The organism is Pseudomonas sp. NPDC090752, assembly GCF_055584805.1.
The window spans coordinates 169,528-227,198 of the sequence record NZ_JBVJLI010000005.1 but is presented as its reverse complement, the minus strand read 5'-3'; the positions used below and the strand labels follow the sequence as shown (position 1 = coordinate 227,198).

48 protein-coding genes and 1 riboswitch (2 of these 49 only partly in view) are annotated in these 57,671 nt (G+C 62.5%); of the genes, 28 read left to right on the top strand and 20 right to left on the bottom strand.

All coding sequences use genetic code 11. The features are described from left to right. Positions 1-146, top strand: the 3' portion of a protein-coding gene (locus ACZ6YA_RS09745) for a YceI family protein (protein ID WP_465896882.1). The gene continues 433 nt to the left of window position 1, outside the view; only the last 146 of its 579 coding nucleotides appear in the window; the start codon falls outside the window, past its left edge; it ends in the stop codon at positions 144-146. A gap of 57 nt (positions 147-203) precedes the next feature. Here the strand turns inward: ACZ6YA_RS09745 and ACZ6YA_RS09740 are convergent, their stop codons facing one another. The 5 genes from ACZ6YA_RS09740 to ahcY form a co-directional block, all read right to left on the bottom strand. Continuing rightward, a complete protein-coding gene (locus tag ACZ6YA_RS09740) occupies positions 204-2,102 on the bottom strand; it encodes a DEAD/DEAH box helicase (protein WP_465896881.1) in 1,899 nt (632 codons plus the stop codon). A gap of 220 nt (positions 2,103-2,322) precedes the next feature. Further along, a complete protein-coding gene (locus tag ACZ6YA_RS09735; protein ID WP_465896880.1) occupies positions 2,323-3,111 on the bottom strand; it encodes a substrate-binding periplasmic protein in 789 nt (262 codons plus the stop codon). A gap of 45 nt (positions 3,112-3,156) precedes the next feature. Next, a complete protein-coding gene (locus ACZ6YA_RS09730) occupies positions 3,157-4,233 on the bottom strand; it encodes a hypothetical protein (protein WP_465896879.1) in 1,077 nt (358 codons plus the stop codon). 93 nt (positions 4,234-4,326) lie between these two features. After that, positions 4,327-5,172, bottom strand: a complete 846-nt coding sequence (metF, locus tag ACZ6YA_RS09725) for a methylenetetrahydrofolate reductase [NAD(P)H] (RefSeq protein ID WP_465896878.1) — start codon at positions 5,170-5,172, stop codon at positions 4,327-4,329. Between the two features lie 140 nt (positions 5,173-5,312). After that, positions 5,313-6,722 carry an adenosylhomocysteinase gene (gene ahcY / locus ACZ6YA_RS09720; protein ID WP_465896877.1) on the bottom strand — a complete coding sequence of 470 codons (1,410 nt, stop codon included), beginning with the start codon at positions 6,720-6,722 and terminating at the stop codon, positions 5,313-5,315. 20 nt (positions 6,723-6,742) lie between these two features. Beyond that, positions 6,743-6,841: riboswitch (S-adenosyl-L-homocysteine riboswitch) on the bottom strand. Between the two features lie 179 nt (positions 6,842-7,020). On the opposite strand from ahcY, the gene ACZ6YA_RS09715 reads away from it, so the two are divergent. After that, positions 7,021-7,422 (top strand): acyl-CoA thioesterase, encoded by a 402-nt coding sequence (locus ACZ6YA_RS09715; RefSeq protein ID WP_012312432.1) that lies wholly within the window; start codon positions 7,021-7,023, stop codon positions 7,420-7,422. A 97-nt stretch (positions 7,423-7,519) separates the two neighbouring features. On the opposite strand, the gene ACZ6YA_RS09710 is transcribed toward ACZ6YA_RS09715, so the two are convergent. Then, positions 7,520-8,755 carry a cation:proton antiporter gene (locus ACZ6YA_RS09710; protein ID WP_465896876.1) on the bottom strand — a complete coding sequence of 412 codons (1,236 nt, stop codon included), beginning with the start codon at positions 8,753-8,755 and terminating at the stop codon, positions 7,520-7,522. A gap of 195 nt (positions 8,756-8,950) precedes the next feature. Between ACZ6YA_RS09710 and ACZ6YA_RS09705 the strand changes: the two genes are divergently transcribed. Both ACZ6YA_RS09705 and ACZ6YA_RS09700 read left to right on the top strand, forming a co-directional pair. After that, entirely contained in the window at positions 8,951-9,784 is an 834-nt protein-coding gene (locus ACZ6YA_RS09705) for an EamA family transporter (protein ID WP_465896874.1), read from the top strand. 28 nt (positions 9,785-9,812) lie between these two features. Further along, positions 9,813-10,199: an MAPEG family protein gene (locus tag ACZ6YA_RS09700; RefSeq protein WP_465896873.1), complete on the top strand. Its 387-nt coding sequence runs from the start codon at positions 9,813-9,815 to the stop codon at positions 10,197-10,199. Between the two features lie 40 nt (positions 10,200-10,239). On the opposite strand, the gene mltA is transcribed toward ACZ6YA_RS09700, so the two are convergent. Beyond that, positions 10,240-11,391: a murein transglycosylase A gene (gene mltA / locus ACZ6YA_RS09695; RefSeq protein WP_465896872.1), complete on the bottom strand. Its 1,152-nt coding sequence runs from the start codon at positions 11,389-11,391 to the stop codon at positions 10,240-10,242. A gap of 115 nt (positions 11,392-11,506) precedes the next feature. On the opposite strand from mltA, the gene ACZ6YA_RS09690 reads away from it, so the two are divergent. Next, positions 11,507-11,953 (top strand): c-type cytochrome, encoded by a 447-nt coding sequence (locus tag ACZ6YA_RS09690; RefSeq protein WP_465896871.1) that lies wholly within the window; start codon positions 11,507-11,509, stop codon positions 11,951-11,953. A 116-nt stretch (positions 11,954-12,069) separates the two neighbouring features. Here the strand turns inward: ACZ6YA_RS09690 and ACZ6YA_RS09685 are convergent, their stop codons facing one another. The 4 genes from ACZ6YA_RS09685 to ACZ6YA_RS09670 all read right to left on the bottom strand — a co-directional run bounded on the left by ACZ6YA_RS09685 (position 12,070) and on the right by ACZ6YA_RS09670 (position 16,582). Continuing rightward, on the bottom strand, positions 12,070-12,456 hold the full coding sequence (locus tag ACZ6YA_RS09685) for a DUF1090 domain-containing protein (protein WP_465896870.1): 387 nt from the start codon (positions 12,454-12,456) through the stop codon (positions 12,070-12,072). A gap of 64 nt (positions 12,457-12,520) precedes the next feature. Continuing rightward, the gene (ligB, locus tag ACZ6YA_RS09680) at positions 12,521-14,236 is read right to left on the bottom strand and encodes an NAD-dependent DNA ligase LigB (RefSeq protein WP_465896869.1); all 1,716 of its coding nucleotides are present in this window, start codon (positions 14,234-14,236) and stop codon (positions 12,521-12,523) included. A gap of 143 nt (positions 14,237-14,379) precedes the next feature. After that, positions 14,380-15,570 carry a methionine adenosyltransferase gene (metK, locus tag ACZ6YA_RS09675; RefSeq protein ID WP_465896867.1) on the bottom strand — a complete coding sequence of 397 codons (1,191 nt, stop codon included), beginning with the start codon at positions 15,568-15,570 and terminating at the stop codon, positions 14,380-14,382. Between the two features lie 19 nt (positions 15,571-15,589). Then, a complete protein-coding gene (locus ACZ6YA_RS09670; RefSeq protein WP_465896866.1) occupies positions 15,590-16,582 on the bottom strand; it encodes an ArsR/SmtB family transcription factor in 993 nt (330 codons plus the stop codon). Positions 16,583-16,809: 227 nt separating this feature from the next. Between ACZ6YA_RS09670 and tkt the strand changes: the two genes are divergently transcribed. The 10 genes from tkt to ACZ6YA_RS09620 all read left to right on the top strand — a co-directional run bounded on the left by tkt (position 16,810) and on the right by ACZ6YA_RS09620 (position 27,020). Further along, on the top strand, positions 16,810-18,807 hold the full coding sequence (tkt, locus tag ACZ6YA_RS09665) for a transketolase (protein WP_465896865.1): 1,998 nt from the start codon (positions 16,810-16,812) through the stop codon (positions 18,805-18,807). 153 nt (positions 18,808-18,960) lie between these two features. Beyond that, a complete protein-coding gene (gene epd / locus ACZ6YA_RS09660) occupies positions 18,961-20,022 on the top strand; it encodes an erythrose-4-phosphate dehydrogenase (RefSeq protein WP_465896864.1) in 1,062 nt (353 codons plus the stop codon). A 12-nt stretch (positions 20,023-20,034) separates the two neighbouring features. Further along, the gene (locus ACZ6YA_RS09655) at positions 20,035-21,198 is read left to right on the top strand and encodes a phosphoglycerate kinase (protein ID WP_465896862.1); all 1,164 of its coding nucleotides are present in this window, start codon (positions 20,035-20,037) and stop codon (positions 21,196-21,198) included. 32 nt (positions 21,199-21,230) lie between these two features. Beyond that, positions 21,231-21,446 (top strand): hypothetical protein, encoded by a 216-nt coding sequence (locus ACZ6YA_RS09650; protein WP_465896861.1) that lies wholly within the window; start codon positions 21,231-21,233, stop codon positions 21,444-21,446. A gap of 64 nt (positions 21,447-21,510) precedes the next feature. Beyond that, positions 21,511-21,840 carry an MliC family protein gene (locus ACZ6YA_RS09645; protein WP_465896860.1) on the top strand — a complete coding sequence of 110 codons (330 nt, stop codon included), beginning with the start codon at positions 21,511-21,513 and terminating at the stop codon, positions 21,838-21,840. A 100-nt stretch (positions 21,841-21,940) separates the two neighbouring features. Beyond that, positions 21,941-23,005 (top strand): class II fructose-bisphosphate aldolase, encoded by a 1,065-nt coding sequence (gene fba / locus ACZ6YA_RS09640; RefSeq protein ID WP_016712383.1) that lies wholly within the window; start codon positions 21,941-21,943, stop codon positions 23,003-23,005. Positions 23,006-23,198: 193 nt separating this feature from the next. Beyond that, on the top strand, positions 23,199-25,319 hold the full coding sequence (locus ACZ6YA_RS09635; RefSeq protein WP_465896859.1) for a putative bifunctional diguanylate cyclase/phosphodiesterase: 2,121 nt from the start codon (positions 23,199-23,201) through the stop codon (positions 25,317-25,319). A gap of 39 nt (positions 25,320-25,358) precedes the next feature. Continuing rightward, complete coding sequence (locus ACZ6YA_RS09630) at positions 25,359-25,859, top strand: M48 metallopeptidase family protein (protein ID WP_465896858.1); 501 nt, start codon at positions 25,359-25,361, stop codon at positions 25,857-25,859. 12 nt (positions 25,860-25,871) lie between these two features. Beyond that, complete coding sequence (locus ACZ6YA_RS09625) at positions 25,872-26,168, top strand: winged helix-turn-helix domain-containing protein (protein WP_465896857.1); 297 nt, start codon at positions 25,872-25,874, stop codon at positions 26,166-26,168. Positions 26,169-26,282: 114 nt separating this feature from the next. Continuing rightward, entirely contained in the window at positions 26,283-27,020 is a 738-nt protein-coding gene (locus ACZ6YA_RS09620; RefSeq protein WP_465896856.1) for a substrate-binding periplasmic protein, read from the top strand. 123 nt (positions 27,021-27,143) lie between these two features. Here ACZ6YA_RS09620 and yccS read toward each other — a convergent pair whose 3' ends face one another. From yccS to ACZ6YA_RS09585, 7 genes are all read right to left on the bottom strand, one after another. Beyond that, positions 27,144-29,327 (bottom strand): YccS family putative transporter, encoded by a 2,184-nt coding sequence (yccS, locus tag ACZ6YA_RS09615; protein WP_465896941.1) that lies wholly within the window; start codon positions 29,325-29,327, stop codon positions 27,144-27,146. A gap of 83 nt (positions 29,328-29,410) precedes the next feature. Next, a complete protein-coding gene (locus tag ACZ6YA_RS09610; protein ID WP_465896855.1) occupies positions 29,411-30,592 on the bottom strand; it encodes a BaiN/RdsA family NAD(P)/FAD-dependent oxidoreductase in 1,182 nt (393 codons plus the stop codon). Positions 30,593-30,742: 150 nt separating this feature from the next. Then, entirely contained in the window at positions 30,743-32,080 is a 1,338-nt protein-coding gene (dbpA, locus tag ACZ6YA_RS09605; protein ID WP_465896940.1) for an ATP-dependent RNA helicase DbpA, read from the bottom strand. A gap of 112 nt (positions 32,081-32,192) precedes the next feature. Further along, a complete protein-coding gene (gene mdtD, locus ACZ6YA_RS09600) occupies positions 32,193-33,620 on the bottom strand; it encodes a multidrug transporter subunit MdtD (RefSeq protein WP_465896854.1) in 1,428 nt (475 codons plus the stop codon). 112 nt (positions 33,621-33,732) lie between these two features. Beyond that, positions 33,733-35,052: a TldD/PmbA family protein gene (locus ACZ6YA_RS09595; protein WP_465896853.1), complete on the bottom strand. Its 1,320-nt coding sequence runs from the start codon at positions 35,050-35,052 to the stop codon at positions 33,733-33,735. Further along, positions 35,052-36,494, bottom strand: coding sequence for a TldD/PmbA family protein (locus ACZ6YA_RS09590; protein ID WP_465896852.1), 1,443 nt, complete (start codon positions 36,492-36,494; stop codon positions 35,052-35,054). Before ACZ6YA_RS09590 ends, ACZ6YA_RS09595 begins: the two co-directional genes overlap by 1 nt. 31 nt (positions 36,495-36,525) lie before the next feature. Continuing rightward, positions 36,526-38,328, bottom strand: coding sequence for an acyl-CoA dehydrogenase (locus ACZ6YA_RS09585; protein WP_465896851.1), 1,803 nt, complete (start codon positions 38,326-38,328; stop codon positions 36,526-36,528). Between the two features lie 914 nt (positions 38,329-39,242). Between ACZ6YA_RS09585 and ACZ6YA_RS09580 the strand changes: the two genes are divergently transcribed. Together ACZ6YA_RS09580 and ACZ6YA_RS09575 are read left to right on the top strand one after the other, a co-directional pair. Beyond that, positions 39,243-39,671, top strand: coding sequence for a hypothetical protein (locus ACZ6YA_RS09580; protein WP_465896850.1), 429 nt, complete (start codon positions 39,243-39,245; stop codon positions 39,669-39,671). Positions 39,672-39,881: 210 nt separating this feature from the next. After that, entirely contained in the window at positions 39,882-40,445 is a 564-nt protein-coding gene (locus ACZ6YA_RS09575) for a hypothetical protein (RefSeq protein ID WP_465896849.1), read from the top strand. A gap of 150 nt (positions 40,446-40,595) precedes the next feature. On the opposite strand, the gene putA is transcribed toward ACZ6YA_RS09575, so the two are convergent. Then, the gene (gene putA / locus ACZ6YA_RS09570) at positions 40,596-44,549 is read right to left on the bottom strand and encodes a trifunctional transcriptional regulator/proline dehydrogenase/L-glutamate gamma-semialdehyde dehydrogenase (protein WP_465896848.1); all 3,954 of its coding nucleotides are present in this window, start codon (positions 44,547-44,549) and stop codon (positions 40,596-40,598) included. Positions 44,550-44,906: 357 nt separating this feature from the next. On the opposite strand from putA, the gene putP reads away from it, so the two are divergent. The 9 genes from putP to ACZ6YA_RS09525 all read left to right on the top strand — a co-directional run bounded on the left by putP (position 44,907) and on the right by ACZ6YA_RS09525 (position 55,743). Continuing rightward, positions 44,907-46,385, top strand: a complete 1,479-nt coding sequence (putP, locus tag ACZ6YA_RS09565) for a sodium/proline symporter PutP (protein WP_465896847.1) — start codon at positions 44,907-44,909, stop codon at positions 46,383-46,385. Between the two features lie 170 nt (positions 46,386-46,555). Beyond that, complete coding sequence (locus tag ACZ6YA_RS09560) at positions 46,556-47,392, top strand: 23S rRNA (adenine(2030)-N(6))-methyltransferase RlmJ (protein WP_465896846.1); 837 nt, start codon at positions 46,556-46,558, stop codon at positions 47,390-47,392. A 197-nt stretch (positions 47,393-47,589) separates the two neighbouring features. Further along, on the top strand, positions 47,590-49,347 hold the full coding sequence (locus tag ACZ6YA_RS09555; RefSeq protein ID WP_465896845.1) for a carbamoyltransferase family protein: 1,758 nt from the start codon (positions 47,590-47,592) through the stop codon (positions 49,345-49,347). Further along, positions 49,331-50,464 (top strand): glycosyltransferase, encoded by a 1,134-nt coding sequence (locus ACZ6YA_RS09550; protein ID WP_465896844.1) that lies wholly within the window; start codon positions 49,331-49,333, stop codon positions 50,462-50,464. Before ACZ6YA_RS09555 ends, ACZ6YA_RS09550 begins: the two co-directional genes overlap by 17 nt. Beyond that, positions 50,464-51,360: an antimicrobial resistance protein Mig-14 gene (locus ACZ6YA_RS09545; protein ID WP_465896938.1), complete on the top strand. Its 897-nt coding sequence runs from the start codon at positions 50,464-50,466 to the stop codon at positions 51,358-51,360. Before ACZ6YA_RS09550 ends, ACZ6YA_RS09545 begins: the two co-directional genes overlap by 1 nt. Next, a complete protein-coding gene (locus tag ACZ6YA_RS09540; RefSeq protein WP_465896843.1) occupies positions 51,357-52,760 on the top strand; it encodes a PIG-L deacetylase family protein in 1,404 nt (467 codons plus the stop codon). Before ACZ6YA_RS09545 ends, ACZ6YA_RS09540 begins: the two co-directional genes overlap by 4 nt. A 48-nt stretch (positions 52,761-52,808) precedes the next feature. Next, positions 52,809-53,765, top strand: a complete 957-nt coding sequence (locus ACZ6YA_RS09535; RefSeq protein WP_465896842.1) for a glycosyltransferase family protein — start codon at positions 52,809-52,811, stop codon at positions 53,763-53,765. A gap of 67 nt (positions 53,766-53,832) precedes the next feature. Further along, positions 53,833-54,606, top strand: coding sequence for a glycosyltransferase family 2 protein (locus ACZ6YA_RS09530; protein WP_465896841.1), 774 nt, complete (start codon positions 53,833-53,835; stop codon positions 54,604-54,606). A 45-nt stretch (positions 54,607-54,651) separates the two neighbouring features. Further along, positions 54,652-55,743, top strand: a complete 1,092-nt coding sequence (locus tag ACZ6YA_RS09525; protein ID WP_465896840.1) for a glycosyltransferase — start codon at positions 54,652-54,654, stop codon at positions 55,741-55,743. A 3-nt stretch (positions 55,744-55,746) separates the two neighbouring features. Here the strand turns inward: ACZ6YA_RS09525 and ACZ6YA_RS09520 are convergent, their stop codons facing one another. Continuing rightward, complete coding sequence (locus tag ACZ6YA_RS09520; RefSeq protein ID WP_465896839.1) at positions 55,747-56,352, bottom strand: BUD32 family EKC/KEOPS complex subunit; 606 nt, start codon at positions 56,350-56,352, stop codon at positions 55,747-55,749. A 99-nt stretch (positions 56,353-56,451) separates the two neighbouring features. Between ACZ6YA_RS09520 and ACZ6YA_RS09515 the strand changes: the two genes are divergently transcribed. Beyond that, on the top strand, positions 56,452-57,627 hold the full coding sequence (locus ACZ6YA_RS09515; RefSeq protein WP_465896838.1) for an O-antigen ligase family protein: 1,176 nt from the start codon (positions 56,452-56,454) through the stop codon (positions 57,625-57,627). 15 nt (positions 57,628-57,642) lie between these two features. Continuing rightward, on the top strand, positions 57,643-57,671 hold the start of the coding sequence (gene msbA, locus ACZ6YA_RS09510) for a lipid A export permease/ATP-binding protein MsbA (protein ID WP_465896837.1). The gene runs 1,780 nt beyond the window's last position; only the first 29 of its 1,809 coding nucleotides appear in the window; its start codon is at positions 57,643-57,645; its stop codon lies beyond the right edge, outside the window.

Sequence of the window (57,671 nt, the reverse complement as noted above, 5' to 3'; positions counted from 1 at the left end):
AAGGCAAGGACCCGTGGGGCGGCGAGCGTGCTGGCTTCAACGCCACCACCACCCTCAACCTGAACGACTTCGGCATCAAGGGCCCGGGCGCTACCTCGCAGACCCTGGACCTGGATATCAGCGTCGAAGGCGTGAAGCAGAAGTAACGTAGCTTCAGCAAAAAAAACGCCGCCCCTAGGGGCGGCGTTTTTTTTGAGGCGGCGTTACGAGCCTTTGCGCGTCAGCAGCGCTGGGCGCTCACCACGCGGGCGGCTTGGCAGATCGTCCAGCTGCTCAGGCGTCGGGTAACGATCGAGCTTGGATTCCTTGCGGATGATCACGGGCTGGTTCTGCGGCTCACGGGAGCTGCGCACTGCGGGTTCTTGACGCAAAGCGTCATCGCGACCCGCCGAACGGTTGCGGCCGCCGCCATTATTGTCGCGACGCGCACCACCACCATTGTTGTTGCGTGGAGGACGTTTTTCGCCACTGGTGCTGCGCGGCTGGCTGCCGTTGCGGCCCTGACCACCACCATTGCTATTGCGTTGGCTGTTGGCTTGACCCTGCTGACCTTGACCCGCTCCTGCGCCCGGGCGGCGGTTGCGACCCTGGTTCTTGGCGTTCTGGTACGGGCTGACGTAATCGGCGCGGTTACCGAAGTTGTCGATGTCGTCGTCCCGGAACTCATCAGGTGCACGGTCGTCTTGTGCCTTCGGCGCGCTGCTCTGGCCAGCTTGCTGCTGACGCGGTTTCTTGTCGCGAGGTTTGCGCGGCTGTTGCTGCTTGTCGGCGGGCTTTTCCTTGTCGGCAGGCTTGTCTGCAGCGTGCGACTTGGCCTTGCCTTTGTCTTTGCCCTTGTCCTTGCGGCCGCCGTTGGCGTCTTTGCCTCCGTCACCACGGGCCTGCTGGTTGCGGCCACCGCGGCCGTTATTCTGCGGGCGTTCGCGAACTTCAGGCTTCTCGGCTTCCACCTGGCTTGCATCGAAGCCCATCAGGTCGCCATCGGCGATCTTCTGCTTGGTGACCCGCTCGATGCTCTTGAGCAGCTTTTCTTCATCCGGCGCGACCAGGGAAATGGCCTCGCCCGAGCGCCCGGCACGGCCGGTACGGCCGATGCGGTGAACGTAGTCTTCTTCGACATTCGGCAGCTCGAAGTTGACCACGTGCGGCAGTTGGTCGATGTCCAGGCCGCGGGCGGCGATGTCGGTGGCGACCAGCACGCGCACGCTGTTGGCCTTGAAGTCGGCCAAGGCTTTGGTGCGGGCGTTCTGGCTCTTGTTACCGTGGATCGCAGCAGCCGTCAGGCCGTGCTTTTCCAGGTACTCGGCCAGGCGGTTGGCGCCGTGCTTGGTACGGGTGAACACCAGCACCTGCTCCCATGCACCCAGGGTGATGAGGTGTGCCAGCAGCGCGCGCTTGTGGCTGGCGGGCAGGCGATACACGCGCTGCTCGATACGCTCGACCGTGGTATTCGGTGGGGTGACCTCGATACGCTCCGGGTTGTGCAGGAGCTTGTCGGCAAGGTCGGTGATGTCCTTGGAGAAGGTCGCCGAGAACAACAGGTTCTGGCGCTTGGCCGGCAGGCGGGCGAGGACCTTCTTGACGTCGTGGATGAAACCCATGTCGAGCATGCGGTCGGCTTCATCGAGGACCAGGATTTCCACGTGGGCCAGGTCGACCTTGCCTTGGCCGGCCAGATCAAGCAGGCGGCCCGGGCAGGCCACCAGGACGTCAACGCCCTTGGCAATGGCCTGGATTTGCGGGTTCATGCCCACGCCGCCGAAGATGCAGGCGCTGACCAGCGGCAGGTCGCGGGCGTACACCTTGAAGCTGTCATGGACCTGCGCCGCCAGTTCGCGGGTCGGGGTAAGGACCAGTACGCGCGGTTGGCGTGGGCCATGGCGCTGGGATTTGTCCGGGTGGCCCGCTGGGAACAGGCGCTCCAGGATCGGCAGTGCAAAACCGCCGGTTTTACCAGTACCTGTCTGTGCCGCGACCATCAGGTCGCGGCCTTGCAACACGGCGGGAATCGCCCGCTGTTGCACCGGAGTCGGCTGGGTGTAGCCCGCAGCCTCGATAGCGCGGACAAGAGCCTCGGAGAGACCGAGGGAAGCAAAGGACATGGGCAATCCTGTTCTCGTGTGGGCTGGGCCCGTAGGGATGTTCTGCCTGGCGCGACGGGCATCGGAGGGATGCGATCGCGTCCGGTCCAGCTGGGCTTTCACTGCACATCCGGAGAACGGAAGGTGGACGCCAAGGAGGGCGTCGATGCCGATCGGGATGCCTGTTGCGAGGCCGAGCGTCCGGGCGTGAGCCGGGCGGGAAGGCCCGAGTATAACAGAGCTATCGCAGCGTGCTGCTTTCCTGCTGCTCAACGGCGTCAGGAAGATGGCCGGTGTCGCCGATGTAGCGTTCGATTATCGCCAGGTAAGTGGGTTCCTGCTTGAAGCGACGCAGCTCTGCGCTGAAGGCCTGGGCCAGTGCTTCTCGACCGGGTTTGCGCGTCAGCCCCAGGTATTGGGCTTGGCGGCTGATCACCAGTGGCAGTTCCTCGACCTGCTGCTCGAGGCCGAGTTGTCGGCGCAGGTAGCGCCCGACCAGGCGGTCGGTGACCAGCAAATCGATGCGCCCGAGCTTCAGTTTGCCAAAGTTGGCTTCGTGGCTGGGGGCGGCTTCGCGCCGAAAGCCCGGCGCATCGTTGAATTCGGCACCGTAGGCATACCCGGGCGAGGTGCCCACGGTCAGGCCGGTGAGGTCGTTCAGCTGGTCAATGGCATGGCGGCGGCGGCTGGACTGGTACAGCACGAACTCGACATCCGACATCGGTTCGAGCGGGTAGACCAGGTATGCCTTGCGCGACTCGACCATGAAGATGTCCATGACGCCGTCGGCCTGGCCTTGTTCGATCATGGCCAGGCAGCGCTTCCAGGGCAGGAATTCCCAGTCCACGTCGATACCCAGGCGTTTGAACACCTCAGTGGTGACTTCGTAGTCGATGCCCTTGGTCTGGCCGGCATCCCGATACACGTAAGGTGCCCAGTCGTCGGTGACCAGGCGCAAGCGTTCGCCCTGCGCCAACGGGCTCAGGCAGGCGAGCAACAGGATGCAGAGCAAGTGAACGATGTGCGGCATGGCGCGAGATTACGCGCTCGCACACGCCAAAACCAGTGGTGTGGATCAGGGCTGGGAGGCTCTCAACAAATGTGCTTCGATGTCCTTGCGCCGAGCGCCGAGGGACAAGCGCAGGCCTGGATGGCGCAGGCACTGGCGCAGTTGCTCGGGCTCCATGTGGCCGTGGCGCTCGTTGAGGTTTTGTAGCGCCTTGTCCCACCATGCCGGTGCGCAGGCGCGGTCGAACTCGTTGGGGTAGGGGTAGCTGCCATACAGCAGCTCACGAGCGAACTGCCGTTCGCGGCTGGGCAGGGTCATGCTCAGGGCCTTGTAGCCCAGGCGCTGCAAGGTCGGCGGCCGTGGCAACTGGTCGTTTACCAGCAGCACATCGGCCAGGGCGGCCGCGCTCAGGGGTTGGTGCCCGTGTTTGCGCAGCCAAGCTTGGATCTTGGCCCGGAACTGGGCCTTGCGGCTCCAGTAGTGATGGATCACGTCGGTGCATTCAGCCAGCGCCAGCGTGCGGTAGGCAGCCACGGCCAGGCAGAACTCTTCCAGCGTGTAGGCTGCCCGAGCCAGAGGATGGAACTCGTCCATCATGGCGATGGAGTGGTCGAGCATGCCGGCATCTTCGGCGGTTAGGCCGATCACCCCGGAATTGACCAGTGGCATCTGGCAATCCGCCAGGCCACGCGATTGCAGAATGGTCAGCAGGTTCTTGTACAGCAGGCATTTCTGGTTTTCGCCGTAGCGCCCGCCGATCGCGTTGCACAGTAGCGTGCCGGCTTTTACCCGTCGGAATAGTTGCAGCGGTGACGTGCGAAAGAACGTGTCGGTGTCGATCAGGACCGCCAGAGGATGTTGCTCAAGCACGTGGCGCATCAGCACATGCTTGCTGCGGAAATGGTAACCGTGGGGTTCGTTCCAGGCCTGGCGCGTTGCCTCATCGAGCAGATGAACGGTAACTGGCAGCTGTTCATAGGGCTGCGGGTTGTCGGTATAGACCTGGACGTCCATCACCTCGCCAGCCGCCGCGTCCAGGTGCGCTAAAGCGCTGACGATGCTGAAGCAGGCTTCCTGATGATAAGTGGCCGGGCCGAAGGCCAGGTAGACCAGCTGAGGGCGCGAAGGCGAAAGAGACTGCATGGCTGGCAAGACCTGTGGGACCCAGAAATAAATAAGGCCTTAGTCTATGACTAAAGCCTTAAGCATTTCTGAACGGGACTTTGCCAAAAAGTTTCAGCGAGGCAGCTTCAGGTTGTTCCAGATCGCCAGGCTCGCGTCGGCCTGGTTCAAGGTATAGAAGTGCAAGCCCGGTGCGCCGCCTTGCAGCAGTTGTTCGCACATGCGGGTGATCACTTCTTCACCAAAGGCCTGAATGCTCGCGGTGTCGTCGCCATAGGCTTCCAGTTGCTTGCGGATCCAGCGTGGGATTTCCGCACCGCAAGCGTCGGAGAAGCGCGCCAGCTTGCTGTAGTTGGTGATTGGCATGATGCCGGGTACCACGGGGATGTTCACACCCAGCTTCTGCGCGCGCTCGACGAAGTAGAAGTAGCTGTCGGCGTTGAAGAAGTACTGGGTGATGGCGCTGTCGGCACCGGCCTTGACCTTGTGCACGAAGTTGGCCAGGTCGACCTCGAAGTTGCGTGCCTGCGGGTGCATTTCCGGGTAGGCAGCTACTTCCAGGTGGAAGTGGTCGCCGCTCTCCTGACGGATAAACTCGACCAGGTCGCTGGCGTAGCGCAGCTCACCACTGGCCATGCCCATGCCCGACGGTAGGTCGCCGCGCAGGGCGACGATGCGCTTGATGCCGGCAGCCTGGTACTGGGCCAGCAGCGCGCGCAGCTCGTCCTTGCTGTCGCCGACGCACGACAGGTGCGGGGCGGCCGGAACCTTCACTTCGCTTTCCAGCTGCAGCACGGTGTTCAGTGTGCGGTCGCGGGTCGAACCACCGGCACCATAGGTGCAGGAGAAGAAGTCCGGATTGTAGGTTGCCAGCTGGCGGGCGACGCCCATCAGCTTTTCGTGACCGGCATCGGTCTTGGTCGGGAAAAACTCGAAACTGTAGCGGCGTTCTTGTGACATCTCTGTTTCCTCAGCTGCAAGCCATGGGTCGCAAGCTGCAAGTAAAAGCCAGGGCGGTGGGGGCCGGCCTGGCTTGGGCATCGATCAAGATTCAACGACTACAAGCGCCAGGTGGCAGGCCGCCTGGCGCTCGCCACTGCTTAGTAGCGGTAGGCGTGCGGCTTGAACGGGCCTTCGACAGTCACACCGATGTAGTCGGCTTGCTGCTTGGTCAGCTGGGTGACCACGCCGCCGAAGCCGCGGACCATTTCCAGGGCCACTTCTTCGTCGAGCTTTTTCGGCAGCACTTCAACGGTCAGACGCTCGGCTTTCTTCTCGGCCGACAGGTCGGCGTACTTCTGCTCGAACAGGAAGATCTGCGCCAGCACCTGGTTGGCGAACGAACCGTCCATGATGCGGCTTGGGTGGCCGGTGGCGTTACCCAGGTTGACCAGGCGGCCTTCGGCCAGCAGGATCAGGTAATCATCGTTCTGCGGGTCGAAGTCGCCAGCGCCGGTACGGTGGATCTTGTGCACCTGCGGCTTGACCTCTTCCCACGCCCAGTGCTTGCGCATGAAGGCGGTGTCGATCTCATTGTCGAAGTGGCCGATGTTGCAGACCACGGCACGCTTCTTCAGGGCTTTGAGCATGTTGGCATCGCAGACGTTGACGTTACCGGTGGTGGTGACGATCAGGTCGATCTTGCCCAGCAGGGCCTTGTCGATGCTGGCTTCGGTGCCGTCGTTGATACCGTCGATGAACGGCGAGACCAGCTCGAAGCCGTCCATGCAGGCCTGCATGGCGCAGATCGGGTCGACTTCGGTGACCTTGACGATCATGCCTTCCTGACGCAGCGACTGGGCCGAGCCCTTGCCCACGTCACCGTAGCCGATCACCAGGGCCTGCTTGCCCGACAGCAGGTGGTCGGTGCCACGCTTGATGGCGTCGTTGAGGCTGTGACGGCAGCCGTACTTGTTGTCGTTCTTGCTCTTGGTGACCGAGTCGTTGACGTTGATCGCCGGGACTTTCAGCTCGCCCTTGGCCAGCATGTCCAGCAGGCGGTGTACGCCAGTGGTGGTCTCTTCGGTGACGCCATGGACGCGGTCCAGCACGGCCGGGTATTTCTTGTGCAGCAGTTCGGTCAGGTCGCCGCCGTCGTCGAGGATCATGTTGGCGTCCCATGGCTGGCCATCCTTGAGGATGGTCTGCTCCAGGCACCACTCGTACTCTTCTTCGGTTTCACCTTTCCAGGCGAACACCGGGATGCCGGCGGCGGCGATGGAGGCAGCGGCCTGGTCCTGGGTGGAGAAGATGTTGCAGGACGACCAGCGCACTTCGGCACCCAGGGCAACCAGGGTTTCGATCAGCACGGCAGTCTGAATGGTCATGTGGATGCAGCCCAGGATCTTCGCACCCTTGAGCGGCTGCTCAGTCAGGTACTTGCGACGCAGGCCCATCAGCGCAGGCATTTCCGATTCGGCAATGATGGTTTCGCGACGACCCCAGGCAGCCAGGGAGATGTCGGCGACTTTAAAATCGGTAAAACCAACAGGCGTGTTTACAGCGCTCATGAGAGCCTCCATTCGTAGTGTGCGAATGGGCGCCGTTGTGCGTTTAAACGTCCGCGAGGAGCGGACAACGCCCCATCCGAGCCTGACAGGGTGACCCTGCTGCAGCGCCCCTCGGACAGGTGGCGGGCATGGCACCGCGGCGGGTGACCATGTGAATCGGCGCAGATTATAGCCTCGGGGTGAGTCATCGCCCAAGGTTTTCTGTCGATTAATCGAGACGATAGTCGATGTTCAATGGAGCGGCGCGGGCCGCTCTGCCATCATTACTACACGTTAGCCAAGCCGGTCAGGAGTACAGATGAACTTTCACACCCGCAAATGGGTAAAACCCGAAGACCTCAACCCCAACGGCACGCTGTTCGGCGGCAGCCTGTTGCGCTGGATCGACGAAGAGGCGGCGATCTACGCCATCGTTCAGCTCGGCAACCAGCGCGTGGTGACCAAGTACATGTCGGAGATCAACTTCGTCAGTGCCTCGCGCCAGGGCGACATCATTGAACTGGGCATCACCGCCACCGAATTCGGCCGTACCTCGATCACCCTCAAGTGCGAAGTGCGCAACAAGATCACCCGCAAGAGCATCCTGACGGTCGACAAGATGGTCTTCGTCAACCTGGGTGAGGATGGTCAGCCGGCGGCTCACGGGCGGACTGAGATCAAGTATGTGCAGGACCAGTTCCCGGACAGTGCAGTGGAATAAGACCTGTATTCACCGCTTCGCGGGCAAGCCCGCTCCCGCACGGGCCTGCGCTGTCCATGTGGGAGCGGGCTTGCCCGCGAAAAGGGCGCAACCTATATCAAGGCTGGGCGCTGACCTTGCGCACGACGCGGCCGACGCTCAACCCCTGCACCAGGATCGATGACAGCACCACGATGTAGGTGATCGACAGCAACAGGTCGCGTTCCTCACCCAGCGGCAGCGACAGCGCCAGCGCTACCGACACGCCGCCGCGCAGGCCACCCCAGGTCAGTACGCGGATGGTGCCCTTGGGCACGCTGCGCCAGCGGCGCAACAGCAGGATCGCCGGGGCCACGGTCAGCAGTCGCGACAGCAATACCGCCAGTGCCAGCACACTGCCCGCCGCCAGGTGCAGCCAGTTGAACGGCAGCAGCAACAGCTCCAGGCCGATCAGGGCGAACAGCAGGGCATTGAGCATGTCGTCGATCAATTCCCAGAAACCGTCCATGTAGCGACGGGTCATGTCGTTCATCGCCAAGTTACGCCCCAGGTTGCCGATGATCAGGCCGGCCACGACCATCGCGATTGGCGCCGAAACATGCAGTTCGTAGCACATCGCCGAGCCGCCGATGACCAGCGCCAGGGTCAGCATGACCTCGACCTGATACTGCTCGACGCTCTTGATCATGCGATAAGTGGCGTAGCCGATCAGGCCACCGAACACCACGCCGCCGATGGCTTCGCGGGCGAACAGGATCGCCGTGTCGGTGACGCTGGGCGTCTCGCCCAGCTGGATGATGCCGAGCAGCACGGTGAACACCACCACCGCGGTGCCGTCGTTGAACAGCGACTCGCCGACGATGGTGGTCTTCAGCGGCTTGGAGGCGTTGGCGGTCCGTAGCGCGCCGAGCACGGCGATTGGGTCGGTGGGCGAGATCAGTGCGCCGAACAACAGGCAGTAGATGAGCGGCACGTTCCAGCCGAACAGGCCGAACACCCAATGCGACAGGTAGCCGATCACCACGGTGGCGATCAGTACCCCTATCGTCGCCAGCAAACCGATTGGCCAGCGGTAACTGCGCAGATCGGTGAGGTTGACGTGCAGTGCGCCGGCGAACAGCAGGAACGCCAGCATCCAGTGCATCAGCAGGTCATTGAAGTCGATCTGGTTCATCAGCCCTTCGACGCGTTCTTCCAGGCCGGGGAAGCCGATCAGGCTCAGCCCCTGCAGTATCAGGGAGAACAGCAACGCCGTGACCATCACGCCGATGGCGGGTGGCAGGCCGATGAAGCGGTAGTTTACGTAAGTGAGGAGGGTGGTCAGGCAGATAAAGGCGGCAACTAATTCAAGCATCCCAGGTCCTGTAAAAATGGCTTCCAAGTCGTAACCCGAATGGCTCGGGCAGTTCTTTGATGACCTGGCGAGGGTGTCGGGACACAGGATTTGACTGGAAATATTGGAATCGTTCCGAATGTATGGCTTTAGTTTTAGGTCGCTCGATCTCAAAAACTACAAATCGTTCGACAGGCACAAGGACCATAAAAAACCGTGCTCGCAACTTCCTTGGTACTGATCGCCGCCCTGCTGCACGCGACGTGGAACACCCTGATCAAATTCAGCGGCGAGCGCCTGCTGGTCATCGCCAGCATGGACCTGGTGGCGCTGGTGTTTGCCTTGCTCGCCGTGGCCTTCGTCGATCTGCCGCCTGCCGAAATCTGGCCCTGGCTGATCGCCTCGGCGCTGGCGGAGCAGTTGTACCGCGTCCTGTTGATCAAGGCGTACCGGGTCGGAGACCTGGGGCTGGTCTATCCTCTGATGCGCGGGCTGTCGCCGCTGGTGGTGCTGGGGCTGACTCTGGCGTTCGCCGGCGAGTCGCTCAGCCAGCAGCAGATCATTGGCATCCTGCTGATCCCTTGTGGCATGGCATGCCTGTTGTGGCAGGGCGGTGGAGGCGATCGGTTGCCTTGGTCGATGCTCCCGGTGGTGGCGTTGATCGGTCTGTGCATCGGCTGCTACACCTGGTTCGACGGGCAGGCGGTGCGGCTTTGGGGTAAGCCGTGGGACTACCTGGTGTGGCTCACATTGCTCAGCGCCTGGCCGTTTCCGCTGTTGGCCGGCGTGGCGCGGCGGGCGCCGTTCGTGCTGTTCTGGCGCACGCAGTGGCGACTGGGGCTGGCCGTTGGGTTTTGTGTGCTGTTCAGCTATGCGCTGGTGTTGTGGGCCATGCACCTGGGGTCAGTGGCTGAGGCAGCGGCTTTGCGTGAAGTGAGTGTGATCCTGGTGGTGCTGCTGGGCATGCGCTACCTCAAAGAACCTTTTGGCGGGCCGAGACTCCTAGCTTGCGGGCTGGTGCTGGCAGGCATGCTGGTGATGAAGCTCTAACCTCTCGAATGAACAAGGAGTCCTGTCCATGACCGTTGCCCTGTGGTGCATCCTGATCGCGTTGTTCCTGGCACCGCTGTGTGCGTTGATCGCCAAAGTTTCCAGCGGCCGCTTCGGCCTAAAGGACAATCACGACCCACGTGCTTTCCTCGACCAGCTGTCCGGCCTGCCACGGCGTGCCCATGCTGCGCAGCAGAACAGCTACGAAGCGTTTCCGGCGTTTGCGGCGGCGGTGCTGGTGGCGGATATCGTCGGCAATGCCGAGCAGGTGACGCAGGACGTTCTGGGTGTGCTGTACATCACCAGCCGGCTGCTCTACATCATTTGCTACCTGGCGGACTGGGCGGCATTGCGCTCGCTGGTGTGGTTTGCCGGGTTGGCGTTGATTGTGTCGTTCTTTGTGATTTCGATGTGAAACCCAGCTGCCCTCTTCGGTCGAAGAGGGCAGCGGTCAATCATGGGACTTTCGGCACGTCGGGCAACGGCTGGCCTTTAGGCCACAGCATCCAGATCTGCCCCGCTTGCTTCATGTTGCCCGCCAGCTCGCCAGCCTCAGGCCCGGTGCCCCAGAACAAATCCGCACGTACCTCGCCGGTAATCGCACCGCCGGTATCCTGCGCGCCCACTGGCCGTACCACCGGCGTGCCGTCTGGGCGGGTGGTGGACAACCACAGCAAGCTGCCCAGCGGGATCACCTTGCGGTCGATGGCCACGCTGTAGCCAGCGGTCAGCGGTACGTTGAGCGAACCGCGCGGGCCTTCGTTGCTGTCAGGGCGGGTGCTGAAGAACACATAACTGGGGTTGCTGGCCAACAGTTCCGGCACCCGCTGTGGGTTGGCCTGGGCCCACGTGTGAATGGCGCCCATGCTTACGTCTTCTTTCTTCAGCTGACCCTGCTCGATCAACCAGCGGCCGATTGGCCGGTACGGGTGGCCGTTCTGGTCGGCGTAACCCAGGCGCAGTTGCCGGCCATCTTCCAGCGCGACCCGCCCGGAACCTTGGATTTGCAGGAACTGCAGGTCCATGGGGTCAGTCAGCCAGGCAAGTACTGGCGCCTTGACGCCATCGCGGTAGATCGTTTCGGCGGTGTCATAGGGCTTGAGTACCCGGCCGTCGAGGCGGCCGCGCAGGCGTTTGCCCTTGAGCTCGGGATAGACGCTGGCCAGGTCGACCACGATCATGTCGTCCGGGATGCCATAGACCGGCACCTGGGCGGCATCGGTGCGTTGCAGGCTGCCGGGGTACACCGGCTCGTAGTAGCCGGTGATCAGACCAGTAGCATTGTTACCGGCCGAGCGCAGGCCGTATACCTGCAGGTTTTGTTCAAGGAACGTGCGCACCTGATCGGCGCTGGCCGTATCGCCGCCGGCCGCTTCGCACGTGGCTGCCCACACCGGATCGCGCTTGAGCTTTTCGCAACCGTTGCGCCAGGCGTAGAAGCCGCTCAGCAGATCGTCGTCGCTGACCGCAGGCAGGTCTTTCCACGTGGCTGGGGCGTAGGTTGCGATGGCGTGAGGCTCGGGCTTGGCGTTTTCGCCGCCATTGCAGCCGGCCAGCAAAGCCAGGGCCGGCAGCGCCCAGGCGAGATGGCGCAGAGCAAAATTCATGAATGAATCCTTGGAGGGCAGCAGATGAAAGTTGCCCGTAGCGTTCGTAAGGGTATTGGTCTTTGTCGAGCAGGCGAGGATACTGTGGGCCCCTTGGGCTGCCAATGTGACCGTGATGTTCAAATGTTTCACCGCTGTGCTGCTGATCAGCCTGGCCTTGGTGGCCTGCGACCGTGTCGATCCTAACTCACCCTTGGGGCAGCGCAAGGCGATCTTCAAGCAAATGCTCAAGACCAGCGAGGACATGGGCGGCATGCTGCGCGGACGGTTGCCGTTCGATGGCGCGATGTTCGCCGAAGGGGCGGTGAAGCTCGATGGGCTGGCCCATGCACCTTGGCAGCACTTCCCGCAGGTTAAAGATGATGGCGAGAGCAGTGCTCGGCCTGAGGTCTGGGAACGTCAGGCGCGCTTCCATGACTTGGCGCAGGCGCTGGAAGGGGTGACGGGCGAGTTGCTGGCGGTGACGCGCAGTCAGCCACTGGATGCGGGGATGCTCAAGGCACCGATGGACAAGGTCGAGGCCGCCTGCAAGGCCTGCCACACGGAGTTTCGCAATCACTGATGCGCCAGCCAGCGTCCATGGGGCGCTGGTTGGCGCGCGTGACTGAAGTCTCAGGTCAACGGCTCGGTTTGGCGTTGGCCCTGGCCAGTTTCTTTCTCGCGCTTGGCGATCCTGGGTTAGCGCTCCAGGTCGTCTACCGCTTCCTGCAGCTCTTTCTTCGCCTCGGCCAGTTTGTCCTTGCGCTTGTTGATCTTCTCCGGATCGCCCTTCTTCATCGCCTTGTCCAGGTCCTTGGTGCGCTGGTTGACCTCATGGCGAGCATCGAGCACCTTCTGTTCACGCTCTTTGCGCAAACCTGCGTCGGTGCAGTTCGCCTCCACTTCGCTCAGGGCCTTTTCCAGGCCAGCCTGCTGTTCACTGTTGTTGTGCGCCTTGGCCTGTTCGATCTGTTCGCTGATGGCCTGGCGCTTGGCGGCGCAACCGGTCAGATTCGGTTGGTCTTCGGCGGCGTGTGCCGACAGGGCAAGAGTCGCCAGTAGGAAAAGGGTGGAAATACGTTTCATGAAAAGCCTCCTGGAAGGGGCGGAGCAACAAAAAGTGGGGAAATCCTGCCTTGGTTTTGCTGATTTATAAACCCTTGGTCGGATTTTCAAGCGAACCGGCTTCGTTTTGCACTTGAAAACCGTCAATTCCGCGGGTGCCCAGCAGCCTGGCGACGCGCTGCACGTGCGCATTGGCGAAAAACTTCGCGAGTTGATTTGCGCGTGTTGCGCCGATGCCGGGCAAGGCTTGCCAATTGTTGTTGGACCGACTGGCTAACGTTAGCCAATTTTCTCCCTTTGGCACCTGAGCGGGGGCGGGTACGCCCAGCCCCCTCAGCCATTGAACGAAAGGCCTGCTGCGGGCAACGTCGAAGCTGCGCCGGAGTTGGGCGGCGCTTGTCTCATTGATGCCGGGTACTGATTCCAGCTGTCTGATATCCAGTTCCAACCAGTCCGTCAGCGATGTCACCAGCCTTGCCTCGACCAACCGCCGCCAGGTGCCCGGACCGATGCCTGGCATGGCCAGCCCCTGTTTGCCCCCGAGCCAGACAAGGCGGGCGATGAACTGTTCTTCACAGTCTTCGCTGGCTTGCCAGCAGGTGTGTGGACCGTAGTGCTCCGCTTTGGGAACAGGCACCGACTGGCGCTCGACGGCACGGTGGATCACCTGGTCGAAGCGTGGGATGGTCAAACCGGCCAGGCTGATCGCGACGTGGTCGCCAGGACGGATATCGAGCGCTTGCCAGCGGGCCATCGAACCGAGGCTGACCTGGCTGATCCGGCGGTCATCCAGGGTCACCGGCTGCAGCTTGAGCATCGGCGTGATTTTGCCAGTGCGCCCGATGCGAAAATGCACGTCTCGCACTTCGGCCAGTGCCTGGACGAACGGATATTTCCAAGCGGCGATCCAATACGGAGTGTTGGCCTGCCAGCGCTCGGCGGAAGGTCGGCTGTCCTGGCGCAGGATCACGCCGTCCGTGGCGAAGGGTAGCGCTGTACGGTACCAGTGCTGGCGCCAGTGTTCGGCCTCGTCCGTGTTGGTGATGGTGACACTGTATTGCTGGCTTTCGGGGAAGCCCAAGGCGGCCAGCTGTGCCAGGCGCTCGGCCTGATTATCGGGGCCTTGCGGCCAGTCCCAGACGAACAAGCCAATTCCCGCGCCCTGCTCACGGCTCAGCTGCTTGCGCGCCAGTAACCCGGCTACGCTGCCACGGGCGTTGGCGCTGCCCGCCTGAGCTTGCACATGCCCCTGCAGGCGCAGATACAGCTCACCCTGCAGCACCAGGTCGAGCGGTTGGGGTAATTGCTGATTGATGTTGCCAAGTGCGTGGATATGGCGGCTCCAGTCATGGCCGTGGATACCATCACCCCGGCTGAGCAGTCGAACCAACTGGCCTTGCCGATAGATCAGCGTGGCGGCAACGCCATCGACCTTCGGCTGTAGCCACACCCCGTGCTTGCCGGTCAGCCAACGATCTACAGCCTTGGCATCAGGCAGTTTTTCGACACCCGTGTGAGCAATGGGGTGGGCAACGGGGCCGCGTGCGCTGGCCAGCGAAAACAGTTCGCCGTCGAGCGCGAAGCAGCCTTGCAGGTCCAGCAGGCGCTGGCGGCTCTGGTCGTAGACCTCATCGGGTACCGGTGAATCGCCCAGGCGATGATAGTGAACGTCCCACTGGCCTAGGGTCTCGCGCAGCTGGCTGACCTCCGCTTGCGCCCGCCCCGTCGACCAGGCTGGGCATTCGAAGGCTTGGGCCGCGAGGGGTAGAGTCAACAAAAGCATGAGCACTATGAACGGCATGCCCAGCATCCTTGCGTGGCAGAGTTGAAGCCTCAGCCTAGGCAAATGAACCGGTTGATGCCCCGTGCAGTTGTCAGCCGATATGTCACAAAAAAGCCCCTGCCGATCACTCGGCAAGGGCTTTCATCTACCGCTGTAGGAAATTACAGCCCGGCAGCATCACGCAGCGACTGGGCGCGGTCGGTACGCTCCCAGGTGAAGGTGGTGAAGGTGTCGTCGCCGACGGTCTTCTGCTGCGGCTCGCGGCCGAAGTGGCCGTAGGCAGCGGTTTCCTGATACATCGGGTGCAGCAGGTCGAGCATCTTGGTGATGGCGTACGGGCGCAGGTCGAAGCACTCGCGCACCAGCTGGATGATCTTGTCGTCGGAAACCTTGCCGGTACCGAAGGTGTTGATCGAGATGGAGGTCGGCTGGGCGACGCCGATGGCGTAGGACACCTGGATCTCGCAACGCTCGGCCAGGCCGGCGGCGACGATGTTCTTGGCCACGTAGCGGCCGGCGTAGGCGGCAGAACGGTCGACCTTGGACGGGTCCTTGCCGGAGAACGCGCCACCGCCGTGGCGGGCCATGCCGCCGTAGGAGTCGACGATGATCTTGCGGCCGGTCAGGCCGCAGTCACCCACCGGGCCACCAATGATGAAGTTACCGGTCGGGTTGATGTGGTACTGGGTGTCCTTGTGCAGCAGCTCGGCCGGCAGGGTGTGCTTGACGATCAGTTCCATCACCGCTTCTTGCAGGTCTTTCTGCGAGACTTCCGGGTTGTGCTGGGTCGACAGGACGATGGCGTCGATGCCGACCACCTTGCCGTTCTCGTAGCGGCAGGTGACCTGGGACTTGGCGTCCGGGCGCAGCCACGGCAGCAGGCCGGACTTGCGTGCTTCGGCCTGACGCTCGACCAGGCGGTGCGAGAAGCAGATCGGCGCCGGCATCAGCACATCGGTTTCGTTGCTGGCGTAGCCGAACATCAGGCCCTGGTCGCCCGCACCCTGGTCTTCCGGCTTGGAGCGGTCGACGCCCTGGGCGATGTCCACCGACTGCTTGCCGATGATGTTCATCACGGCGCAAGTGGCACCGTCGAAACCGACGTCGGAGCTGTTGTAGCCGATGTCGATGATGACCTTGCGTACCAGCTCTTCCAGGTCGACCCAAGCCGAGGTGGTGACTTCGCCGGCGATGATGGCGACACCGGTCTTGACCAGGGTTTCACAAGCCACGCGGGCGTATTTGTCCTGGGTGATGATGGCATCCAGAACGGCGTCCGAAATCTGGTCGGCGATCTTGTCCGGATGCCCTTCGGACACGGACTCGGAGGTGAAAAGGGAGTATTCGCTCATCTCGACGGGTTCCTAAAATTTACCGATGGTGTGTGTCGCCAGCCGTCCGCTGAAAATGCCGGACCTGGATCTGGAAACCGTTACGCAAGCCCACATAGAGGCTGTCCCCCGGGGCCAGCCCGGCAGCGTTGGCCCAACGGGCCAGGTCGTCCTGTTCGAAACCGAGCCAGAGGTCGCCGCAGGCTTCCCGCGCCCACCCCTGGTCATGGCTGCACAGTTCGGTGACCAGCAGGCTACCGCCTGCCTTCACCCGTTTGGCCAGCTGGCGCAGGGCCAGGGCCGGGTCGCTGAAATGGTGCAGGACCATGTTCAGCACTACGCAGTCGGCTTCCACAGCCGTTGCACCCAGTGCATCGGCCAACTGCAGGTTTACATTATTCAGGCCTTCGCGTTCACAGACCTGGCGCGCCAGCTCAAGCATGGTCGGGCTGTTGTCCAGGGCCGTGACGGTGACGAAGCGCTGGGCCAGGTCGGGCAGAAAGCCGCCGTCGCCGGGGCCGACTTCCAGCGCGCTGGCGGTCGGCTCGAAATTCAGGGTGTCGAGCAAGGCCAGCAGGCTTTCGCGGTACTGCGGCAGGCCGGCGATCAGGTCCTGCTGGGCGCGGAATTTCTCTTCCACGCGCAGGAAGAAATCCTGGCTGGTGGCGGCGCGGCGCAGTTGCACCTGGGCGATGCGGGCCTGCACGTCCTGGGGCAGGCTAAGTTCGTCTACCTCTTCGAGCAGCGCTGTGTGCAGGCGTCCGCCGAGGCGGTGGTAGTCGGGCAGGGCGCGGCGGTAGAAGATCGCATTGCCTTCGCGGCGTGTGGCCACTAGCTCGGCCTGGGCCAGCACTTTGAGGTGGTGGCTCATGCCCGATTGGCCGATGTCGAAAATCTGCGCCAGCTCCAGTACGCCGAACGAGTCGCTGGCCAGGGCGCGCAAAACGTTCAGGCGCAACTCATCGCCACTGGCTTTGCACAGGGCGGCCAGGGTGTCGCTTTGCTGAGGGATGGATTGCGCACGGAGGTTCATGGAGCGGCAGTCTAGACAGGCGAGGCGGCACCCGCAAGGTCAATATCAAAAAGTTTTGATATTGACTGATGGGCGGGGTGCATGGCCGGTTTTTCCTCCGGATTGGCAGGCAATCACAGGAAATTCCCCCAACTGCGACCATCCGTCATTGCCCCCAGCCCCCGCAGTGGGCGAAAATGGTCGCCTTTTTTCGTAATACCACCTATTCAAGCCCCAGGAGATAAGCGATGCCCAGCCGTCGTGAACGTGCCAACGCCATTCGTGCCCTCAGCATGGATGCCGTGCAAAAGGCCAACAGCGGCCACCCAGGTGCCCCCATGGGCATGGCGGATATCGCCGAAGTGCTTTGGCGCGACTATCTGAAGCACAACCCGAGCAACCCGAACTTCGCCGACCGCGACCGCTTCGTGCTGTCCAACGGCCATGGCTCGATGCTGATCTACTCGCTGCTGCACCTGACCGGCTACGACGTCACCGTCGATGACCTCAAGTCGTTCCGCCAGCTGCACAGCCGTACCCCGGGCCACCCTGAGTTCGGCTACACCCCAGGTGTCGAGACCACTACTGGCCCACTGGGCCAGGGCCTGGCCAACGCCGTGGGCTTCGCCCTGGCGGAAAAGGTACTGGGCGCCCAGTTCAACCGTGACGGCCACAACATCGTCGACCACAACACCTATGTGTTCCTCGGCGACGGCTGCATGATGGAAGGCATCTCCCACGAAGTCGCCTCGCTGGCCGGCACCCTGGGCCTGAACAAGCTGGTCGCCTTCTATGACGACAATGGCATCTCCATCGACGGTGAAGTGGAAGGCTGGTTCACCGACGACACGCCGAAGCGCTTCGAGTCGTACAACTGGCTGGTGATCCGCAACGTCAACGGCCACGACGCCGATGAAATCCGCACCGCCATCGAGACCGCACGCAAGAGCGACCGTCCGACCCTGATCTGCTGCAAGACCATCATCGGCTTCGGCTCGCCGAACAAGCAGGGCAAGGAAGACTGCCACGGTGCTCCGCTGGGCAACGACGAAATCGCCCTGGCCCGTAAAGAACTGAACTGGAACCACGGCCCGTTCGAAGTGCCTGCCGACATCTATGCCGAGTGGGATGCCAAAGAAACTGGCGCCAAGGCCGAAGCCGACTGGAACCAGCGTTTCGACGCCTACGCCGCCGCCTTCCCGGAGCTGGCCGGCGAGCTCAAGCGCCGTCTGAACGGCGACCTGCCAGCTGACTTCGCGGAAAAAGCCGCTGCCTACATCGCTGAAGTCGCTGCCAAGGGCGAAACCATCGCCAGCCGCAAGGCCAGCCAGAACACCCTGAACGCCTTCGGCCCGCTGCTGCCGGAACTGCTCGGCGGCTCGGCGGACCTGGCCGGTTCCAACCTGACCCTGTGGAAAGGTTGCAAGGGCGTCAGCCATGAAGATGCCAACGGCAACTACATGTACTACGGCGTGCGCGAGTTCGGCATGACCGCCATCATGAACGGCGTTGCCCTGCACGGCGGCCTGGTGCCTTACGGCGCAACCTTCCTGATGTTCATGGAATACGCCCGCAACGCCGTGCGCATGTCCGCCCTGATGAAACAGCGCGTGATCCACGTCTACACCCACGATTCCATCGGCCTGGGCGAAGACGGCCCGACTCACCAGCCGATCGAGCAACTGGCCAGCCTGCGCTGCACGCCGAACCTGGACACCTGGCGCCCAGCCGATGCCGTCGAATCGGCGGTGTCCTGGAAGCACGCCCTGGAGCGCAAGGACGGCCCGTCGGCGCTGATCTTCTCGCGCCAGAACCTGCAGCATCAGGACCGCGACGCCCAGCAGATCGCCGATATCGCCCGTGGCGGTTACGTGCTCAAGGACTGCGCTGGCGAGCCTGAGCTGATTCTGATCGCCACCGGTTCCGAAGTGGGCCTGGCCGTGCAGGCGTTCGACAAACTGAGCGAACAAGGCCGCAAGGTACGCGTCGTGTCGATGCCGAGCACCAGCGTGTTCGATGCCCAGGACGCTGCCTACAAGCAGTCCGTGCTGCCGCTGGAAGTCGGTGCGCGTATCGCCATCGAAGCTGCCCACGCCGACTTCTGGTACAAGTACGTTGGCCTGGAAGGTCGTATCATCGGCATGACCACCTACGGTGAATCGGCTCCGGCCAGCGCACTGTTCGAGGAATTTGGCTTCACCCTGGAAAACATCCTCGGTACCGCCGAAGAGCTGCTGGAAGACTGATGTAACGATCTGCGGGCGGTGTCGCCCCCATTCGCGGGCAAGCCCGCTCCCACAGGGATATATGCAAACCCTGTGGGAGCGGGCTTGCCCGCGAATAGCGACACCGCAGATACCGCAGGCTGACTACAAAACGATCTGTTCCGTGAGTCCCGCATGCCCCACCCGCGTCCCTACAAAGTTGCACTCAACGGTTATGGCCGCATCGGCCGCTGTGTCCTGCGCGCGCTGTTCGAACGTGGGGCGAAGGCCGGTTTCGAGATCGTCGCGCTGAACGACCTGGCCGACCAGGCCAGCGTGGAATACCTGACACGCTTCGACTCTACCCACGGCCGTTTCCCCGGCGAAGTGCGGGTCGACGGCGATTGTCTGCATATCAACGGCGACTGTGTGAAAGTATTGCGCAGTGCCACCCCCGAAGGCGTCGATTGGGCAGCCCTGGGGATCGATCTGGTGCTGGAGTGCTCGGGTGCCTATAACACGCGCGCCGACGGCCAGCGTTTCCTCGATGCCGGCGCACCGCGCGTGCTGTTTTCGCAGCCCATGGCCAGCGAGGCCGATGTCGATGCCACGGTGGTCTATGGCATCAACCAGGCCTGCCTGACCGGCAACGAACGCCTGGTGTCCAACGCCTCCTGCACCACCAACTGCGGCGTGCCGCTGCTGCGGGTGCTGGACCAGGCGTTCGGCATCGAGTATGTGCAGATCACCACCATTCACTCGGCGATGAACGATCAGCCGGTGATCGACGCCTACCACCACGAAGACCTGCGCCGCACGCGCTCGGCCTTCCAGTCGGTAATCCCGGTGTCCACCGGTCTGGCGCGCGGCATCGAGCGCCTTCTACCGGAACTTGCCGGGCGAATCCAGGCCAAAGCGGTACGCGTGCCGACGGTCAACGTCTCGTGCCTGGACATCACCCTGCAGACCGCCCGCGACACTAGCGCGGCCGAAGTCAACCGGGTGTTGCGCGAGGCGGCGCTGGATGGCCCGCTGAAAGGCTTGCTGGCCTACACCGAGTTGCCCCACGCCAGCTGTGATTTCAACCATGACCCGCATTCGGCGATCGTCGATGCCAGCCAGACCCGCGTCTCAGGCCCCCGCCTGGTGAATCTGCTGGCCTGGTTCGACAACGAATGGGGTTTTGCCAACCGTATGCTCGACGTAGCCGAACACTATCTGCACGTCGTACACCCAACCCGCAGCAAACAGCCCTGAAGGACTGCATTCATGACCGTGTTGAAGATGACCGACCTCGACCTGCAAGGTAAGCGCGTACTGATCCGCGAAGACCTCAACGTGCCTGTGAAGGACGGTGTGGTAGCCAGCGACGCGCGTATCCTGGCAGCGCTGCCGACCATCAAGCTCGCCCTGGAGAAGGGCGCGGCGGTAATGGTCTGCTCGCACCTGGGCCGCCCGACCGAAGGTGAGTTCTCGGCCGAGAACAGCCTCAAGCCGGTTGCCGACTACCTGAGCAAGGCCTTGGGCCGCGACGTGCCGCTGATCGCCGACTACCTCGACGGTATCGAGGTCAAGTCCGGTGACCTGGTGTTGTTCGAGAACGTGCGCTTCAACAAGGGCGAAAAGAAGAACGCCGACGAGCTGGCGCAGAAGTACGCGGCCCTGTGCGATGTGTTCGTCATGGACGCCTTCGGCACCGCTCACCGTGCCGAAGGTTCCACCCATGGTGTAGCCAAGTTCGCCGAGGTGGCGGCCGCTGGCCCGCTGCTGGCCGCCGAGCTGGATGCCCTGGGCAAGGCCCTGAAGGCTCCGGCCAAGCCGATGGCAGCCATCGTTGCCGGTTCCAAGGTGTCCACCAAGCTGGACGTGCTGAACAGCCTGAGCGCAGTCTGTGATCTGCTGATCGTCGGCGGCGGCATCGCCAACACCTTCCTGGCCGCTGCCGGCCACCCGGTGGGCAAGTCGCTGTACGAGCCTGACCTGGTCGACACTGCCAAGGCGATCGCCGCCAAGGTCAACGTGCCGCTGCCGGTCGACGTGGTGGTTGCCAAGGCATTCGCCGAGGACGCTGAAGCCACCGTCAAGGCTATCGCCGACGTTGCCGCTGACGACATGATCCTGGACATCGGTCCACAGACTGCGGCCAACTTCGCCGAACTGTTGAAATCGTCGAAAACCATCCTGTGGAACGGCCCGGTTGGCGTGTTCGAGTTCGACCAGTTCGGCAACGGCACCAAGGTGCTGGCCAAGGCCATCGCCGACAGCGCCGCGTTCTCCATCGCCGGTGGCGGCGACACCCTGGCGGCCATCGACAAATATGGCGTCAGCAAGGATATCTCCTACATTTCTACCGGTGGCGGTGCCTTCCTCGAGTTCGTTGAAGGCAAGGTGCTGCCGGCCGTGGCGATCCTGGAAGAGCGGGCAAAAGCCTGACAATGGCGGCGCCTGGCAAAGGGAGCGACCTGATGGTCAAGCAATTGCCTGTGATAATCCTGGCGGGTGTGCTGAGCGCCTGCTCCGCCAGCCCGTCCTCGGATGATCCGGCGCAGCCGCCAAAGGGCGGTTGCTACCAATCTGAGTGGCAGGCCGAGACTGTGCCGGTGATCAACAAGCGCGTGGGCCCGGATGGCCTGGAAAAGTATGACGAAGACCACCAGCGCAAAGCGCCGGGTTGTCCGTGAACCGATGCATTTGGTCGGCGCCGGCAACCAAGCGAGCGTTGTGTGGTCATCTAGAGGATAGGTAATGAAAGCGCTGATGGCCTCGATGGCCCTGGCGACACTGGCAGGATGCTCGCTGCTGCAGCCGGCGCAACCCGCCCCGGCAGACAATTGGACCCGTTGGGTCTGCGACAGCCAGACCGAAGTGCTATGGCGCTTCGCTGACGCGCAGCAGGACGCGGTCGACGTGCGCCTGGGTGGCGGCGACCAAGTCTACCGGCTCAAGTCCGAGCCGAGCGCTTCAGGCGCGATGTACAGCGATGGCGTGCTGGCCTTCCACACCAAGGGCGACGAAGGCCTGGTGTACTGGGTGGCAACAGACGATCTGATTGGGCGGGGCTGCAAGGCACCGTGAATGGCCGGGCCGCGCTGGTGGCCCACACTACTTGAACAGCAACCGCCCCTGCGGCAGGCTTGCACGAAACAAACGACGCTTGTCGGGAGAGAGATACACAATGGCACTCATTAGCATGCGCCAGATGCTGGACCACGCCGCCGAGTTCGGTTACGGCGTTCCGGCTTTCAACGTCAACAACCTTGAGCAGATGCGCGCCATCATGGAAGCGGCCGACAAGACCGACTCCCCCGTGATCGTCCAGGCTTCGGCCGGTGCCCGCAAATACGCTGGCGCCCCATTCCTGCGCCACCTGATCCTGGCCGCCATCGAAGAATTCCCGCACATCCCGGTGTGCATGCACCAGGACCACGGCACCAGCCCTGACGTCTGCCAGCGCTCCATTCAGCTGGGCTTCAGCTCGGTAATGATGGACGGCTCGCTGGGTGAAGACGGCAAGACCCCGACGGACTACGAGTACAACGTCCGCGTCACCCAGCAGACCGTGGCCATGGCGCACGCCTGTGGCGTTTCGGTCGAAGGCGAACTGGGCTGCCTGGGTTCGCTGGAAACCGGCATGGCCGGTGAAGAAGACGGCATCGGTGCCGAAGGCGTGCTGGACCACAGCCAGATGCTGACCGATCCGGAAGAGGCTGCCGACTTCGTCAAGAAGACCCAGGTCGACGCCCTGGCCATCGCCATCGGTACCAGCCACGGTGCCTACAAGTTCACCAAGCCGCCTACCGGCGACGTACTGGCGATCGACCGCATCAAGGAAATCCACAAGCGCATCCCCAACACCCACCTGGTGATGCACGGCTCTTCCTCGGTTCCGCAAGAATGGCTGGCGATCATCAACCAGTACGGCGGCGACATCAAAGAGACCTACGGCGTACCGGTTGAAGAAATCGTCGAAGGCATCAAGTACGGCGTGCGCAAGGTCAACATCGACACCGACCTGCGCCTGGCTTCCACCGGTGCCATGCGTCGCTTGATGGCGCAGAATCCGAGCGAGTTCGACCCACGCAAGTTCTTCGGTGAAACCGTCAAGGCCATGCGCGACGTGTGCATCGCCCGTTACGAAGCCTTCGGCACCGCCGGCAATGCCTCGAAGATCAAGCCGATCTCCCTGGAAGGCATGTACCAGCGTTACCTGAAGGGTGAGTTGGCCGCCAAGGTCAACTAATCCAAAGGTATGATAAACCCGCAGAAATGCGGGTTTTTTTATGCGCAAGGGTGCCCGCAAGTGACCGTTAGTCGACTACCCTTAAATTTATTCACTGATAGCGTTCTGATTGCATTGCGTGTTACCCCCTCGTGTCTAGAGTGTTAATCGGATCCAATTGCACATCGAAGTCGGTCATAAAAGAGAAAGCAGCATGGACGGCGCTTACCCTCAACCACCGGATGGCAGCTCGGTACTCCTGGTGGTGGACGATTATCCCGAGAACCTCACAAGCATGCGCGCCCTGTTGGCCCGCACGGATTGGCAAGTGTTGACCGCAAGCTCAGGGACGGAAGCCCTGAGTGCCTTGCTGGAGCACGAGGTCGATCTGGTGCTGCTGGACGTGCAGATGCCGGAAATGGACGGCTTCGAGGTTGCCCGACTGATGCGAGGCAGCCAACGCACTCGCCTTACGCCGATCATCTTCCTGACCGCCAACGAGCAGTCCGATGCCGCAGTGCTCAGGGGCTATGCCAGTGGCGCGGTGGATTACCTGTTCAAGCCGTTCGACCCGCAGATCCTCAAACCCAAAGTGCAGGCGCAACTGGACCAGCAGCGCAACCGGCGCATGCTGCAACGGCTGACCCGTGAGCTGGAAGAGGCCAGGGCGTTCAATGCCTCGATCCTGGAGAATGCTGCCGAAGGCATTCTGGTGGTCGACGCTCACGGCACCATCAGTTTTGCCAATCCGGCCATTTCGCGCTTGCTCGACGCGCCGGTGGTGCAGTTACAGGGCGCCCATCTGCTGGATCTGGTGCAACTGGCCAATGCCACCGTGTGGGGCGAATCCGACTTCCACCAGGCGTACCAGGCGCGACAGATCTTCCGTGTGCACGACGCCCACCTGCGTACCGTCGGCGGCCACCTGGTCCCGGTGGCGCTGTCCTGTGCGCCGTTACCGGCCGATCAGCGAGCGATGGTGGTGACGGTGCTGGACATGTCAGTAGTGCGCAACCTGCACCAGCAGCTCGAATACCAGGCGGTGACCGACCCGCTCACCGGCCTCCTCAACCGGCGCGGTTTCTATCAGGCCGCCGAAGGCGTGCTGCTTCGCAACGAACGGTCGGACAAGGCTCAGGCCCTGATGTACATGGACCTGGACGGCTTCAAGCGGATCAACGACTCGCTTGGCCACGAGGCCGGAGACCGGGTATTGCGTTGGGTTGGCGAACAGCTCAAGGACTGCCTGGGCAGTGAGGCCTTGCTGGCGCGCATGGGCGGTGACGAGTTCACCGCGCTGTTCGACAGCCTGCCATACCCCGAGCAGGCCGGGCGTTTTGCCGAACAAGTACTCGAGCGGGTGTCCATTCAACAGCAGGTGGAGGGCCTGGACGTGTGCCTGGGCGTCAGCATTGGCATCGCCACCTACCCCGACTGCGGCGCCAATGTCGAAGGTCTGTTGCGCGCCGCCGATACGGCCATGTACGCGGCCAAGCAGGCCGGGCGCCATCAATACCGCTTCTACGATCAGGAACTCAATGGCCGGGCGCGTTCGCGGTTGATGCTCGAAGACAGCGTGCGCAATGCGGTCGAGTCGCAGGACTTCAGCATGGTCTACCAGCCCCAGGTGGCGTTTGCCGATGGCCAGCTGCGTGGCTTCGAGGCCTTGCTGCGGTGGCAGCACCCCAGCGTCGGTGACGTGCCGCCCGGGTTGTTCATTCCCTTGCTGGAAGAAGCCCGGTTGATCAACCGCCTGGCCAGCTGGATCTACCGGCAGGGCGCCGCGCAGCGGCGGGCTTGGTACGACCGTTTCGCCCATGACCTGGTGCTGGGCATCAGCCTGAGTCGTGCGCAGTTCACCATGCCTGGCCTGGTCGATGAGCTGCAGCGGGTGATCCACGACTACCAGCTCGAACCCGCACAGCTTGAGGTGGAGGTGGCCGAGACCTCGCTGATGTACAACATCGACGCGGCGATCAAGCAGATTCACCGCCTGCGCGAGCTGGGCGTGCGCGTGGCGCTGGACGACTTTGGCGCTGGCGACTGTTCGCTGCGCATGCTGCGCGATCTGCCGATCGACACCTTGAAGCTGGACCGCCACCTGGTCGCGCGCCTGCCTGATTCTGCGGCAGACGCGGCATTGGTTCGCAGCGTCATCGGCCTGTGCGCGGACTACCGCATCACGGTCATCGCCGAGGGCGTGGAAACCCCGGCTCAGGCAGCGTGGCTGAAAGCAAACGGTTGCGAATACGTGCAGGGCTTCCTGGTCGCGTATCCGATGACCGCCGCCGATGCCAGCGGCTTTCCGGCGAATTTTTCCTGGCCACGGCCGTGATTGGCTAGAATCGGCACTCGTTCCGCCGATTGCCGCGCCATGACCGTATTACGCTATTTGCAAGCCTACCCCCCGCACCTGCAGGAGCAGGTGCGGCAGATGATCGCCAGCGACCGCCTGGGCGAGTACCTGCAGCGCCGCTACCCCGGCCGTCATGACGTGCAGAGCGACAAGGCGCTGTACGGCTACGCCCAGGACTTGCGCCAGCAGTACCTGCGCAGCGCGCCCAGCCTGGACAAGGTGCTGTTCGACAATCGACTGGACCTGACCCACCGCGCCCTCGGGCTCAACACCGCGGTATCGCGGGTGCAGGGTGGCAAGCTCAAGGCGAAGAAGGAAATCCGCATCGCCTCGCTGTTCAAGGAGGCAGCGCCGCCGTTTCTGCGCATGATCGTGGTGCACGAGCTCGCGCACTTGCGCGAGCGCGACCACAACAAGGCGTTCTACCAGCTCTGTCAGCACATGGAGCCGGATTACCATCAACTGGAATTCGACCTGCGCGTCTACCTGACCTATCGGGAGCTGCCGGGTAACCTGTAAGGATCACGCAGCATGGATGTGAGCAAGACCAAGAGCAGTTTCTACCGCCGCTTGTACGTGGCTTGGCTGATCGACAGCCAGACCGCGACCAGCGTGCCGGCGTTGATGGAGGCCACCGGCATGCCCCGGCGCACCGCCCAAGACACCATCGCGGCACTGGCCGATCTGGACATCCTCTGCGAGTTCGAGCAGCAAGAGGGCGCTCGTAACCATGCCGGTCATTACCGCATCCATGACTGGGGGGCGATCGACAAGCAGTGGATCATCCAGCACCTGCGCCAGATCAGAGAAGTGCTCGGTTACCCGTGAGCGTTGCTCGGCTCGGCCAAAATAGAGGCTAAATGACACTATTGGCCGCTGCCCTGGGCAGCGGCTTTGTGTACGCTGGATGCCATGTGTCCCCTCTTGCAAAAGGACTTGAGCATGCGGCCACTGCTTTGCGTTCTGGGATTGTTGGGCGTGATGCTGACAAACTCGACACTGGGCCAGGATAAGTTGCGGCTGGTGGCGGACACCTGGCCCCCGTTCACCGACACCAACATGCCGGGCGGAGGCCTTGCCACCAGCATCGTCACCACCGCGCTGGCCCGCGCCGGGTATCCAAGCGTGTACGAAGAAGCCCCGTGGGCGCGGGCGCTGCTGGGCGTCAGCGAAGGCCGATACGACGTGCTGATCAACGCCTGGTACAACGATTCACGCGCCCGCATCGGCCACTTTTCCAAAGCCTACCTGTCCAACCGCCTCCGCTTGCTCAAGCGCAAGGGCGACAGCTTCCGTTACCGGCGCCAGGCCGACCTGTACCCGTACAGCATCGCCGTGGTGCGCGATTATGCGTATTCGCCTGAATTCGATAGCGATATCCGCTTGCTCAAGGTGCCGGTGCGCAACTTTTCCTCCGCCGTGCGCATGGTCGCAGCGGGGCGGGTGAACCTGGCGGTGGAGGACGAGTTCGTGGCGCGCTACAACCTGCAGCGTGAGCCCGAGCAGGTGCGCGACGCGGTGGCATTGGTCGAGCCGCCGCTGGGCGAGAACACCCTGCACATCCTGGTGAGCCTCAAGCACCCCGAGCATCAGCAGATCGTCGAACGCTTCGAGCAGGCGATTGCTGCGATGAAGACCGATGGCAGCTATGCACGGCTGCTGCGCCAGCATGGCTTCTGATCTCTATTGCCTACACCGGCCTCTTCGCGGGGCAAGCCCGCTCCCACAGATACCCCCACAAATGTTCAGAACCTGAGGGAGCGGGCTTGCCCCGCGAAGAGGCCGGCACAGGCAATAACACAATCAGGCCGGTGCACCTTCCTTTATCAAATGCGCAGCCAATGTTCTTAACGGCCCCAACTGCCGGCAGATCAATGCCAGCTGGGTCTGCACCAAGCGCTGATGCTCATCCAGCTCTTCGGGCATCTGCTCCAGGGCATTGGCCAGCTGCTCTTCGCTGTCACTGTGAATCGCCACCGGCAAGCGCGCCGCCAGGCCATTGGCAATTTCATCCAGGCTATTGGCCAGACTCTGCCCCGCGCCTTCGATCAACTGCTCCTGAACCTCGGCCGGCAACGCCGTGTCGCGGTGCGCACCGAGCCCTGAAAGGTAGCTGAGCAAGGTGTGCGACAGCACCAGGAAACGGAAGCCCACGTCGGCCTCCTTACGGAAGTGCCCCGGCTCCATGAGCATGTTGGCCAGCGTGGTGGACAGCGCCGCGTCGGCGTTGTGGGCGTTGCGCCGGGCCAATCGGTAGGCGAGGTCGTCGCGCTTGCCATGGGCATATTGCTGCATGATCTGGCGCAGGTACACGCTGGCACAGGCCAGGGTATTGGCCAGTGCCTTGTTCAGGCGCCGGCCCTGCCAGTCGGGGAGGAACAGGAACACCGCGAGGATGGCGATCAGGCTGCCGACCAGGGTATCGAACAGGCGCGGCAGGAACAGCCCATAACCATCGCCGATCTGGTTGAAGCAGAACAGCACCATCAGCGTGATCGCCGCCGTGGCCAGGGTGTAGCGAGTGGTGCGGTTGACGAAGAACACTACCCCGGCGACCACGGCGAACAGTGATTGCACCACGGGGTTGGGGAACAGGTCGAACAGCGCCCAGCCGACGGTCAGGCCGATCGCCGTGCCGAATACCCGCTGCACCAGCTTGCGGCGGGTGGCGCCGTAGTTGGGCTGGCAGACGAACAACGTGGTGAGGATGATCCAGTAGCCTTGGGTCGGGTGAATCAGGTGCACCATGCCGTAGCCGATCGACAGCGCCAGCGGCAGCCGCAGGGCATGGCGGAACAGCAGGGAGGTGGGCGTCAGCTGGGTGCGCAGGCGCTTCCAGACGTCCTTGAGGTTGCGTGGCGAACGGTCGAGCAGGCTGCTGTCGCTGGCATCGGCCAGGCTGTCGGGGTTGCTGGCCGCGCCCAGCAGACGGTCGAGCGTGGCCAGGTTGGCGGCCAGTGCGCGCAGCGAGCGCAGCAGCCCGCGCCAGGCCGGGTTGTTCTGGGTTCGCAGGTGTTCCAGCGAAGCGTTGAGGTCTTCCAGGGTGTCGGCGAAACGGCTGTCGAGCACGAACGGCTGACGCAGGCGAATCGAGCGCGCCAGGTCTTGGCAGGCCGAGCCCTGATGGCGCAGCAAGCGCTGGCAGCGGAACATCACGTCGCTGTGGAAGAACGCATCGGCCAAGGCGTTGTACGGGTAGTGCGAGGCACTGACGCGCTCGTGGATGTCCTGGGCCAGGAAGTACAGCTTGAGGTAGCGACTGACCTTGGAATTGGGCTGACTGTTGCCGACCCGGTGCAGGATGATTTCCTTGGCTGCGTTGAGCGCCGCGACCACTTTGCCATTTTGCTGCGCCAGCTCCAGGCGCCGAGCCTCCAGGTCATGGTTGCGGATCGGTTCGAACAGGTTGGCCTTGAGCTTGAGGTAGCGCCCCAGTTCGAAGAACAGCTTGGCCAGGCTCTGTTGCACCGGCTGGTTGGAGAACAGCGCCTGCCACAGCACCGAGAGCAGGCCATACCAGGCCGCACCGGCCACCAGCAGCAGCGGTTCGTGCCAGAAGTCGGTGACCTGGCCGCCGCGCTGGTCGACCCCGATCATGGTGTACACCGCGGTGATCAGCGTCGCCGAGGCGATGGCGCCATAGCGCTCGCCCAGGGCGCCGAGCATGGTCAGGCCAAAGGCCGCCAGGGCCAGCGCGATGGCAAAGATCCAGGGGTAGGGGAACAGCAGTTCGACGGCCAGTGCGGCGATGGCGAAGCAGACCAGGGTCACGGCGAGGGCGCTGAGACGCCCTTGCCAGCTGTCGTCGGTCTCGGCCAGGGCGCTGGCGATGATGCCCAGGAACAGCGGGATCAGCAGTGCCATCTCGTTTTGATACCAGCACAGGGCCAGGCTGCCGGTGAGGGCGATGGTCACCCGGATGCTGTAGCTGAATTTGTCTTGGCCCCACAGGCGACGCAGTGACTGACTGAACGAACTCGATGACATGATGGCCTGCTGGCAGTGATCGAATGAATGCATTGCGGCACGGACCAGCAAGAAGCGTTCCGTGCTGCTGAATGGATTCTACTCTACACGAACTGCGCTGCAGCGTTAGCGGATGCCCAGGCCCATTGGAAGTTGAAACCGCCCAGGTGGCCGGTCACGTCCAGCACTTCGCCAATGAAGTACAACCCAGGGCTTTTCAGCGATTCCATGGTCTTCGACGACACCTCGTGGGTATCGACGCCGCCGAGGGTCACTTCGGCAGTGCGATAGCCTTCGGTGCCGGCGGGTATCAGCTGCCACGCTGCCAGTTTATCGGCGATGTGCGCCAGTTCTGCTGGTGTGTACTGCTTCATCGGCTTGGATTCGAACCACTGCTCGGCCAGCAGGTTGGCCAGCTTGCGGGTGAATACCTCGCCCAACACGGTCTTGAGTTCGGCGTTGGCGCGCTCGGCTTGTTGCTGTTGCAGCCAGGCCAGCGCATCGCGGTCGGGCAGCAGGTTGATTTCTACGCTATCGCCCGCTTCCCAGAACGACGAGATCTGCAAGATCGCCGGGCCGCTCAGGCCACGGTGGGTGAACAGCAGATTCTCGCGAAAGCTCGTGCCGTTACAGCTGGCGGTGCAGTCCAGCGAGGTCCCCGACAGTTCAGTGCACAGTGCCTTGAGTTGGGGCTCGGTGATGGTGAACGGCACCAGGCCGGCGCGAGTCGGCAGCAGGGTGTGGCCAAACTGGCGCGCCACCTGGTAACCGAAGCCGGTCGCACCCAGGGTCGGGATCGACAGGCCGCCGGTGGCGATCACCAGCGACTGGCAGACGAACTGCCCGGCGCTGGTTTGCAGCAGGTACCCGCTTTCGGTCTTTTCGATGTGCTCGATGCTGGTCTGCATGCGCAATTCGGCACCGGCGTCGTCGCACTCGGCCAGCAGCATGTCGAGGATGTCGCTGGCCTTGTTGTCGCAGAACAGCTGGCCGAGCTTCTTCTCGTGGTACGGCACGCCATGCTTGGCCACCAGCTCGATGAAGTCCCACTGGGTGTAGCGGGCCAGCGCCGATTTGCAGAAGTGCGCGTTGTGCGAGAGGAAGTTGGCAGGCTCGGTGTACATGTTGGTGAAGTTGCAGCGCCCGCCGCCGGACATGAGGATCTTCTTGCCTGGCTTGTTGGCGTGGTCGAGCAGCAGCACCCGGCGGCCACGGCGGGCGCTGAGCTGGGCGCACATCAGGCCGGCGGCGCCGGCGCCGAGGATGATCACGTCGGTGGATTGCACGGTGTTACCCCATTATGGCTGGGGCTGCTTTGCAGCCCTTTCGCGGGGCAAGCCCGCTCCCACAGGATCTCCACAACCCTTTAGACTGGCGGAGTATCTGTGGGAGCGGGCTTGCCCCGCGAATGGGCCGCAAAGCAGCCCCCGAATACATCAGAGAATACGGACTTTCAGGGCGCGGCCCTTGATCTTGCCGCTGTTCAAGCGCTGCATGGCCTGCTTGGCCAATGCCCGCTCCACGGCAACGAACGCTTGGAAATCGAAGATGGCGATCTTGCCCACCTGCTTGCCTGGGATGCCGGCATCACCGGTCAGGGCACCGAGGATGTCACCCGGACGCAGCTTGTCCTTGCGGCCAGCGGCGATGCACAGGGTGGTCATCACCGGCAGCAGCGGCTCGCCGCCCTTGTTCTTCAGGCTGTCCAGCTGGTCCCAGCGCAGCGGGCTCTTCTGCAGCGCCTCGATGGCCTGGGCGCGGTGGCCTTCGGCCGGGGCCACCAGGCTGACGGCGATGCCTTTTTCGCCAGCACGCCCGGTGCGGCCGACACGGTGCACATGAATTTCGGCGTCACGCGCCAGTTCGACGTTGATGACCATGTCCAGGCCATCGATGTCCAGGCCGCGGGCGGCCACGTCGGTGGCTACCAGCACCGAGCTGCTGCGGTTGGCGAACATGGTCAGCACCTGATCGCGGTCGCGCTGCTCCAGGTCGCCGTGCAGGGCCTGTGCGACGATACCCTTGGCGGTCAGGTGAGCGACCACGTCTTCGCACTGCTGCTTGGTGAAGCAGAACGCCACGCACGACTGCGGGCGATAGTGGCCGAGCACACGGGTGACGGCGTCCAGGCGATGCTGCGCGTCGATCTCGATGAAACGCTGTTCGATCTGGTTGTCGGTGTGCAGGCTTTCGACCTTGACCTGCTGCGGCTTGCGCATGAAGTCGGCGGCCAGCTGCTCGATACCGGCTGGGTAAGTGGCCGAGAACAGCAGGGTCTGGCGGCGCGGCGGGGTCTTGCCGATGATGCTGGCGATGGCGTCGAAGAAGCCCATGTCGAGCATGCGGTCGGCTTCGTCCAGCACCAGGGTATTGAGCCCATCGAGTACCAGGGTGCCTTTGTCCAGGTGCTGCTGGATGCGGCCCGGGGTGCCGACGATGATGTGCGCACCGTGCTCCAGCGAAGCGATCTGTGGGCCGAGCGATACACCGCCGCACAGGGTCAGGATCTTGATGTTGTCCTCGGCGCGGGCCAGACGGCGCAGCTCCTTGGCGACCTGGTCGGCGAGCTCGCGGGTCGGGCACAGCACCAGCGCCTGGCAGCCAAAGTAGCGCGGGTTGATCGGGTTGAGCAGGCCGATGCCGAAGGCAGCGGTCTTGCCACTGCCGGTCTTGGCCTGGGCAATCAGGTCCTGGCCCCTGAGGATGACGGGCAGGCTCTGCGCCTGGATCGGCGTCATCGCGGCATAGCCGAGGGCGTCCAGGTTGGCCAGCATGGCGGCGGACAGCGGCAAGGTGGCAAAAGCGGTGGTTTCGGTGGTCACGAGGCAGGCCTGCGTTGCGAAGCGAAAAATGCCGCACAGTCTACCAGCCTCATGGCCATTCGCCCTACGACTCCATGTGCGGTTCCGGACGACGGGCACGCCTTCCGTCCGTCGGCGCCAGTTGCAGGAAGATCGCCGCCGCCAGCATGGCCATGATGCCGATGGTCACGAAGGTCAGTTGGAACGCGCCCAGGGTGGTTTCCACGCCGTCGGCGCTGCCGGCCGCGGTAAAGCCGCCGAGCAGCGCGCCGGCACAGGCCACGCCCAGGCTCAGCGACAACTGCGCGACCACCGACAGCAGGCTATTGCCGCTGCTGGCGCTGGCATCGTCGAGGTCGATCAGGGTCACCGTGTTCATCGCGGTGAACTGCATGGAGTTCACCGCGCCAAGCAGGGCCAGTTGTACCAATAGCACCGCATAGGGGGTTTGCTCGTCTACCAGCCCGAGGCTGGCCAGCAGCAGGCCAAGCAGCAAGGTATTGCCGGTCAGCACGATGCGGTAGCCGAGCCGCTCGATCAATGGCCGGGCGATGGATTTCGCGACCATCGCCGCAGCCGCCAGCGGGATCATGCTCATGCCGGCCTGTGCCGGCGAATAGCCCAGCGCCACCTGCAGCAGCAATGGCACGAGGAAGGGCAGTGCGCCACTGCCCAGGCGCGCGAACAGGTTGCCGAGGATGCCGATGGCGAAGGTGCGCACGCGGAACAAACTGGGTGAGAACAGTGGCTCGGGGTCCCGCCCTGCGCGTAGCCAGTAGGCGGCCAGGCAGGCCATGCCGGCGAACAGCAACAGCATCACCCGCAGGTGCGGCAGGTGCAGTTCGCCAAGGCCTTCCATGGCAATGGTGATCAGTACCATCGCCGCGCCGAACAGGATGAAGCCTGGGCCATCGAAGGTGGTGCGTTCGGCGCCGCGCAGGTCGGGGATGAACTTCCACACGGCATAGCAGCCAATAGCCCCGACCGGCAGGTTGAGCAGAAAGATCCAGTGCCAGGTGAGGATTTCGACCAGCCAACCGCCCAGGGTCGGGCCCAGCAACGGGCCGAGCAGGCCGGGAATGGTGATGAAGCTCATGATCCGCACCAATTCGCTTCGCGGGTAGGCGCGCAACACCACCAACCGCCCGACCGGCAGCATCAGCGCGCCGCCCAGGCCCTGCACGATACGGGCGAAGATCAGGAAACCGAGACTGTTGGCCAGGGCACACAGCAACGAGCCGAAACTGAACAGCAGGATGGCGCTGAAGAAGATGCGCTTGGTGCCGAAGCGATCGGCAATCCAACCCGAGGCGGGGATCAGCAGGGCCACGGTGAGCATGTAGGCGATGATCACGCCCTGCATGCGCAGCGGGTCCTCATCCAGCGAGCGGGCCATGGCCGGCAGGGCGGTGTTGAGGATGGTGCCGTCCAGGGACTGCATGAAGAAGGCGATGGCCACCACCCAGGGGATCCAGCGGGCGGTGGTGGGGTCCAGCGGGGTGCGTTCGGGCATGGCTTCCTCTTCCGTCAGTGCCGGCCTCTTCGCGGGACAAGCCCGCTCCCACAAGGTCTGCAGCAGAACCTGTGGGAGCGGGCTTGTCCCGCGAAGAGGCCGGCAAGGCCACTCACAATGTCAGGGTCAGCCCTTTGACCAGCGCCCCCGGCAAATGACTCGACCCGGTGCTGCGTTGCCCATAGGTGCTGGTCGACAAAATCATCTCCCGCTCCTGGGTCAGGTCTTCCAACTGGCTGCCCAGCAAACTGTACAGGCTGTCATCGAAGCGCATGGTATTCACCGGCCCCTGAATCTCACCGTTCTCCACCCAGAAGGTGGCAAAGCGGGTCAGGCCGGTCATGCGCGCCGCTGGCAAGTCCGAGTAGTTCAGATACCACAGGTTGCTGATGTACAGCCCCGTACCGAGCCGTTGCAGGATATCGGCACGGGCCAGGTTGCCCGCTGCCAGGCTCAGCGCACAGGGCGACTCGTAACTGTCGGCACCATTGGCCAGCAACTCGAATTCGACGGCACTGCGAGCGCTCACCAGCCTGTCCACGGCCTGGCCTTGGTGGATCAGCGGCACGTCCAGGCGCGGCGAGCCCTCATCGGAAAACGCCGGGCTCAACGAACCGCTGACCTGCTCGGCGAAGCTGACCAGCGGACTCAACTGCACATCACCGTTGTACAGGCGCTGCAACGCGCTGTTGCCGGTGGCCAGGGCCTGCGCGGAGAATCCGCCCCAGCACAGCATGCCGGCGATTTCGTCCATGGCCGCAGGCGCCAGGTAGGCACGGTAGCTGCCTGGCTTCAGGCTGATCGCCGGTCGACCGAGGAAGCCCAGTTGTTCCCGGGCCTGGCGCAGCCGTGCAGTGAAGTCCTCGGCATTCCACGCTTGGCCGGCATAGTTGGCCTTCACGGCTTGGCCATTGCCGTGGAACAGGCTCCAGTCGAAGTTGAAGCTGTTGGCCTGGTGCCAGCCGAACGCCCCGTACGAACTGGCGAACCCCCGGCAAATCGGGCCCGCGGCATAGATGCCGACCAAGTCCAGGTCGCCGGCTTCGCCGTCGAGCAGCGCCAGTACTTCGCTCAGCTCAGGCAGCGCCTGTTCCTGCAGGCTGTGGCTGTGCCACGCGTTCTCGTCCAGGCGCAGGTAGGGGTCGACCGCCAGCAGCGGCAAGGTCTGGCGCAGTTGTGCCAGGGCCTCGCGCAGGCGCTGGCTGTCCAGCTGCGCATCACTGCTCAAGGTGACCTGCTGCTCAGCCTGTCGCCCGTCTCGGATCAGCCGCAGCTGCGCACTGGCCTGGCTGACCTCGCCGGCCTGGCGCACCTTGGCGTGGTTGAAGCGCACGAACTGCGAGCGCTCGGCGCTGTAGCCGAGGGTAAATTGTTCGCCAGGGTGCAGGCCGTCGCGCACGACGCCGACCAGGGCTTCGAAAGCATGTTTCATCAGGCGTCACCTCCGAAAACGTCGATCTGCCGGAACACGCACGCCGGGGAGGCGTGCCCGACCCGTACCACCTGGTTGGGTTCACCCTTGCCGCAGTTGGGCGTACCCAGCACCTGGAAAGTGCTGCGGTCGCCGACGGCCGACAGGTTGCGCCAGAACTGCGCGGAGATGCCCCGGTAGTTGGGGTTCTTGACGATGCCTTTGAGCTCGCCGTTTTCGATCAGTTGGCCCCACTCGCAGCCGAACTGGAATTTGTTGCGCGCGTCATCGATGGACCAGGAGCGGTTGGTGCGCATCAGGATGCCGTGCTCGATGCGCTGGATCAGTTGCTCAAGGGACTGATCACCCGGCTCGATGTTGAGGTTGGCCATGCGGTCGATCGGGGCGCGGTTCCAGCCACAGGCGCGGCTGTTGGCCACGCCGTCCAGGCCCGAGCGGAACTGCGACAGGGCGCCGCCCAGCGGGCGCAGCAGCAGGCCGTCACGGATCAGGAACTGCTTGCTGGCCGGGGTGCCGTCGTCGTCGTGGCTGTAGCTGGCCAGTTGTTCACCGATGGTCGGGTCGAAGGTCACGTCGAGCAGCTTCGAGCCGTACTGCAGATGGCCGAAGTCGCTGGCTTTGACGAAGCTGGTGCCAGCGTAGTTGCGCTCGTCGCCGAGGATGCGGTCCATCTCCAGCGGATGGCCGATGGACTCGTGAATCTGCAGCATCATCTGGTCAGGCATCAGCAGCAAATCGCGCTGACCGCTGGGCGTGTTCGGCGCCAGCAGCAGCTGCAGCGCTTCGTCGGCGACCCGGCGGGCGGCACCGACCAGGCCGCAGCGCTCGATGATTTCGAAGCCGCCCTGCTGGCCGAAGTTGTCGCGGCCCAGGCTGCGGCTCTGGCTGTCCTGTCCGTCGCTGGCGGTCACGCCAAGGCCGGGGAATAGGAAGCGCTGCGCGTGGCGCAGTTCGGCACCAGCGGAATTCAGGTAAGTCTGCTCGACCAGGCTCTGGCTCAAGCTGGCCTGCCAGTCCACCAGGCGCTCGTCCTTGGGCACGCTGGCCGATTCAGCGGCGAGCAGGCCAAGGCAGTCAGCGAGGGAGGGCAGAGGTTGCTCGAAATTGGGCGAGATGTGGTCGTGGCGCGCGCTGGTCACTGGCTGTTCGCGCAGGTCGAGCAGGCTGTAGCTGGAAATTTGCCTGGCCAGTGCCTCGGCGTGTTCCAGCGCGCGTTGCAGGCCTTGCTGAGACAGGTCGGCGGTGGCCGCGTAGGCCTCCACGCCATTGACCCGAACGGTGAGCATGGCGCCTTCGTCCTGGCTGAAAAAGGGCGGCTCTGCCACGTTGCGCCGTACCGAAAGGGCCTGGTGCGACTGTTTTACATGGCGCAGGGAAAACAACTCGGCCGTGCTGCGCAGCGCGGCAAAGCGCTGGCGCAACAGGGCGCTGGAATCGAACATGGGCAAACCTCCGCGTGCACGGTGGCTCCCCCTAGAACCACTCGTCTTGCATGCCGAGACAGGTGTCGTCGCGTGCCTCGAGCAATGCCAAGTCATTATGGCAGCCAGGTACTTCCCAGGTCAGGAAATAACGTGCGGCCTGTAATTTCCCCAGGTAAAAGTCGCGGTCTGCGGCATTGCCCTTGAGCAGGCCGAGTTCGGCGTGCAGCGCCTGTTCCAGCCAGCGCCAGCCAACCACACAGTGGCCAAAGACCTTGAGGTACAGGGCGGAGTTGGCCAGGGCGCCGGCGACTTTGCCCTCGGCCAGATCGCCAAGTAGAGCCAAGGTCACGGCCTGCAGGCGGTTGACCAACTGCTCCAGGGGCTGGCGCAGGGTGTCCAGGCCTGGATGATGGCAGGCGCGTTCGGCGGTACTGGCAATCTGGCGGATCAGCAGCTTGAGGCCGGCACCCTTGTTTTGTGCCAGTTTGCGGCCCAGCAGGTCGAGCGACTGGATGCCCTCGGTACCTTCGTGGATCGGGTTCAGGCGGTTGTCGCGGTAGTACTGCTCGACCGGATACTCGCGGGTGTAGCCGTGGCCACCGAGGATCTGGATCGCCAGTTCGTTGGCCTTCAGGCAGAAGGTCGATGGCCAGGATTTGACGATCGGAGTCAGCAGGTCGAGCAATTGCTGGGCTTGTGCGCGGGCGTTTTCATCGCCGGCGGTGTGGGTGTCGTCGAACAGCCGCGCGGCATACAGGCCCAGGTCGAAGGCACCTTCCACGTAGGCCTTCTGCGCCAGGAGCATCCGTTTGACGTCGGTGTGGCTGATGATTGGGACCGCAGCGCTTTGTGGATCCTTATTGTCCGGCAGTCGGCCCTGGGGGCGCTGACGAGCGTATTCCAGGGAATACAGATAGCCAGCGTAACCCAGCATGACCGCACCCATGCCGACGCCGATACGTGCTTCGTTCATCATCTGGAACATGCACGCCAGGCCTTGGTGCGGCTGGCCGATGAGGTAGCCGACACACTGGCCGTTGTCGCCGAAATTCAACGCGGTGGAGGTAGTGCCACGCCAGCCCATCTTGTGGAACAGCCCGGCCAGCAGCACATCGTTGCGCTCGCCACGGCTGCCGTCCTCATTGACCAGGAACTTGGGCACGATGAACAGCGAAATACCTTTCACGCCGGCTGGCGCATCCGGCAGCTTGGCCAGGACCATGTGCACGATGTTGTCCGACAGTTCGTGGTCGCCGCCGGAAATGAAGATCTTATTGCCCTTGATCCGGTAACTGCCATCGCCAGCCGGTTCGGCGCGGGTGCGGATATCGGCCAGAGAAGAGCCGGCGTGGGGTTCAGTCAGCGCCATGGTGCCGAAGTAGCGGCCCTCGATCATCGGCTGCAGGTACAGGCGTTTCTGTTCATCGCTGCCGAAGCTTTCGATCAGGTTGGCCGCACCCATGGTCAGGAACGGGTAGGCCGTGGTGCCGGCGTTGGCCGCCTGGAAATGGGCGAAGCAGGCCTGCGAGACCAGGCTGGGCAACTGCATGCCGCCGACATCGAAGTCGCGGTTGGCATTGAGGAAGCCCGCTTCGAGGAAGGCATCGACCGCCGGTTTGACCTCGGGAATCAGCTCGGCGCGGCCGTCCACATAACGCGGCTCGTTGTCGTCGGCCTTGCGGTTGTGCGGGGCGAAGAACTTCTCGGCGATGGTGCGCGCGGTGGCCAGCGCCGCATCGAAGGTTTCGCGACTGTGCTCGGCGAAGCGCGGGCGTTGGGTCAGGGCTTCGGCGTCGAGGACTTCGTAGAGTTCGAAGGCGAGGTTGCGGGGGCTGAGCAGGGTCTCGGGCATGGGGGCGGTCCTGAGGCGGGATGCTTCGAGTGTACGAGGGCGATGATGGGCCGGATAGGTTAATAGGTTTGAGTGATATGAGTTTAGAAACTGCAATACGCCTTGCGGCCTGGCAGCAGTTGAAGTCATGTCGCCACTGAGAGAAATTTCCCACGGCGTTTTCAGAAGTTCCCATGGAGAGCTTCCTAGCTAAATGATGTAAATGTCAATCTTTGATAGGGAAGGATTGGCAATGGAAAGGTTAGCTCGTTGGACAAGTATTAGGAAGGAAGACCTGAGCAAGGTAGCAGATCCATTCTTTTCAGTGTCGATAGTTAGGGGTAACTTGAGAAGTAGAAGCTATGTGCGAGAGATAGAAGGAGTGACCGAGCTACTGAGGGAATACGGCCTGTATTGCTCGGTTAGTCTGAGCGGCGATCAAATTGACAGGGCGCTCAGGCCAGTTGCATCGGGTGAATGGATGCTGATAAAAGATGAGCCTTTCAAGCCTATAGATCTCGTAGAGAATTGGTATGCAGGGGCTTGCAGTCGGAGGAACCAAGGAGAGTGGTTTATAAACACTGTCTCGACGACGAGCGGGCCGGGTAAGTGGAAAATAGAAGATATGAATGTCAATAAACTTGCTTCGAGTGCTGCGTTTTTAGCGAATTTTCTTACTTCGAGAGGGGATGAGGGGCGAGTCTTTTTATCATCAGGGAAGACTATGCGAACACGACGAGAACGATCACTCAGAAGTGGGTGCCGCTTGACGCAGAAGAGCGGAGTTTTGCACCTGCTTCGGCAATTCATAGATATGGAATGGAACGTAAAGTTACTCAGGTGTATGTAGAGGCTGATGATGCTTGGGATGTGTCGGGATCCTCCTGGCATTGGCGTCCAGTTATCGAAAACGAAGAGTATGAGTTAAAGGATAAATGACAGAGGTTTTGTTTATGAAATCAGAGCGGTTGGTCAGCTTGGTCTGGGGGGGAATGGATGCGTTTTATATTTGTTTCGTGGTGTTCAGTGCCCTTGGTAGAGGTGTAACGCCCTTTGTGGGTGACCTCGAGTCCGCCCTGGCAAATATGGAGCAGTGGGGCGGAGGGCTTGAGTTCATGATATGGATGGGGCTTATCACACAGATCTCCGTTGCGGCCAGTAGCATATTGCTTTGCTTGACTAGGACTTCTGGGATTTATCTGGCTGTCATTCAAATGCTTTTTCGCGTTTTGTTCATAATCCCGTCTTTTGCATTGATGTTACTACTGCCCGATATGAACACTTGGATTTGGTGGAGCCTTGTCGCTGCGTCTGAAGGGGTTAAAGCTTGGAGTCTTTGGTGGCTCTGGAAAAAACGGCGTTGAAATCGCGAGGGTCAGATAGCCATATTTGCCAGCCTTGAAACCGAGCGCCGCCCGAGCGGCGCTCGATATCCGCCGCGCGGCTAACATCAAGGTATGCACCTGCCATCCTTATGAGACGTTTCCCACAAATCGCGCCGGAGTTGGACTACTGCGGCTCAACTGCCTGTTCGATTTGAATGTGCGTTTGGTATTCACAGGGAAGCGCTTCTGATGGTTGATGTTCTTGATAGCAGTACAGGCAAGGTTTCGGAGGGCGAAGCGCCTTTCTTCGTGGTGTCACCTACGAAATTTGCCGTGATGATATTCCTTACCATGGGCTTTTACTGGCTGTATTGCTTTTATTGCAGTTGGAAGCTGCATAGAGAAAAAACCGGAGAGGAAGTCAGTCCCTTCTGGCGAACGTTTTTTGCAATATTCTTCATTCACCCATTGATGAAACGGGCTGATGACCGTATTCGCGATTCGGGTCTGACCTATCGCTGGAGCATTCTCGGTCTGACGCTCGGCTACTACGGCTTAGGCGTGGGGTGGATCGTACTCAGCCTCGTCCTAGCCGATCAGCTGTGGCCCGCTTATATAGCGGGATTTGTATTTCAACTGGTTATGCTGCTGATACTGGTCCCGATGCAAAAAGGGATCAACTTCAGCGCCGGTGATGAGGTGGGGGCAAGCAATAGTCGTTTCACGGGGGCCAACTGGCTTTGGATTTCATTGTGCACCGCCTTCCGAATAATGCAATTTTTTGCTCTGGTCGAACTTTCATCCATGATGTGAAAAGTTGTTTTCTCACGTTGGCGTATCTGGTGTTCATGAAACCGAGCGCCGCACGCGCGGCGCTCGATATCCGCCGCGCTGCAATAATCAAGTCATACGCCCACAAAAAAGGAGAGCCGAGGCTCTCCTTTTCATCGACGACCCTCAGCCTCAGCCAATGGTCATCAAGCTGGCATTACCCCCCGCAGCAGCCGTATTCACGCTGACCGCCCGCTCGATCACCAACCGCTCCAGCGCAATTTGATGATCCCCGCTGGACAGCCCATGCACGCCAACGATCGCCCCGGCCCGCTTGGCCACCTGCTGGCAAACGCCACGCAGCTGGTCCGAGTCGCCATGGTGGATCACGGCATCGAACGCCACTTCATCCTTGTTCCAATCGGCCACCAGCTTGATCTTGGCCTGCAGCTCTTTCGGCAGGCGCCCGCGCAGAGCCTTGCCTGGCTCGCCGTCCATCCACACAGCAGAGCTGCCAACCGCCAGCACTGCAGCGAATTGCGCCAACAGGTCAGCCTCGTTATCCGCCAGGCACAGCACGTGCTCGCGCGGCAGAATGGTGTAGCTGTTGCGCTCGCCGGTCGGGCCTGGCAGCAGGCGGGCGATGCCGCTCTGCGACTGGCTGGCGAACTGGCTGCACAGCGCGGCCAGGTCGGCCTGCTGGTTGCTCTCGGCCCAGGCCTTGAGGCTGTGCAGCGGTTTGATCAACTGATCGTGCAGGGTGCGGTCCGGCTTGCCTTCGCCATCCTGGTGCTGGAAGTGTCGGCCAATGGCGTCCGCCGGGCGGGTCGACAGCAGGCGGTACAGATACAGCGGGCCGCCGGCTTTCGGGCCGGTGCCGGACAGGCCTTCACCACCGAACGGCTGCACGCCGACCACTGCACCGACGATGTTGCGGTTGACGTACAGGTTGCCGGCGTTGGCGTTCTCCACCACCTTGGCGATGGTCTCGTCGATACGGGTGTGCACGCCGAGGGTCAGGCCGTAGCCGGAGTCATTGATCTGCTGGATCAACTGATCGAGGTTGCGGCGGTTGTAGCGCACCACGTGCAGCACCGGGCCGAAGATCTCGCGCTTGAGCTCGTCGAAGCTCTCCAGCTCGATCAGGGTTGGCATGACGAAGGTGCCGCGTTTGACCTCGGCGGCATCGGCGATGGCGACCTGATAGACCGGGCGGCCTTTTTCGCGCATGCCCTGGATGTGCTTCTCGATGCCGGCCTTGGCTTCGGCGTCGATCACCGGGCCGATGTCCACGGCCAGGCGGTCCGGGTTGCCCAGGCGGCTTTCGGCCATGGCACCCTTGAGCATCTCGATCACGCGGTCGGCAGAGTCTTCCTGCAGGCACAGCACGCGCAGGGCCGAGCAACGCTGGCCGGCGCTGTCGAAGGCCGAGGACACCACGTCTATCACCACCTGCTCGGTCAGCGCCGAGGAGTCGACGATCATCGCGTTCTGGCCACCGGTTTCGGCGATCAGCGGGATTGGCCGGCCCTGGTTGTCCAGGCGGCCAGCGACGTTGCGTTGCAGCAGGCGGGCGACTTCGGTGGAGCCGGTGAACATCACGCCTTTGACGCGCTCGTCACCGACCAGGCCAGCACCGACGGTTTCGCCGCGGCCAGGTAGCAGCTGCAGCACACCTTCCGGAATGCCCGCTTCCAGCAGCAGGCGCACGGCCTGGGCCGCGATCAGCGGGGTCTGTTCGGCAGGCTTGGCCAGCACCGGGTTACCGGCTGCCAGCGCGGCAGCCACCTGGCCGCTGAAGATCGCCAGTGGGAAGTTCCACGGGCTGATGCACACCACCGGGCCCAGTGGGCGGTGGGCGTCGTTGCTGAAGTCGTTGCGTGCCTGCACCGCGTAGTAGCGCAGGAAGTCCACGGCTTCGCGCACTTCGGCGATGGCGTTGGCAAAGGTTTTGCCGGCTTCACGAACCAACAGGCCCATCAGCGGCTGGATCTCAGCCTCCATCAGGTCGGCGGTGCGTTCCAGAATGGCGGCGCGTTCGGCCGGCGGGGTGGCCTGCCAGATCGGTGCGGCGTTGATGGCGCACTGGATGGCGTTGTCGACATCACCGACCGTGGCTTCCTGCACATGGCCGACCACGTCGCGGTGGTCTGCCGGGTTCAACACGGGTTGGGCGGCCGATTCGCTGGCGGCGCAGGCCAGCAGCGGGGTTGCTTTCCAGTCGTTGTGCGCGGTGGCCAGCATGGCGCAGGACAGCGACGCCAGGCGGTGTTCGTTGGCCATGTCGATGCCGGCCGAGTTGGCCCGCTCGCTGCCATACAGATCACGCGGCAGCGGGATACGCGGGTGTGGCAGGCCGAGGCTGCCTTCCTGGGTGCCCATGCGCTCGATGCTGGCCACCGGGTCGGCGACCAGTTCCTGGATGGAAATGGAATGGTCGGCGATGCGGTTGACGAACGAGGTGTTGGCGCCGTTTTCCAACAAGCGACGGACCAGGTAAGCCAGCAGGGTTTCGTGGGTGCCGACAGGTGCGTAAACACGGCACGGTCGGTTCAGCTTGCCTTCCGAGACCTTGCCTACAACCTGTTCGTACAGCGGCTCACCCATGCCGTGCAGGCACTGGAACTCGTACTGGCCCGGGTAATAGTTCTGGCCGGCAATGTGGTAGATGGCCGACAGGGTGTGGGCGTTGTGGGTGGCGAATTGCGGGTAGATGGCTTCCGGCACCGCCAGCAGCTTGCGTGCGCAGGCGACGTAAGAAACGTCGGTGTACACCTTGCGGGTGTACACCGGGTAGCCTTCCAGGCCCTCGACCTGGGCGCGCTTGATCTCGCTGTCCCAGTAGGCGCCCTTGACCAGGCGGATCATCAGGCGGTGGCGGCTGCGCTTGGCCAGGTCGATGACGTAGTCGATCACATACGGGCAGCGCTTCTGGTAGGCCTGGATGACGAAGCCGATACCGTTCCAGCCGGCCAGGGACGGCTCGAAGCACAGGCGCTCGAGCAGGTCGAGCGACAGCTCCAGGCGGTCGGCTTCTTCGGCGTCGATGTTCAGGCCAATGTCGTATTGCTTGGCCAGCAAGGTCAGCGACAGCAGGCGCGGGTACAGCTCTTCCATCACACGCTCATACTGGGCGCGGCTGTAGCGTGGGTGCAGGGCCGACAGCTTGATCGAGATGCCCGGGCCTTCATAAATGCCGCGGCCATGCGAGGCCTTGCCGATCGAGTGGATAGCTTGCTCGTAGGAAGCCAGGTATTTCTGTGCGTCATGCTCGGTCAATGCGGCTTCGCCGAGCATGTCGTAGGAATAACGGAAGCCCTTGGATTCGAAACGGCTGGCGTTGGCCAGCGCTTCGGCGATGGTTTCGCCGGTGACGAACTGTTCGCCCATCAGGCGCATGGCCATGTCGACGCCCTTGCGGATCATCGGCTCGCCGCTCTTGCCAATGATGCGGGTGAGCGAAGAGGTCAGGCCGGATTCGTTGTGGGTGGAGACCAGCTTGCCGGTCAGTAGCAGGCCCCAGGTGGCGGCGTTGACGAACAGCGACGGGCTGTTGCCCAGGTGCGGCTGCCAGTTGCCGGTGCTGATCTTGTCGCGGATCAGCGCGTCACGGGTGCCCTTGTCGGGGATGCGCAGCAGGGCTTCGGCCAGGCACATCAGGGCCACGCCTTCCTGCGACGACAGGGAAAATTCCTGCAACAGGCCCTGAACGATGCCGGCGCGCCCGCCTGCACTTTTCTGGTTGCGCAGCTTTTCGGCGATGCCGGCGGCCAGTTTGTTGGTCGCCTCGGCCAGCGGTGCGCTCAGGCGCGCCTGCTCCAGCAGCATCGGAATGACTTCCTGCTCAGGGCGACGATAGGCGGCAGTAATGGCGGAACGCAGCACCGACTGCGGCAGGATGCTTTCAGCGAACTCCAGGAAGCACTGATGAGCGTGATCCGCTTGGACTTCGCCGGCATCTTCGGCCGTGTTGCTTGAATGACCGTTGAGTTCGGTCAGGGTGGCACCACCCTCGAGCTTCTCCAGGTAATTGAAGATCGCTTGCTTGATCAACCAATGCGGCGTGCGGTCTATGGACTGCGCAGCTGCTTTGAGTCGCTCACGGGTCGGGTCATCGAGTTTGACCCCAAGGGTGGTCGTCGCCATTTCTTATCCTCGTTATTGCCACGGTTGTGGCCTAAGCTGACGCCAAGAGTATCTTGTAGGACATTTCGGGTGCAACCAGGTGCAACCCGAATTTTTCGTGGAAAAGGTGCAACTCGTCTGACGGAAATATCCCCAAGATAAAAAAGGCTGTTTTCGGTGCATTTCGTTCTGAAAAATAGTGTTTTTGCTCCAAATTGGAGCAAAAAAGCGGCTCTATCCGAATTTGCATGGGCGGGTGCAACTTGCAAATGAAAAATGGTTGCACCCGCTTTACGTTGTTGCATAGGATTCGCCGCCTGGGTGCAACCGTCTTGCTGCGGTTGTGCATGAGATAAAAACAAACGCCAGGGCACACGCATGGGCAATCCACTAACGATCACTTTCGTGGTCTACATCGCGGCAATGGTACTGATCGGCTTCGCCGCTTATCGCGCCACCAACAACCTTTCCGACTACATCCTTGGCGGTCGCAGCCTAGGTAGTGTGGTCACCGCGCTTTCCGCAGGGGCCTCCGACATGAGCGGCTGGTTGCTGATGGGGCTACCGGGCGCTATCTACTTCTCCGGTCTGTCCGAAGCCTGGATCGCCATCGGCCTGACTGTCGGTGCCTACCTCAACTGGCTGTTCGTTGCCGGCCGTCTGCGCGTGCAGACCGAGCACAACGGCGATGCACTGACCCTGCCGGATTACTTCTCCAGCCGTTTCGAAGATAACAGCGGGCTGCTGCGCATCATCTCGGCCATCGTCATCCTGGTGTTCTTCACCATCTACTGTGCTTCCGGCATCGTCGCCGGTGCGCGCCTGTTCGAAAGTACGTTCGGCATGCCGTATGAGACGGCGCTGTGGGCCGGTGCTGCCGCGACTATCGCCTACACCTTCGTGGGAGGTTTCCTGGCGGTGAGCTGGACCGATACCGTGCAGGCCTCGCTGATGATTTTCGCGCTGATCCTCACCCCAGTCATTGTGCTGATTTCCACGGGTGGCTTCGACACCACCTTCGCTGCGATCGAGGCCGTCAACCCGGCCAACTTCGACATGCTCAAAGGGGCGACCTTCATCGGCATCATCTCGCTGATGGGCTGGGGCTTGGGCTACTTCGGCCAACCGCACATCCTGGCGCGTTTCATGGCCGCCGATTCGGTCAAGTCGATCGCCAATGCCCGTCGCATTTCGATGACCTGGATGATTCTGTGCCTGGCCGGTACTTGCGCCGTGGGCTTCTTCGGTATCGCCTACTTCTCGGCAAATCCTGACCTGGCGGGGCCGGTTACCGAGAACCACGAGCGTGTGTTCATCGAGCTGGCGAAGATCCTGTTCAACCCGTGGATTGCCGGTGTGCTGCTGTCGGCTATTCTGGCGGCGGTGATGAGTACGCTGAGCTGCCAGTTGCTGGTCTGCTCCAGCGCCCTGACCGAAGACTTCTACAAGTCCTTCCTGCGCAAGAACGCTTCGCAGCTCGAGCTGGTGTGGGTCGGCCGCCTGATGGTACTGGCTGTTGCGCTGATCGCGATCGCCATGGCCGCCAACCCGGAAAACCGTGTGCTGGGCCTGGTGGCTTACGCCTGGGCCGGCTTCGGTGCTGCCTTCGGTCCGGTGGTGCTGATTTCGGTGCTGTGGAAAGGCATGACCCGTAACGGCGCGCTGGCCGGTATCGTGGTCGGTGCAGTGACCGTTATCGTGTGGAAGCAGATCGATACCTGGGGCCTGTACGAAATCATCCCGGGCTTCCTGCTCGCCAGCATCGCCATCTTTGTGGTGAGCAAGCTGGGCAGCCCGTCGAACAGTATGGTTTCGCGCTTTGAAACTGCTGATGCGGCGTACCATGCTGACAAGTAATACCCGCTGAATCGGCGGCGCCTGATTCGCGGGGCAAGCCCGCTCCCACAAGTTCGGTGAAGAATTTGTGGGAGCGGGCTTGCCCCGCGAATCAGGCGCCACCGATCAGCAGTCCGGGCCTGACTCCGCCCGCAAGGCAAGGTAAACTTGCCGGCTTCGCAGGAGTTGCCATGAACTATCGTCACGCCTTCCACGCCGGCAACCACGCCGACGTCCTCAAACACATCGTGCTGACCCGCCTCATCGCCCTGATGTCGCGCAAGGAGCAGCCGTTCGCCTATATCGATACCCACGCCGGCCTTGGTCTGTACGACCTGCAGGGCGATCAGGCGACTCGTACCGGTGAATACCTCGAAGGTGTCGCGCGCCTGTGGAATCGCGATGACCTGCCGGCCATGGCTGGCGACTACCTGCGCGTCATCAAGCGCCTCAACGCCGATGGCGAGTTGCGTTACTACCCCGGGTCACCTGAACTAGCGCGCCGATTGATGCGTCAGCAAGACCGTGCCTTGCTCAACGAGAAGCACCCTGAAGATGGCCCGCTGCTCAAAGAGAACATGAAGAAAGACCCGCGGGTGGTCGTGCACCTGGGCGAGGGCTGGCATGTACCGCGCGCGCTGCTACCGGTGCCGGAAAAACGCGCGATCATGCTCATTGACCCGCCGTTCGAGCAGGCCGATGAGCTCAAGCGCTGCACAACCTCGTTGAAAGAGGCGATCGGCCGCATGCGCCAGACTGTTGCCGCCATCTGGTACCCGATCAAGGATCAGCGTTCGCTGACCCGTTTCTACCAGGACTTGACCAGCACTGGCGCGCCGAAGTTGTTGCGGGTCGAGTTGTATGTGCACCACCAGGACAGCCCGCAGGGCTTGAACGGCTCCGGTCTGGCCATCGCCAACCCGCCGTGGGGCCTTGAGGACGAACTCAAGGAGCTGCTGCCCTGGCTGGCCAAAGAGCTGGCGCAGACTGCCGGCAGCTACCGGATGGACTGGCTGATCGCTGAATAAGCTTGTGGGAGCGGGCTTGCCCCGCGAAGCAGGCGCCACGGTGCATGGCACCGGCTTTGCCGGTGTTCGCGGGGCAAGCCCGCTCCTACAGGTTAATGCAGTGTCTCTTTTGTTGTTTGCGTTATAATCCCGCCTTTTAGCCGCCACCCGCCCACGAGGCCGCTGGCGCATCTCTACCGAATGAAGAGGCTAAACCCTTGGCATTGACGATTCTTGGCCTGTCCGGCGCCCTTAGCCATGACCCTTCCGCGGCTCTGTACATCGACGGCAAGCTGATTGCCGCCGCCGAAGAAGAGCGCTTCGTGCGTGACAAGCATGCGAAGAACCGCATGCCCTACGAGTCGGCGAAGTTCTGCCTGGAACAGGCTGGCATCAAGCCGTCCGACGTCGACGTGGTCGCCATCCCGTTCGCCCCGATCAGCCTGTTCGGCAAGGCCCGCTGGCACTATGCCAAGCGTTACTGGTACGCCCCGGACCGCGCCCTCGACGCGATCCTGATGGGTAACCGGCGCTACAAGCGCTACCGCAAGAAGATCGTCTGGTGCCTGGAGCAACTGGGCTTCGACCCGAAAAAGGTCAAGATCGAGCCAGTCGAGCACCACCTGGCCCACGCGTCCAGCGCCTACCACTGCTCGGGCTTCAAAGAGAAGACCGCGATCCTTGGCATCGACGGCAAGGGTGAATACGCCACCACCTTCTTCGGCTACGGCGAGAACGGCAAGATCCACAAGATCAAGGAATTTTTCGATCCGGACTCGCTGGGCGGCCTCTATGGCGCGATCACCGAGTTCCTCGGCTTCGAAATGCTCGACGGCGAGTTTAAAGTCATGGGCATGGCGCCCTACGGCGACGCCAGCAAATACGACTTCTCGCGCCTGGCCAGCTTCGAAAACGGCGAACTGGTGATCAACACCGAATACGCCAACGTCATCGGCCTGCGCCGCTATAAAGAGAAGGGCAAGGGCTTCTACTTCTCGCCGAAGCTGATCGAATGGCTGGGCCCCAAGCGCGAAGGCGACATCGCCGACGAGCCATACATCCACTATGCGGCCAGCATGCAGGCGCTGTTCGAGAAGCTGGCCCTGCAGATGATCGACCATTATCTGGGCGATACCCTGCGTGAAACCGGCAAGCTGGCCTTCGCCGGCGGCTGCGCGCTGAACGTCAAACTCAACCAAAAGATCATCGCCCGCTCCGACGTGAAAGAGCTGTTCGTCCAGCCGGCCTCCGGCGATGCCGGCACCGCGGTCGGCGCTGCCGCGTATGTTTCTCATGCCCGTGGCGTGCCGGTCGAGAAGATGGAACACGTCTACCTCGGCCCGTCGTATTCCAACGAAGACGTGATCGCTGCCTGTGCGCGTCACCCGGATCAGCCGAAGTGGCGCAAGCTCGACAACATGCCGCAACAGATCGCCCAGATCATGGTCGATGGCAACCCGGTGGCCTGGTTCCAGGGTCGCATGGAGTTCGGCCCGCGCGCGCTCGGTGGTCGTTCGATCATCGGCTGCCCGAGCGTCGAAGGCGTGGCTGACCGCATCAACCATCAGATCAAGTTCCGCGAACGCTGGAGACCCTTCTGCCCGTCGATGCTCGACACTGTCGCACCGCAGATGATCAAGGTCGACCACCCGGCGCCGTTCATGACCTTCACCTTCGAAGTGGCAGAAGAGTGGAAGACCCGCGTACCGGAAGTGGTGCACGAGGATGGTACCTCGCGTGCCCAGGTGCTCAAGCGCGAATACAACCCGCGCTACTACGACATGATGAAGGCGCTGGAAGACCTGACTGGCAACGGTGTGTCGCTGAACACTTCGCTGAACCGCCGTGGCGAGCCGATGATCTGCTCGCCGACCGATGCCCTGAACATGTTCTTCGGCTCGGACCTGCAGTACCTGATCATGGAAGACATTCTGGTGGTGAAGGACGGCGCAGCCGCGTATGACCAGCCGCTCTGAACCGCGTATCCTGCAGTTCTGCCATGGCTATGACGGGCCGTTTCTCGACTGCGCCCGTCAGTACGCCAGCCTGTTTCAGGGCAGTGGCTACAAGGTCACCACGGTATTCCTCACCGGTGCCGCCGACCCGCAAGTTGCGGCCGGCTGCGCGTCGGACGAGGTGCTGTTTCTCGAATTCAGCTCCAAGGCCGTGCGCGGCCTGAAGCTTGGCGCCATCCGTGCCCTGCGCCGGATTGCCGCCGAGCGCAATTTCAGTTTCTGCATCGCGCACCGTTTCAAGCCGATTTATGTGGCCTTGTTGGCCACCGGCTTGCCGGTAATCGGCGTGCACCATGCCTTTGGCGACTATCAGCGCAAGGGGCGGCGGCTGTTCGCCAACCTGTTCGGCAAGCGTTTGAGCCTGCTCGGTGTGTCGGACGCGGTGCGTGACGACATGCGCCGTTGCCTGCCGCAATGGCCGGCCGAGCGCATCCAGACGCTGTACAACCGTATCGATATCCAAGCCTTGCAAGCGGCATTGGTGCCGCGTGCCGAAGCGCGTCAGGCCCTGGGCCTGGATGCGCAGGCGTGGGTCGTCGGCAATGTCGGCCGCCTGCACCCGGACAAGGATCAGGCTACCTTGCTGCGCGGTTTTGCCGAAGCATTACCGGGGCTGCCTGCCGGCGCTCGTCTGGCGATCCTCGGCAAGGGGCGTCTGGAAGACACGCTCAAGGCCTTGGCCGCAGAGCTGGGCATTGCTGGCCAGGTCGACTTCCTGGGTCAGGTACCGGATGCTCGTCGCTATTTCCACGCCTTCGATGTGTTTGCCCTGAGCTCTGATCACGAGCCGTTCGGCATGGTCCTGCTCGAAGCGATGGTGGCCGGGGTGCCTGTGCTGGCTACCGCTTGCGGCGGTGCCCGCGAAGTGGTCGAGGGTGTCGGCGTGCTGTTCCCGCTCGGTGATGCAGCGCAGCTGGCCCAGGGCCTGAAGCATATGTCGCTGCTGGACGCCCAGCAACGCGAAGCTTGTGCCGTGCTCATGCTGCAGCGGCTGCAGGAGCGTTTCTCCGACCAGGCGGTGCGCCAAGCATTCTGGCAACTGCCGCAGGTGCGGGCACTGCAGGTGAAGCCGGCATGATCCTCAATCACATCCAGGCCTTCCGTGAGCGTGGCTGGCAGGTCATCGATGCAGCGGCTTATGCCGAGGCGTGGGCGCGATTCGGTGGCAGTGTCGCCACGCATCCGCGGGTGATCGAGCAGCTCGCCGACCTGGCGCAAATTCCCGTGCGCTACCTGGGCTGGCATCAAGCCGGTGAGTTGAAGGCCGCGGTGCCGACCTGGGGCCGCCACCTGGCACTGTCTAAAGACGTGCTCAAACGTGCCGGCAAGAAAGGCCTGTTCGACCTGGGCAATGCCGAGATCATCCTGCCTGCCGCCGCCGATGCGGCGGCGCCGTTGCGCCATGCCGCGCGCTACGTGTCGGAACTGAACCAGGGGCGCTTCAGCGGCCTCAAGCCACAGAAAGAACAGCTGGCCATGGCCCGCACCCCTGAAGACCTGTCGAAGAAGTTTCGCTACAACCAGCGCCGCGAGTTGCGTCTGCTGGAAGAGGCGGGCGGCATCGTGCGCCCGATCAGTGACTTCAGCGCAGTCGAAATATCCGCCATGTACCGGGACCTGTTCCAGCGCCGCTGGGGCTTCCCCGCTACGGGTGCCGAGCACATGGCCGATGTGCTGGAGCGCTTGCGTGAGCTGCTGATCGGCTCGGTGCTGTTGCTCGATGACAAGCCCATCGCCATCCAGCTGGTCTATCGGGTGGAAGCGCCGGAGTGGATCAGTGTCGAGTACGTCAACGGCGGCGTCGACCCGGATACCAAGGCCTTCAGCCCCGGCAGCGTACTGAGCTTCCTTAACACCCAGGCCGCCTGGGAAGACGCCCGCGCGCGTAACAAACCCCTGCGCTTCTCGTTCGGCCGTGCCGACCGTGAGTACAAGGACCGCTGGTGCAACCCTGTGCCGGTGTTCCAGGCGTGAGTCGCAAGCAGCAGTTGCTCAAGCGCCATCGGCGCAACAAGCGCATGGGCCTGCTTGTCGGGCTGGTGGCGCTGGTTGCCCTTGGCGTATTCATTGGTTGGTGGCTGCCGCTGTTGCTCTTGCCACTGTGCTGGGCTGCCCACGAAGCCTGGTTCGCCGATCATCTGTTCTACGCGCCGGGCGAAGACTACGTCTACAACTTCGGCGAACAGACCCGCAGCTCGCCGGTCAGCTTGCGTGACGGCTTGCTGAAGGTCGATACGGCATTGCAGGGGGATGAAACCCTGATCCTCGAAATAGGCGTGAAAAGCGGATGGCTGGGGCGTTTTCTCGACCCCTGTGTCGAATTGCATACCGATGGGCTCATTGACCGGCAAACGTTCGAGCGTGGTGCCGATGGGGTTCGCTTTCTCAACCTGACTGGGCTGGCTGCGCCGCTGGAGGCCGGAACACTGCGTGTACGCGGTAGTCACTGCAGGGTGAAGGGCGAACCGCGCTTGTGGATAACCCCTGGCGTCGACCTGCAGCATCGTCGCGTGATGGTCATCGCGCCCCATGCCGATGATGCCGAACTGGCTGCCTATGGCCTGTACAGCCGGGCCGACGAAACCTGGGTAGTCACCCTGACCGCAGGTGAAATCGAAGCTGAGCATTATCAACAAATGGGCCTCGGCAGGGCCGAGGCGGCACGCTTGAAAGGCCGTCTGCGCGCCTGGGACAGCATTGCCGTGCCGCGCTGGGCCGGTGTTGCGCAATCGCGTTGCGTGCAGCTGGGTTATTTCTGCCTGCAACTGCCTGCTATGCAGGCCGCGCCGGATAAGCCGGCCGCCTCTCGTGAAGCCGACATGGCCGACATCCGCCTGTTCCGCCGCTTCAACCCGTTCCCACTGCCGGCGGACGACGATGGTGCGCCGACCTGGCACAACCTGCTGGCCGACCTGCGCGCCTTGCTGGTAATGGCCAAGCCTGACGTACTGGTCATGCCGCACCCGCAGCTCGACCCGCACCCCGACCATATCTGTGCTCAGGCTGCAGTGCTGGAGGCCCTGCAGGGCCTGGATTGGCAGCCGCAAACACTGCTGTGCTACGCCAACCACCTGCATGACAACGACCGCTGGCCGATGGGCGACAGCGGCGAGGGTGTCGCTCTGCCGCCGCAACTGAGTGCCGATCAGGCGTGGGCACCGTGCAGCCTGGTACTGGATCTGCCAACCCAGCAGGACAAGGCCATGGCCCTGGGCATGATGCACGACCTGCAACCGCCTGCGCCGTTCAAGCGCCGCTTGCGTCGACTGTTGCAGCGCTGGCTGGCTGCTCGTCGGCCGTCGCCCTATGGGGAGAACGAGTTCTTCCGCAAGGCTGTGCGCCGGCACGAACTGTTCTGGCGCCGTGAACTCTAGATAACGCCCATGGTTGACCGCGATGGCGCAGAGCGCCCAAGGAAAGTAATGAAAGTCCTATTTCTGGTGCAGAAGGAACAGCGGGCGATTCTCGATCGCTTGTACGACGGCGTCGCGGCCAACTGTGAATGTGACTTGCGCTGGCTGAGCAGCGATGACCAGCGTAACTTGCGGCGCTACTTCAAGCGCGAAGTGCAGGTCGAGCGCTATGACCGCATCGTCTTCTTCCTGCGCTTCAAGCAGGAGATTCGCCAGGTGGCGTTCATCCGCACGGTGCCGAACCTGGTCATCCTCGAGCATGACGCCTATCAGAACTACATCCCCTGCAAATACACCGGCAAGTTCAGTGCGCACTACCGCAAGTTGCCATGGGCACGGGTGATCAGTTCCGGCTACATGGTCAGCGAGCGCCTGCGCCAGGAAGGTTTCGATGCGGTGTTCGTGCCCAAGGGCTATGACGAGCATCTGCTGAGCGATCAGGGGCGCGAGCGCGACATCGACCTGGCGTTCGTCGGTAGCACCAACAGTGTCGCCTACAGTGGGCGCAAGGCGCTGCTGGACGAATTGGGCCGGGTGGAAAACCTGGTGGTGACCCGTACCAAGTCCGGCGAGGATTACTGCAACACGCTCAACCGCATTCGTTTCTTCGTCAGTGCCGATGTCGGCATGGGCGAATACATGATCAAGAACTTCGAAGCGATGGCCTGTGGCTGCGTGCTGCTGGCATTCGACCAGGGCGAGGAAGAAAACCGTGCCCTGGGCTTGCAGGACATGCACAACATCGTGTTCTACGACAACATCCCGACACTGCAGCGCAAGCTGCGCATACTGCGCGATGACCCAGCCCTGGCTCGGCAGATTGCTGAGAATGGCCGCCATCTGGCAGTTTCTCGCTTCAGTTTCGGGGCAGTTGGCCGTAGCATCGTCGACCATATGCGCCCGGCACTCAGGCCGCACCCGCCGTTGTCCACGTGGCAGCGCCTGCGGTTGAAGCTGGGCTTTTAAATTCAAAGAACTTTCGTTTTCACGGATGTAGGCGAAAAGTCGATTGTCGCAACGCGGAGGGAGTCCGGTGCGCTTTTCTCAAGAGAGTGATGTCACGCTTGTCGTGACCAGCTGCGGTCGTTTCGATCTGCTCAAGGAAACCCTTGAGAGCTTCGATCGCTACAACACGGCGCCCATACGCGAAGTCTTCATTACCGAAGACTCCGGCGACGATGCCGTGCATGGCGCTGTGCCGGCGCATTGGAAACCCCACTGCACGGTATTCGTCAACCGCCCCAAGCTTGGCCAGCTGGCGTCGATCGACCTGGCTTACAGCCACGTGAAGACACCCTACATCTTCCACTGCGAAGACGACTGGCAGTTCTATCGCCAGGCCTTCGTCGAGGATTCCCAGGCGGTCCTTGAGGTCAGCCCCGACGTGCTGCAGGTCTGGCTGCGCAGCCATGCCCACGACCTGGCGATTCACAGCCCGTATATTCACCTGGGCGACCGCCAGGTGATCGCCGGGGTGCCGTGCTACCCCTTGCACTCCGAAAAAGCCGAATGGCAGGCCTTTTCCCTGAACCCGGGCTTGCGTCGTCTGAGCGATTACCAGCGCTGTGCGCCATTTGCCGCCTATGCTGGTGAAAAGGCGCTTTCTCGGCGCTACGCTGAGTTAAACCTTACAGCTGTCAAGCTGGAAGGCGATGCAGTCTTGCACACGGGTTTTGGCAGCCACGTGACCTTGCCTGAGGAAGTTCAGCGCAAGGCCAAACGGCGTAATCGCGATCGGTTAAAACTGGCGTTGACGCTGGTCATGGGTGCCTTGGTAGGTATGGGAATATCCATTTTTGTTCACTGACACCGCAGTCCCACCTGGCTTGAACGGGAGAGGGGCGCTATCCCTATGAACATCGTCAACATGATGTGGGCGGGCGGTTCGCCGTACATGTCCATTCACAAAGTTCATCGGCAGGTGTTGTCGCACGCTGGCGCAGATGCCCGCATCAGCAACTGGTTGCTGCTGGGCAGTGGCCTGTGCTGTGGGCTCGGTTCCACACGCGAATGGCATATGCCGCAACGTGCTTTGAAGGGGCGGCACCTGTGGCGCCTGTTGAGGCCGTGGCTGCGCTTTCGACTGCGCAGAGCGTTGGCACAAGCCAAGGCCGATGTGCTGTTGCTCGATGGTGTGGGCGTCGCGCGCCTGGTGCTGCCCCTGTTGGAGCAGATTCCCGGTTTGCGAGCCAAGGTACTTTTCCATGGCCAAACACGCTTGAATGCCAGCGATGTTCGGTTACTCCGCGCATGGCCAGCCGACCGTTTGAGCATTGCAGCGGTCTCGCAGACGCTCGCGGGTGCGCTGGAACATGATCTTGGCCGGCCGGTGCAGACCTTGCGCATGGCGCTCGACCCGCAGTCATTTGTCGCATCCTTGATGAGCCGGGAACGTGCGCGCCAGGTCCTCGCTTTGCCACAAGGCTATGGCCAGGTGCTCGGTGCCGTGGGGCGGTTGGTCGAGAGCAAAGGTTTCGGGATGCTGATCGAGGCATTTGCCGCACGTGTAGCCCTGCAGCCCGACCTGCAGCTGGCAATCATCGGTGATGGCCCTTTGCGCAATACCTTGCAGGCACAGATCGAGGCACTTGGCCTGAGCGAGCGCGTTCGGCTCTGCGGCCATCGCGATGACTTGCATCAGCTCTACCGCGCGTTCGATTGGCTGCTGGTACCCTCGCGCGCCGAGGGCCTTGGCTTGGTCGTCCAAGAGGCCGTCATGGCCGACGTACCGGTGATGTGCAGTGACCTGCCAGTGTTCCATGAACAATTGGGCGAGGCTGGCAGTTACCTGCCAGTTGCCGACGCTCAAGCCTGGGCCGCAGCGATAGGGTGCTGTGACGCTTCGCAAGCACAAGCGTTGGCTGCCAGGCAGCGTCAGGCGCTGGCACCTGACGCTGCCTGGCAGGCCTTCCAGAATGCCTCAGCGAACCTGCTGCGCGGCTGAAGCTCAGCGCGCCAGCAGTGCCGCTTGGAAATCGGCGAGGGGGAAGCGGTCGCCCAGTTTTTCTCGCTCGATGTAACTCACCATGTGTTGCACGTTGCGACGAATCATGCGGGCAGACAATGGCGGACGCAGGAAGCGCATGTCTGCCACGTCGATCAGCCCCAGGCGTTGGTCGGGAGTGACCACTACGTTGCCCAAATGCAGTGAGCGGAAGTAGATGCCACTGCGGTGCAGCTGGCGAACCAGCTCGATCAAGCGGGGAAGATAGTCAGCCCAGCTGAAGTCGTCGTCCCGCGACATCTGCAGCAACGTACGCCCCGGCAGTGGGCGGTACAGCACAGCGGTTCTGCCCGGCAGTTCGAGCTTGTGCTGGCTGATGACTTCGAGCGTCGGGATGCCCAATTGCGCGAGGCGCGCGGCGTTGTCGACGAATCGCTGCGAGTACGGCCGCAACAGCGCAGATGAAATCAAGCGCTTCCTTCGAAAAACCTTGAGGAAATTACCGTCTTCAAGCAGGTAGACTTTGGCGCCATGGCTGTCTGCCTCTAGAACCTGGGCGCCACGTGTCAGCTGATCGAAGTCGACCTGGGTGAGCCGAGAGCATTGCATGAGTTGGGCCTTGTCGTCTGGCAAGCAAAATGACCGGCAATAATGCCGAAAATAATGCCGTAGCACCATGATGGTGTCTTAGATTCACCGGGAGAGCAGATGTTGTATCAAAAAAACTGGGCCCGAGCCTGGTTGGGGTTCGGTCTGGTCTGGTTCCTTGGCGCGATCGCCTTGGCGCCCAGCAACAAGGTTTATCAACAGGGCCTGGTGCTGTTTCTCTGGCTGCCGACGCTGGTGCTGGCGTGGTCTGCCCGGGCGGTGCTTGTCGAGGCCTGGCGTCGTCAGCCAGCCTTGTGGGGGAGTGTGCTGGCGTTGATGGCCTGGTGTGCCATCAGTCTGGCCTGGTCATCTGCCGAAGAGCCGGTGCGAGAGGCCAAGCGGTTGGTTTACATCGTGGTTTTCCTGCTGGCATTCCCGTTGCTGGCGCAAGCCGGTGCAACCCGCATTCGTCACCTGCTGCAGCTTGGCAGTGGCTTGTTGGCGATTGCCGCGTTGATTTCGATCGTGCATTTCTACGGCCTGCAGGACCACCCGCTTATCGGTCGGCTATATGGAATAGGTGAAATTTCCCACCCGATCCTTGGGGCTTACGTTGTGGGCATTGCAGCGCTGCTGTTGCTTTATCAGTTGCCTCACCAACGTGCATTTCAACTGGGCTGGCTGTTGGCCCTGGCCTGTCTTGCCGCATTCATTATGCTTAGCCAGAGCCGTGGCGCGGTGTTGGCCTTGCTCCTGACCGTGGTGATCGCACCCGTGTGGTTGCGTACTCGCTACAGCTTGACGATCGCCGTCCTTGCGCTCGTCGCCACAGGGCTGACGTTCTACGTCGCCTATGATCTGATCAGCGCCCGTGGTTCTTCGTACCGCCCGGAAATCTTCGCAGCGGTGCTGCGGATGATCGGCGAGCATCCATGGACCGGCCTGGGCTTGGGCGCCTCTTATAAAGTATTTGCCGCAGCCAAGGAATTTGACCATACCCACAATATGTTCACTCATGTTGCCGTGGAGTTAGGTTGGCCCGGCATGTTGCTGTGGATCGCGGTGTGGTTGTTCACCCTCGCTGAAATCGTGCGTGCGCGGCATAGGCTGCTGGGCAAGCTGTTGTTCGGGGTGTGGATATTCTCGACCCTGGCCATGCAGTTCGATGCTGCCAGCCTGACCGCTACACCGCGCGCAGAGTGGTTCATCAGCTGGCTGGTGGTCGGCCTGGTCATGTTGTTGCCATGGGGGCGTGCCGAAAATGACGCCTGTGGTAAAATTTTCGGTTCAACCTGAACAGCGAGCTCGATGATGGCCGAAACACCGCTACCGGCGGAGCA

Excerpts from the sequence above, each read along its gene's own strand:
- ACZ6YA_RS09740 (WP_465896881.1), bottom strand. The coding sequence starts at position 2,102 with ATGTCCTTTGCTTCCCTCGGTCTCTCCGAGGCTCTTGTCCGCGCTATC.
- ACZ6YA_RS09735 (WP_465896880.1), bottom strand. The coding sequence starts at position 3,111 with ATGCCGCACATCGTTCACTTGCTCTGCATCCTGTTGCTCGCCTGCCTG.
- ACZ6YA_RS09730 (WP_465896879.1), bottom strand. The coding sequence starts at position 4,233 with ATGCAGTCTCTTTCGCCTTCGCGCCCTCAGCTGGTCTACCTGGCCTTC.
- metF (WP_465896878.1), bottom strand. The coding sequence starts at position 5,172 with ATGTCACAAGAACGCCGCTACAGTTTCGAGTTTTTCCCGACCAAGACC.
- ahcY (WP_465896877.1), bottom strand. The coding sequence starts at position 6,722 with ATGAGCGCTGTAAACACGCCTGTTGGTTTTACCGATTTTAAAGTCGCC.
- ACZ6YA_RS09715 (WP_012312432.1), top strand. The coding sequence starts at position 7,021 with ATGAACTTTCACACCCGCAAATGGGTAAAACCCGAAGACCTCAACCCC.
- ACZ6YA_RS09710 (WP_465896876.1), bottom strand. The coding sequence starts at position 8,755 with ATGCTTGAATTAGTTGCCGCCTTTATCTGCCTGACCACCCTCCTCACT.
- ACZ6YA_RS09700 (WP_465896873.1), top strand. The coding sequence starts at position 9,813 with ATGACCGTTGCCCTGTGGTGCATCCTGATCGCGTTGTTCCTGGCACCG.
- mltA (WP_465896872.1), bottom strand. The coding sequence starts at position 11,391 with ATGAATTTTGCTCTGCGCCATCTCGCCTGGGCGCTGCCGGCCCTGGCT.
- ACZ6YA_RS09690 (WP_465896871.1), top strand. The coding sequence starts at position 11,507 with ATGTTCAAATGTTTCACCGCTGTGCTGCTGATCAGCCTGGCCTTGGTG.
- ACZ6YA_RS09685 (WP_465896870.1), bottom strand. The coding sequence starts at position 12,456 with ATGAAACGTATTTCCACCCTTTTCCTACTGGCGACTCTTGCCCTGTCG.
- ligB (WP_465896869.1), bottom strand. The coding sequence starts at position 14,236 with ATGCCGTTCATAGTGCTCATGCTTTTGTTGACTCTACCCCTCGCGGCC.
- metK (WP_465896867.1), bottom strand. The coding sequence starts at position 15,570 with ATGAGCGAATACTCCCTTTTCACCTCCGAGTCCGTGTCCGAAGGGCAT.
- ACZ6YA_RS09670 (WP_465896866.1), bottom strand. The coding sequence starts at position 16,582 with ATGAACCTCCGTGCGCAATCCATCCCTCAGCAAAGCGACACCCTGGCC.
- tkt (WP_465896865.1), top strand. The coding sequence starts at position 16,810 with ATGCCCAGCCGTCGTGAACGTGCCAACGCCATTCGTGCCCTCAGCATG.
- epd (WP_465896864.1), top strand. The coding sequence starts at position 18,961 with ATGCCCCACCCGCGTCCCTACAAAGTTGCACTCAACGGTTATGGCCGC.
- ACZ6YA_RS09655 (WP_465896862.1), top strand. The coding sequence starts at position 20,035 with ATGACCGTGTTGAAGATGACCGACCTCGACCTGCAAGGTAAGCGCGTA.
- ACZ6YA_RS09650 (WP_465896861.1), top strand. The coding sequence starts at position 21,231 with ATGGTCAAGCAATTGCCTGTGATAATCCTGGCGGGTGTGCTGAGCGCC.
- ACZ6YA_RS09645 (WP_465896860.1), top strand. The coding sequence starts at position 21,511 with ATGAAAGCGCTGATGGCCTCGATGGCCCTGGCGACACTGGCAGGATGC.
- fba (WP_016712383.1), top strand. The coding sequence starts at position 21,941 with ATGGCACTCATTAGCATGCGCCAGATGCTGGACCACGCCGCCGAGTTC.
- ACZ6YA_RS09635 (WP_465896859.1), top strand. The coding sequence starts at position 23,199 with ATGGACGGCGCTTACCCTCAACCACCGGATGGCAGCTCGGTACTCCTG.
- ACZ6YA_RS09630 (WP_465896858.1), top strand. The coding sequence starts at position 25,359 with ATGACCGTATTACGCTATTTGCAAGCCTACCCCCCGCACCTGCAGGAG.
- ACZ6YA_RS09625 (WP_465896857.1), top strand. The coding sequence starts at position 25,872 with ATGGATGTGAGCAAGACCAAGAGCAGTTTCTACCGCCGCTTGTACGTG.
- ACZ6YA_RS09620 (WP_465896856.1), top strand. The coding sequence starts at position 26,283 with ATGCGGCCACTGCTTTGCGTTCTGGGATTGTTGGGCGTGATGCTGACA.
- yccS (WP_465896941.1), bottom strand. The coding sequence starts at position 29,327 with ATGTCATCGAGTTCGTTCAGTCAGTCACTGCGTCGCCTGTGGGGCCAA.
- dbpA (WP_465896940.1), bottom strand. The coding sequence starts at position 32,080 with ATGCTGGCCAACCTGGACGCCCTCGGCTATGCCGCGATGACGCCGATC.
- mdtD (WP_465896854.1), bottom strand. The coding sequence starts at position 33,620 with ATGCCCGAACGCACCCCGCTGGACCCCACCACCGCCCGCTGGATCCCC.
- ACZ6YA_RS09595 (WP_465896853.1), bottom strand. The coding sequence starts at position 35,052 with ATGAAACATGCTTTCGAAGCCCTGGTCGGCGTCGTGCGCGACGGCCTG.
- ACZ6YA_RS09590 (WP_465896852.1), bottom strand. The coding sequence starts at position 36,494 with ATGTTCGATTCCAGCGCCCTGTTGCGCCAGCGCTTTGCCGCGCTGCGC.
- ACZ6YA_RS09585 (WP_465896851.1), bottom strand. The coding sequence starts at position 38,328 with ATGCCCGAGACCCTGCTCAGCCCCCGCAACCTCGCCTTCGAACTCTAC.
- ACZ6YA_RS09580 (WP_465896850.1), top strand. The coding sequence starts at position 39,243 with ATGACAGAGGTTTTGTTTATGAAATCAGAGCGGTTGGTCAGCTTGGTC.
- ACZ6YA_RS09575 (WP_465896849.1), top strand. The coding sequence starts at position 39,882 with ATGGTTGATGTTCTTGATAGCAGTACAGGCAAGGTTTCGGAGGGCGAA.
- putA (WP_465896848.1), bottom strand. The coding sequence starts at position 44,549 with ATGGCGACGACCACCCTTGGGGTCAAACTCGATGACCCGACCCGTGAG.
- putP (WP_465896847.1), top strand. The coding sequence starts at position 44,907 with ATGGGCAATCCACTAACGATCACTTTCGTGGTCTACATCGCGGCAATG.
- ACZ6YA_RS09560 (WP_465896846.1), top strand. The coding sequence starts at position 46,556 with ATGAACTATCGTCACGCCTTCCACGCCGGCAACCACGCCGACGTCCTC.
- ACZ6YA_RS09550 (WP_465896844.1), top strand. The coding sequence starts at position 49,331 with ATGACCAGCCGCTCTGAACCGCGTATCCTGCAGTTCTGCCATGGCTAT.
- ACZ6YA_RS09535 (WP_465896842.1), top strand. The coding sequence starts at position 52,809 with ATGAAAGTCCTATTTCTGGTGCAGAAGGAACAGCGGGCGATTCTCGAT.
- ACZ6YA_RS09525 (WP_465896840.1), top strand. The coding sequence starts at position 54,652 with ATGAACATCGTCAACATGATGTGGGCGGGCGGTTCGCCGTACATGTCC.
- ACZ6YA_RS09520 (WP_465896839.1), bottom strand. The coding sequence starts at position 56,352 with ATGCAATGCTCTCGGCTCACCCAGGTCGACTTCGATCAGCTGACACGT.
- ACZ6YA_RS09515 (WP_465896838.1), top strand. The coding sequence starts at position 56,452 with ATGTTGTATCAAAAAAACTGGGCCCGAGCCTGGTTGGGGTTCGGTCTG.